This is a genomic window from Citrobacter sp. Cb080 (assembly GCF_030334745.1).
Lineage (GTDB): Bacteria > Pseudomonadota > Gammaproteobacteria > Enterobacterales > Enterobacteriaceae > Citrobacter > Citrobacter braakii.
Window position 1 is genome coordinate 1 of the sequence record NZ_JAOWDG010000026.1, and the last position, 57671, is coordinate 57671.

Here is a 57671-nt window from a genome sequence, read left to right on the forward strand (position 1 = left end):
GGGAAGGTGCGAACAAGTTCCTGATATGAGATCATCATATTCATCCGGAGCGCATCCCAGAGGGACATCATGAGCCATCAACTCACCTTCGCCGATAGTGAATTCAGCACTAAGCGCCGTCAGACCCGAAAAGAGATTTTCCTCTCCCGCATGGAGCAGATTCTGCCATGGCAGAATATGACCGCTGTCATCGAGCCGTTTTATCCCAAGGCGGGCAATGGCCGACGGCCCTATCCGCTGGAGACCATGCTGCGTATTCACTGCATGCAGCATTGGTACAACCTGAGCGACGGTGCCATGGAAGATGCCCTGTACGAAATCGCCTCCATGCGCCTGTTTGCCCGATTATCCCTGGATAGCGCCCTGCCGGATCGCACCACCATCATGAATTTCCGCCACCTGCTCGAGCAGCATCAACTGGCCCGTCAATTGTTCAAGACCATCAATCGCTGGCTGGCCGAAGCAGGCGTCATGATGACCCAAGGCACTTTGGTGGATGCCACCATCATTGAGGCACCCAGCTCTACCAAGAACAAAGAGCAGCAACGCGATCCGGAGATGCATCAGACCAAGAAAGGCAATCAGTGGCACTTTGGCATGAAGGCCCACATTGGTGTCGATGCCAAGAGTGGCCTGACCCACAGCCTGGTCACCACCGCGGCCAACGAGCATGACCTCAATCAGCTGGGTAATCTGCTTCATGGAGAGGAGCAATTTGTCTCAGCCGATGCCGGCTACCAAGGAGCGCCACAGCGCGAGGAGCTGGCCGAGGTGGATGTGGACTGGCTGATCGCCGAGCGTCCCGGCAGGGTAAAAACCTTGAAGCAGCATCCGCGCAAGAACAAAACGGCCATCAACATCGAATACATGAAAGCCAGCATCCGTGCCAGGGTGGAGCACCCGTTTCGCATCATCAAGCGGCAGTTCGGCTTCGTGAAAGCCAGATACAAGGGGCTGCTGAAAAACGATAACCAACTGGCGATGTTATTCACCCTGGCCAACCTGTTTCGGGTGGACCAAATGATACGTCAGTGGGAGAGATCTCAGTAAAAACCGGAAATAACGCCAGAAATGGTGGAAAAAATAGCCTAAATAGGCTGATTCGATGTGTTTGCGGGAAAAAAATCGGCCCAGATCCGCGAAATTTTAATCAGCGAGTCAGCTTGGGAAGAAATGACCTGCTTATTCGCACCTTCCTTAGAGAAGGGATTACTATTGCATTCCATGTCAAATCATCAGCAACTTTCTTTTCCTGAAGCCAGTTTAATATATAGTACATCATACATAACAAGAATATAGCACAGCTAATAACCAGCATAATATTTAGCGGGAATTTTCCTGGGTCTTGATAGGGATTCTTGTTTGGTATCTTCCATTTACTCATTTGCTTGTCCCCGCCATTGGCAGTGTGGTTTTTATTGCACAACCGCATGCAGCCCTACACCCATCCACAACAACGCCTCTACCGTCCATTGTCCAGGTTGGTTCAAAATCAAGTATGGGAAAGGTCCCTTTATGCGCAACACAAAGAACAGTATCCCCCATTAAAGCGACAGGAATTCCCATAAACTTGCTACCAGAAGCTTTGTTCACATACCCACCGTTTTCCAGCGGGTCATTTAGCCTGATTACACCTTTCATATTATTTCCCCACATCCAGGTCACAGCGCATCCGGGTCCATCCCTTATAGCCCACCACCTCTGGTTCTTTGTCGGGCAGGTTTTGATAATTTGCCTTATAACCCTCCGTTAAATGGGCTAAAGCAGCTTTCATAAAAACGACCGTCCCCCAGGCCGCACCTGGAGATTCAGGTCTCATATGAGCGTCTACATACTTACCCTTGGATTTATGTTTACCTGGCCTGTAGAGATAATATGTGTCATCAAAGTATTTATAATCTATACCCGGCCCGCCGGGTTTTAGACGCGGATCGTCAAAAGGGTATGAACTCATATACAAATGATTCTGCGAAGTGGTAATAAATGCCTGATTATTAACCACCACCACTCTTTTGATTTCTTTTCCCTCCGGTCTGTCGACCATATTCCCCTCTGAATTTCTCTCTTGCCCCTGAAATGGGGACATATAAGATGCGACCTGCCATGTTTGCCCATAGTCTTTAGATATTTTATATGCCCCAGGTTCCCATTCAGGCACCAGAATATACTGTTCTGAAGGATGAATATATTCTCCCGTAAATACCATGTATATTGGGTTGCTATAAATTGACTTATGAATATTTCTTTTTATATCATGATAAACAACATATCCTTCACAATCATATCCGATCAGTTCCAGATAACGATTATCATCAAATCGATAAATAATCTGTGAGGGTGATTTTGTACAGGCAGAGACGGCGCATAGCGAGATTGCTCCGATTATTATTTTTAACATACTTCTCATTTTCATTATTTATCCTTAAACGTTAAGCGACTCAGGCATATCCCATTGCAGATTGGAAATCTCTGTATTATATATTTCATTATACTTGGCAGGTTTAACTGTAGTTGAATGATAGAACTCGTTAACCACACCAAATTTCCCCTTTGGCAAGATATCATCGGGTTTATTCATATAATCTTTTGTATCTGCTTTATTCAGGATACCCGTATCATAATAATCAACAGTCTTTTGCAGACCATTTTTCTTCATACGCCAGTCCCCACGGCGAAGTAGTTTTACCCAGAACTCACCATTTTCGTAATCAAATGCCCTGCATATCCCCACCGCCAGATCGAAGGCCATTGCTTTCGCTGGGGCATCTTTTGACATGACAATAGAGGAATGCTGGCTGTAACCAACAGGGTCTGAGTGCATCCATTCTTTTTTCAGTTCATCCGCCGTTTTTTCATAAATCAGCTGTACGGTTTTATTGTATCCCCCTCCAAGGACAACGCCTTTGGTATAACGCTTACCATATTTATTGCTGAACATTGTGAGTTCTGCTGGTGTTAATTCCCGACCTGGCTGTAAAAAATCGAAACCTGCGCCGCTGAGACTTTTAATATCTGTCTCAGTACGGGAAATAGTAGTGGCTTTTGCAGAAAATGAGATGACCTGATCGGGGGAATCAGGCTCTAACGAATATTTATACTTGCTCTCTACCCCCTGTAGTTGATGCTTAAAAGTAACGGGAAGTTGTTCACCATTAATCACAACATCGGAAAACGTATATTGTTTAGTAAAACCCGTATCCTGATTAAAACTTCCCTTTTTTAACGTCGGCATTTCAAAAGGCACGCTTTGGGGGCTACAACCTATATCGGGGCCATTTTCGCAGAAAACACGCTGGCGCAAATTCTCTATGCCACTCGCAATGTCGTGAGGTATGCCTCGCCAGCCAAAACCCTGCACGTTAAGTAATGAGACAACACTGTCATTGGGGCAAAAATAGTTATACACCTTGCCGAAGTTATTGCGGGTATAGAGCTTATTCTTGCGCCATTGAGAATGGGTTTTACTCAGACATGTTGCGCCTTCTATATCATCAATTTCCGCTCCGGTGTGGTATTCTCCTTTGCCATATTTATCGTTTGTCGCCATCAAATGACAGAAATTTTTAAACGTCTGCTGACGGGCGCGATCCGTCTGGTGATGTCCGGGGGTCGCACTCTCGGCAAACGTATTTTCAAGCGCATAGGGGGAGTGATTAAGAATAACGCAATCAACGGGGTCCGCCCCTGCCGATTTAACCAGCATATTGGCAAGCATGGTAATGATCGTTCCCTGGGAGTGCGCAACAATATTGATAGGATCGAATTGGGTTGCCGGTTCTCTTCGAATCATCAGGATTAAATCGGCCAGCCGCTGCGCGGCAAAAAACTGATAAATACGGTGAGGGTTATCATAAATAGGATGCGTAAAATCCCCACCATTCATATGAAATGAAGCAAATCCTGCAGCGCCATTCGTCAGGCCGCCGGAGCCCGGGCCTAACATATCCGGAATAGTGGTTGTCGCATTCGCAAAGGTGCCACCGCCTTTGGCATACACATCGTCGAGAACATTACCGAAATTATCATTCTGATATTTCAACGTGGTTTGAGGAATGTGTCCTAACTTTGTCAGCTTCGTGGCGTCATCTTCCTGGTAGGCATTGTAAGGCAGCTTTGCGGCGCTGCCTGATTTAGCCAGCTCATCACGATAACGCCGCTGGTCCTCGATATACGTTGCATGATCAACAGGTTTATATCCCCAGTAAAATGGGATCACCGGACTGCGCCCAGGCATTTTCACCTGCTGCTGTTCGCCATCGCCCATATCCATTTTGAACTGGTGCCATTCATGCGGATACATATCCGTACGGCCCATACGTTCATTCAGGCCGGCAATGATCCCCTGCTCCTGATTTTGATACGCCTCGCCCACATCGTTAACACCATGAACAAGGATCACAATACAGGGCATAGGGTTTTTAACCGCCACTTCGCAGACTGCCATTTTTCCGCCGGTGGATTTAGGCACGCCTTGTACCCCCGTCGCCACGACTTGCGGATTAAAGGGACTGTTACTCATTTGGCAAAATCTCCATTTTCATTTCATCCATTTCTGTCATATCCAGTAATGGCGTCATGCCTTCATCGTCGGTAACACCTTCAATGATTTCACCGGAGGCCTTAGTCAGTCTGAATTTTGTCTTTTTCAGAACATCGTCCGTATTCCCATAACCATGTAATTTAATGCGGCGGTGAAACTGGTCTTCCTGAAAAACGGGGGATTTATCTTTAACGGATTCCGGCCCACTCCAGTCAAGAGTGGTGCCTTTCAACTGCACTTTAGCGGGAGAGAATATTTTTACTGAGCCATCTTCATTTATTCGGATACCGCCACCCCCGCACAGCAACTGAATATTCTTTTTGGCGCTGATGGTCACATTGCCGTTCATACTTTGAATATGAAAATGCTGATCGGAAAGCAGGCCCATTTCACCACGCTGCGCCTGGACGGAAATATCATCTTTTGCGGCAATAATTTTGATCCCGATCGCTCTGCTGAAAAGCGATAAACCCTGTCCGACAGCCATGGAGAGTTTTTTAAAAACATTAAAACTGCCGTTATTGGCCGCATTCAGCGACAGATCTTTGTTTGCCGACAGCGCCATGGTTTCTGGTGTGAGCAGAGCCATACCTTGATCGGCATAGGCCACCAGCCCCGGCTGAGTGAGCTGTTCAAGTGCGGCGTTAAGCTGCTGCTGTTGCCCCATTTCGACGTTTAACGCTTGCGCCGTCAGGGCGCTCTGCTGAAGAGAGGTTGCCAGTACAAGCGCAGCCTGTAGCTGTTGAACAACTGCGTTCATGTCGAGCTGCTTGCCCTGGGCTTTTGGCTGCGCCTCTGTCGTCAGCAATATTCCCTTTGCGGCTCTCAACACCCCCCGCTCATCGGTGCGCAGTTCTGCGCCTTCACCGCGCGGCTTACCACCAGCATCAACAAGGTGGCCCATGTTCAGCTGGGTTTTAGCGTATTCGGTACTTAACTTGACGTGTTCCTGTCCGCGTCGGTCCTCCATCCGCAGCTTATTGTGGCCCGCAGTACGGATTACGTTGCGGGTATTGTTACGGCTGGTGACGAGGTCAGGCTTTGGAGCATGATGCAGCGCATGGGCAATGAAAGGCCTTTCCGGATCACCACCTTCAAACGCAATGGCAACTTCCGCCCCCTGAATGAGCGGGAAGTGATGACCATAAGTATCACCGGCATAAATCCGTGCCAGACGGACGGGCATACTTTCATAGCCTTGCTTATGTTGGTCGAGGTCAAAATCAAACTTCACCCAATAGCGCCCCTGCACATCGATATGGGCATATTTGTCATTGTCTATTCGGGAGGAAACAATTGCGGGAACCGTACCCACGATACGTGGTCGGGGTAGTGGCTGCGGCCGAAAGCAAACGCGCTCACTGTAAGGAATACCGATCAGTTGGGATTGAAGGGCGGCATCACGCCTCCCCGTCACCCGCATTGCCGTTACCACAAATCCTGAAGTAAACGCTTGCGGAATAGTACCGTCGATTTCAAGCACCATACCTGGCGCGATCGACGGGCTGGTGCTCACCCCGCTTAAAATAGATTGATTATTAAGAATAATTTCGTGATGCAGTTTGGCGTAGAACCAGCTGGATTCGCCCGGTTGTTCCTCTGCAAATTTCGATCCCGGCTGGTGGTGAATATCCGCATAACGATAATCCACTCCATACGTCGTCGATGTTTGTTCAGCCCCATCGGCATCAGCATTGAGTATTAGCGAGTTGGCAAGCCGGTAGTCAAAGTTCTTTGCTTTAACGGCTGCGGAGACAAGGTTGTGCTTTGATACCAGCTTATCGATCGCGTAATCATTTGCTGTCAGACCCGCATGAGATGCATGCATAATCTTTTGATCGAAGATGTACCGGCTTTGGGAATCACTAAAGATAAGCACCATAATGTGCGAAACCGCATGATGATTTTCAATCCTGAACCAGATCCCAACTTCTGACAGGATGCGGCTGACAAACGCTAAATCTGATTCCTCCCACTGTACGATCATTTCCCGGTCAGGATAGGTAGAAAGAAGCTTATCAAAGTCGATTTCATAATCAGCAAAAAAATGCTCTTTGAGGATCTGCGTTACCAGTTTCGGAACGTTAATATTCAGGTAAATAGCCGATCGCCTGCGTCGTGAGAGTAATGCAAGCTTATGCTCCAGCCTGATTTCGTACAGTGATTCATCCGCTGAAGTGCTAATAAGTGAACATGATGTAATAACCCCTTCTATTTGCCGCTCATTGATCCACATTGCAGAACCCTGAACATATTTACTCCATTTATTATTAGGGGCTCTAATTTGTAGCATAGCTTCAATATTAAGAAGAGATTCTGGAGGGATATCTTTACATTTTGAAGTGAATGTTATTTTATAACTATATGGTTTATTTAGACTTTCCTTTCCGTCAATTGATTCAACATCAAGTACACCTAAATTTACCGACCCTCTGATGGTTAATAAGTATTTATTTATACTATCATCTGAAATCATACCTTCAAGATTATAGAAGCCAGAACCTTTTTTCATTATCGCATCCCTTGCAGAAAGACAGTAATACATAAAGAATAAAGTTTAATCAGCATACCAACAAGACTACTAAGAAGGTTATTTTTTACTAAAAAAATATTTTAAAACTAAACAAATAGTTATTAGCAAAGTACGTAGTACACTTATGATATATAGACAATCGGTTAACTAACGACATTTTATATTCAATAGCAGCAGATTTTAATAAGATTATTTATATTATGTATTATTCATTTTTAATCGCGAGGCAACACGCCAGCGCTCACATCCCAATGACTGCAGAAAACTGAGATTCGACTAAAAAAACAAACATATTAAGATAATGATTTATAATAACATTTGTGAAAATGCTCTTTTTATTTATCATTTTATTGAATGAATCACATCACCACATAGAAAAACACAATAAAATATAACTATTCCCTATTCTGCTGTGAGGGAGAGGTAACCGGATTGTGTCCATTTTATCCATGGGAAAGCTTTTGATTTTCTCCCTCTTCTTTGAGAAGAGGGCCGCATAAAGGTCATCTTATCAGCCACAGGAGAATCAATGAAACGCTCAGCAATAAACGAAATCCTTGGCCACACGCGCCAGTTTTTCTCTCAGCACGACGTGCATCTCCCCCCTTTCGCCAGTTTCACGCCGACCCAATGGCGCAAGCTTGATCCCGCCGCCTGGAGAGAAGTTTTCGACCTTAAGCTCGGTTGGGATGTCACCGCGTTTGGCGGCAACAATTTCGCCGCGCAAGGGTTAACGCTGTTTACCCTGCGTAATGGCTCGCCGAAAGGAATGCCTTACGAGAAATGCTACGCCGAGAAAATCATGCATGTTCGCGATGCGCAGGTCACGCCGATGCATTTTCACTGGCGTAAACGCGAAGACATTATCAATCGCGGCGGCGGTAATTTAATTGTGGAACTGTGGAATGCGGGGATCCGAGAACAAACGGAGGACAGCGACGTGAGCGTGGTGATTGACGGCTGTCGGCAAACCCATGCGGCAGGCAGTCAACTGCGCCTGACGCCGGGTGAAAGCATCTGCCTGCCACCGGGCCTGTATCACAGCTTCTGGGCGGAAGAAGGTTTTGGCGACGTGCTGGTCGGCGAGGTTTCTTCTGTTAATGACGACGACCACGATAACCACTTTCTGCAACCGATCGCCCGCTATAACGACATTGAAGAAGACGAACCGGCGCAGCTGGTGCTGTGTAATGAGTATCGCCTGTTCCGCTAACCAAGGAGCGCATTATGCCGTTGATATCTCTCGCCGATGGCCTTGCCCATGCCCGCGAGCACCGCTATGCCTTAGGGGCGTTTAACGTTCTGGACTCACACTTCCTGCGCGCGCTGTTTGCCGCGGCAAAGCAGGAACGTTCGCCGTTTATCATCAACATCGCCGAGGTGCATTTTAAATATATCTCGTTGGATTCTCTGGTCGAAGCGGTCAAGTACGAAGCCGCGCGGCATGACATTCCGGTAGTGCTGAACCTTGACCACGGCCTGCACTTTGAGTCGGTGGTTCGGGCACTGCGCTTAGGTTTCAGTTCAGTGATGTTTGATGGCTCCACGCTGGAGTATGAAGAAAATATTCGTCAAACCCGCGAAGTGGTGAAGATGTGTCACGCCGTCGGTGTATCGGTGGAAGCCGAACTGGGCGCGGTGGGAGGCGATGAGGGCGGCGCGTTGTATGGTCATGCCGACGAGTCGTTATTTACCGACCCGATGATGGCGCGTGATTTCGTCGACAGAACCGGGATTGACGCGCTGGCGGTCGCCATTGGTAATGCACACGGCAAATATAAAGGCGAACCGGTGCTCGACTTTCCGCGTCTGGACGCCCTTCGCCAGCAGGCGGCGATCCCGCTGGTACTGCACGGCGGTTCCGGCATCAGCAACGACGATTTCAAGCGCGCAATTGAACTCGGCATTCACAAAATTAATTTCTATACCGGCATGTCGCAGGCGGCGCTGTCGGCAGTAGAGACAAGAATAGTGAATCGTCAGCCCCTGTACGACGAATTTGCCGAACTGCTGCTCGCCATTGAAGAGGCCATTACCGATACCGTTTCAGAACAGATGCGTATTTTTGGCAGCGCGGGACGGGTCTGATGGAACGCAGAGGCGTTATCGCCGCAGGCAACATGCTGGTCGATCATGTGCATCAAATTGTGCAGTGGCCGGAACGCGGCTGGCTGGCGGAAATCATCCGTAGCGAACGCGCGACGGGCGGTGCGCCGCTGAACGTACTGCTGACGCTGGCGAAAATGCACACCGGACTGCCGCTGCAGGCGGTGGGGTTAATCGGTCAGGATAGCGACGGCGACTACATCATGGCGATGCTGGAGCAGTATCATGTTAATCGCCAACATGTGCAGCGCACGACTTTCGCCCCCACGTCGATGTCACAGGTGATGACCGATCCCAGCGGTCAGCGCACCTTTTTCCACTCGCCCGGCGCCAACCGGCTGCTGGATCTGCCCGCTTTTGAGCAACTGGATACCTCGATGAAAATCTTCCATCTTGGCTATCTGCTGCTGCTCGACAGTCTGGACATGCCGGATGAGGAGTACGGCACGCGTAGCGCACGGCTGCTGGCGCAAATGCGCGACAACGGCTTTGAAACATCACTGGATCTGGTTTCACGCAAGGGCGACCCGCGCTATCAGCCGCTGGTGATGCCAGCTCTGCGCCATCTCGACTATCTGGTAATTAACGAGCTGGAAGCCGGGGAATTCAGCGGGCTGGAGATCCGCCTGCCCAACGGGGAGTTGCATATTGCGCACATCGCCACCGCTGCGCGCGAACTGTTGAATGCGGGCGTTCGCCAGCGGGTGGTTATCCACTGTCCGGAAGGCGCCTGGGGTGAAGCGCCGGATCTGCCGGGCGTCTGGATCCCGTCACAGTACCTGGCGCCGGAGGAGATCGTTGGCAGCGTCGGGGCGGGAGATGCGTTTTGCGCCGGATTTTTGTATGGCTGTCATGAACGCTGGTCGCTGACGGACAGCGTCAGGCTGGCACACGCCTGCGCACGGGCCAGTTTGCTGTGCGCCAACGCGATAGACGGCGCGAAAACGTTGGCAGAGCTAAAAGCCGATATAGCGTCCTTGTAAGCCGGATAAGACGTTTACGCCGCCTTATCATGATGCTGAACGTCGGCGGCAAACACATAGCCCAGCCCGCGCAGGGTTTTGATCAGCATCGGCTGATGCGGGTTGTTCTCTATTTTTCGCCGTAACCGCATGATTAGCACGTCAATGGTGCGGTCAAACACCTCAACGCTGTCGCTGCGCGTCAGTTCCAGCAGTTGTTCTCGGCTAAGTACCCGGCGGGCGTTTTGGGCCAGCGCCAGCAGCAGGCTGTATTCCCCCTGCGTCAACTCCACCTTCAGTTGCTGAGGATTATGTAACTGGCAACCGGCGGTATCGAGATGCCAACCGTTAAAAGAAAGGCCCGTGGTTTGCGGGCTGCCGCTTTCTGCCGTTAACACGCCGACGCGTCTGAGTACCGCCTTTACCCGCGCCACCAGCACCCGCGCATTGAACGGTTTACCGATGTAGTCGTCAGCGCCCATTTCCAACCCGACAACCACATCCGACTCGCTGCCAAGCCCGGTCAGCATCACCACCGGTAATCCGGGTCTCATCTTTTGCACCTGCTGCAGCACCATCAGACCGTTAATATCAGGCAACATCATGTCCAGCAATACCAGAGCGATTTCCGGCTGAGTCTCAATGCAGCGCAGCGCCTCCTGCCCGGTGTGACATGCGGTCACTGCAAAGACGTGTTCGCTCAGCACATCCTGTAAAAGCGTGCAGACAGCGATGTCATCATCCACAACCAGTATGGCTGGCTTCATTGTTTTTCCCCATTTCTGGCCAACTTAAATGAGTGTGATTGATTCTGCACAGAGTGACAGCGATAAGGCACAAGGATGTGTGGGAAACATAACCTCGGTCACACTGCCGGGCCGTCACGTATTGGAGATTCGTCACGTCAAATATGACGACAGCCTGTTTTTCGTCAGGGTTTTGCGCAAAATTCGCCCGTAATATCGACTAATGCCCCTGATAAAAACATGGCATAAAAGATGCATAACTCAAGCGACAAGCGCGTATGCGTGATTTGATTAACTGGAGCGAGACCGATGAAAAAAGTCGTCACGGTTTGCCCATATTGCGCATCAGGTTGCAAAATCAACCTGGTGGTCGATAACGGCAAAATCGTCCGGGCTGAAGCGGCGCAGGGGAAAACCAACCAGGGTACCTTGTGTCTGAAGGGCTACTATGGCTGGGATTTTATCAATGATACCCAGATCCTGACCCCTCGTCTGAAAACCCCAATGATCCGTCGCCAGCGTGGCGGCAAACTGGAATCCGTTTCCTGGGATGAAGCGCTTGATTACGTCGCCACTCGTCTGAGCGCCATCAAAGCGAAGTATGGCCCGGACGCTATTCAGACGACCGGTTCATCTCGCGGTACGGGTAACGAAACCAACTATGTAATGCAAAAATTCGCGCGCGCCGTTATTGGTACCAATAACGTTGACTGCTGCGCTCGCGTCTGACACGGCCCTTCGGTTGCAGGTCTGCACCAATCGGTCGGTAACGGCGCAATGAGTAATGCTATCAATGAAATTGATAACACAGATTTAGTGTTCATCTTCGGGTACAACCCGGCGGATTCCCACCCGATCGTGGCGAATCACGTGATTAACGCTAAACGTAACGGGGCGAAAATTATCGTCTGCGATCCGCGCAAAATTGAAACCGCGCGTATTGCCGATATGCACATCGCGTTGAAAAACGGCTCGAATATCGCGCTGCTCAACGCCATGGGTCATGTCATCATCGAAGAAAAACTGTACGACCAGGCGTTCGTCGCCTCCCGTACCGAAGGATTCGAAGAGTACAGCAAGATTGTCGAAGGCTACACGCCGGAGTCCGTCGAAGATGTCACTGGCGTTAGCGCACAGGATATTCGTCAGGCTGCTCGTATGTACGCCACGGCAAAAAGCGCGGCCATCCTGTGGGGCATGGGTGTTACCCAGTTCTATCAGGGTGTGGAAACCGTGCGTTCACTGACCAGCCTCGCAATGCTGACCGGCAACCTCGGTAAGCCAAGCGTGGGCGTTAACCCGGTTCGTGGCCAGAACAACGTTCAGGGCGCATGCGACATGGGCGCGCTACCGGATACTTATCCGGGCTATCAGTATGTGAAAGATCCGGCTAACCGCGAGAAGTTCGCTAAAGCCTGGGGCGTGGAAAGTCTGCCTGCGCATACCGGCTATCGCATCAGTGAACTGCCGCACCGTGCTGCGCATGGCGAAGTCCGCGCGGCGTACATTATGGGTGAAGATCCATTACAGACCGATGCTGAACTCTCCGCAGTGCGCAAAGGCTTTGAGGATCTGGAACTGGTCATCGTGCAGGATATCTTCATGACCAAAACTGCCGCTGCCGCAGACGTTATTTTACCGTCTACGTCATGGGGCGAACATGAAGGCGTCTTCTCCGCGGCTGACCGTGGCTTCCAGCGCTTCTTTAAAGCCGTTGAACCGAAGTGGGATCTGAAAACGGACTGGCAGATTATCAGTGAAATCGCCACCCGTATGGGCTACCCGATGCACTACAACAACACCCAGGAAATCTGGGATGAGTTGCGTCATCTGTGCCCGGATTTCTACGGTGCCACTTACGAGAAAATGGGCGAACTGGGTTATATCCAGTGGCCTTGCCGCGACACCTCAGAAGCCGACCAGGGTACGTCTTATCTCTTCAAAGAGAAGTTCGATACCCCGAACGGTCTGGCGCAGTTCTTTACCTGCGACTGGGTAGCGCCAATCGACAAACTCACTGAGGAGTACCCGATGGTGCTGTCCACGGTGCGTGAAGTCGGCCACTACTCTTGCCGTTCGATGACCGGTAACTGTGCGGCGCTGGCCGCGCTGGCGGATGAACCGGGCTATGCCCAGATCAACACCACCGACGCAGCACGCCTGGGCATCCTGGATGAAGAGCTGGTGTGGGTTAACTCGCGTAAAGGCCGGGTCATTACCCGTGCAGCAGTCAGCGATCGTCCAAACAAAGGCGCGATTTACATGACCTACCAGTGGTGGATTGGCGCATGTAATGAGCTGGTAACCGAGAACTTAAGCCCGATTACCAAAACGCCGGAGTACAAGTACTGTGCCGTTAACGTTGAACGCATTGCCGATCAGCGCGCTGCCGAGCAGTATGTCATTGATGAGTACACCAAGCTGAAAGCCAGCCTGCGCGAAAGCGCGATGGGTTAGTCCGTTTACGTAACTGTTCTGCAACAGCCTCCGCCCGGAGGCTGTTTTTTATCCATACGATCTCTTTATACTGTTCATTCCGTACCCTAAATAAAACTCAAAATGAAACAACTCATTGCATTGATGTTCTTTATGACATTCTTTGCCCATGCCAGTGATACTGAGCCAGGAAGCCAGTACTTGCAGGCCGCTGAGGCAGGGGATCGTCGCGCACAGTACTTTCTTGCCGATACCTGGTTCAGTTCGGGCGATTTGAGCAAAGCCGAGTATTGGGCGCAAAAAGCCGCCGACAACGGCGATGCCGACGCCTGCGCGCTACTGGCGCAAATCAAAATTACGAATCCGGTCAGTCTGGATTACCCCCAGGCTAAAACGCTGGCGGAAAAAGCAGCCAAAGCGGGCAGTAAAGCGGGAGAACTTACCCTGGCGCGGATTCTGGTCAACACCCAGGCTGGACGTACCGATTACCCTAAAGCCATTACCTTGCTGCAAAACGCCTCCGAAGACCTGGAAAATGACTCCGCCGTCGACGCGCAAATGCTGCTCGGCCTGATTTACGCCAACGGTGTGGGCATACCCGCTGATGATGAGAAAGCGACATGGTATTTCAAACGAAGCTCAGCCATTTCCCGCACCGGTTATTCCGAATACTGGGCAGGGATGATGTTCTTAAACGGTGAACAGGGTTTTATCGTGAAGAATAAACAGAAGGCGCTGCACTGGCTGAATCTGAGCTGTATGGAAGGATTCGATACCGGCTGCGAAGAGTTTGATAAGTTAACAAACGGGTAATGATTTGCATTGCCGGATGGCGCTACGCTTATCCGGCAAGCTGTCATGAATTACTGATTAGCGGTCTTATCAAATCTACCCAGCACGTCGCGCTCATAGGCCAGCGCTTTCTTGCGGTCAAATTTGTGTTCCCACTTGGCGATAACCAGTACCGCCAGCGCATTACCCACCACGTTCAGCGCGGTACGCGCCATGTCGAGGATACGGTCAACACCGGCGATAAACGCCAGGCCTTCCAGTGGGATCCCCACGCTGCCCAGCGTAGCCAGCAGCACCACGAATGATACGCCCGGCACACCCGCAATCCCTTTTGAGGTCACCATCAGCGTCAGCACCAGCACGATTTCCTGCCACAGCGACAGGTCGATACCGTACAGCTGCGCGATAAAGATAGCGGCGATACTCTGGTACAGAGTTGAACCATCAAGGTTGAATGAGTAGCCGGTCGGCACCACAAAGCTGGTGATTGAAGCTGGCGCGCCATAGGCTTCCATCTTCTCAATAATACGCGGCAGTACGCTCTCGGAGCTGGCGGTAGAGTAAGCCAGAATCAGCTCGTCTTTCAGAATGCGGATCAGGATCCAGATGCTCAGACCGCAGATGCGCGCCACGATCCCCAGCACCACCAGCGCGAAGAACAGAATGGCGAAATGCACCAACAGCACCAGCTTCGCCAGCGGCCACAAGGAGGCAAAACCGAAGTTCGCGACGGTAACGGCAATCAGCGCGAAAACACCGACTGGCGCGTAGCGCATAACCATGTGAGTGACTTTAAACATGGTTTCGGAAATAGAGCGGAATACGGTAACCAACGGCTCGCGGTGAGTTGCCGGCAGGGAAGACAGACCTAAACCGAACAGCACCGAGAAGAAGATAATCGGCAGCATATCGCCTTTTGCCATCGATGCGACGATGTTGGTTGGCACCAGTGACAAAATTGTCCCCATCAGGCCATGCGCGTGGCTCTGTACTTCTGCGGTCGTGCTTTGATATTTCGAAATATCTACGGTCGCCAGTTGCGACATATCCACTCCGGTGCCTGGCTGGAACACATTCGCCAGCGTGATACCCAGGATAATCGCCACGGTGGTGATCACTTCGAAATAGATAATAGTTTTGGCGCCAATACGGCCCAGCTGTTTTGCATCACCGACCCCGGCGATACCGACAACCAGCGTAGAGATGACAATGGGCACCACGATCATTTTGATCAGATGGATAAAGATATCGCCCGCCGGTGACAGCAGGTTTACAACCAGCCATTCACGGCTGTCACTATGGTAATGCAGGTAACTCCCCAGCAGAATGCCCAGCACCATAGCGATCAGAATCTGCCATGCCAGGCTGACTTTCAAATTTTTCATAACAACGGACTTCCTCGATGGAGCGCTATTCCACATGCGGTGTGTGGTAATAGTACATACTGAAAGGGTATGAATTGTGTTGCGTTCGTTTATGGAGTTTTTTAACGCTTATTATCATTATCATTTGCGTACTGTCTCGCGCAACCCTCCAGGAACAGAGCCTTCGGCTGAATTTATGCATAAAAATGCAATTTTATCGGGGTATTGATGAATAACTTTTTGTTATAAAAGAATTTTAATATGTTCAAAAATGAAGAAGTCATGGCGTGAGTTTTTTTTGCTCATTTGTTCGTTCGCCTGTTTTTTAAACAGGCCAAATGATACAAATCACAAAAGAAACAAATTTATTTTTGCCGATTCTGCAACAACTTCGCCATATTAATAGAGTCAATGAGCTGTGCCCGGTTCACCCTCGGCGAGTTTAAATCCATAACTTTTTGCCACACTGAAATGGCCTGGGCGTAGTCTGCCTGCATAAACGCATCTGAGGCTAACAGCATCAGCGCAGTGACCTCTGTCGGGTCCAGCGCCAGAGCCTTATCAATCATCTCGCGAGTGGGCGGTGTCATATGCTGCCCGGCCTGGTAATACAATACCGTTGCCAGCGCTGAATAGATCTCAGCATTTTCACCCCCTACACGCAGCGCCTGCTCGTAGGCCAGCAGCGCATTATGATACGCGTTTTGCCAAAGATAGTACTCACCAAGTTGCGCCCATTTCACACCGTCCTGTGGATTAGCACGAATTTGCGATTGCAGCAAAAGCAGCTGTTTTTCCTGAACATTTTCATCGGTGAACGCATGTAATGGGTCCGCCAGCCGCGTCTGTTCCTGACGCACCGCCTGCCATTTTGGCGTCAACAGATAACCTCCGATGCAGGCCACAACCATCAGCACCGTCGCAGCGGTCAGCCACTTCACGGGGAGTGGGCGTAACGGCGCAGGGGAATGGTTGGACTGGCTCATTGCACATCCTCCTCTACGCGCTGACGCCTTCTCACCCGCCAGACCACCACGCCCACCAGCAATAACAGCAGGCACGGCAACGCCCACAGCAGCAGCGTTTGCTCATTCAACGGCGGGTTGTAGCGCACAAAATCACCGTAGCGATCGGTCATCCACGTCGTTATCTCGGCTTCACTTTTCCCTTCCGCCACCATGCTATAAACCTGGTGGCGCATACTGACTGCTACCGGCGCATTGGATTCCAGCAAGTTTTGGTTTTGACACTGTGGACAGCGCAGTTGACTGGCAATAGACAACGCTTTTTCCTGTTGTTGCGGGTTGGCAAAAGTCCATGTGTCCACAACCTGGGCATGTGTCGCGAAGGCGATGAAAAACAAAATGATAGCTAAGAGTAAACATGTTCTGCCGGATGGCGCTGCGCTTATCCGACCTACCGTTTTCACACCCCGTTCGCCGCCATCCGGCAACGCGTTGATTAGTTTATGCATCGCGCTTTCTCCCTCGCCATCCGCTCAGCAGCGCACCACAGACCATTAACAGTCCCCCGCCCCAAATCCAGCGCACGCCGGTCTGTACGTACAAGCGCATGGCATAACGGTCCGGTCCGGTTTTTTCGCCGATTACCGCATACCAGTCATGCATCAGATTCCAGCGGATCCCCGGCTCCATCATCTGTTGACGGCGCGCGGCATAGAAGCGTCTTTCAGGCTGCAGGCTGCCAATGCGTTTCTCATTCTGCCACAGCGTGATCTGCGCTTTTTCACTGGTGTAGTTACCTTTTGCTTCCAGGTCGAGACGCTCAAAACGAAAAATATAGCCCGCCAGTTCCACCTGCTGCCCGGGGCTCAGATTCAGGCTTATCTCCTGACGACTACCGCTGGAAAAGACGATCCCAGCCGCAAACACCAGCACCCCGGCATGCGCCAGCAGTGCCGGAAGCTGGCAACGCACAGGCACTTTGCGGCTTCTGATCGTCGCCAGCACGATAACCAGCAGCATCAGCAGGCCAAAGGGCAGCGTAGCACGGTTAAAGTACGGTGCGCCCACGGAGAGCCGCCCCCAGCCGAACAACCCGTAAATCATCGGGTAAAGGGTGCCAATCAGCACAATCAGCAGCACCGCGCAAAAAAGTAATAGCGCGACCAGAATCAGCATCTCGCGCGACCAGCCGCCAAAACGCGCATTCTGGCGGACTTGCTGTCCCCGCCAGGCGTACAGCCCGAGCGATGCCAGGCTCAATACGGTAAACAGCGCGAACAGCGGCGTGGCGCGGACGTTATCCAGCGCAAAAGCGTGCACGGAAACGAGAATGCCGGAACGCACAATCAGCGTCCCCAGCAGCGATAAAATCAGCGTGACGATCGCCAGCAGCAGCGACCAGTGGCGGAAGATCCCACGTTGGCGAGTGATGAACAGACTATGCAGCAGCGCACTGGCGGAAAGCCAGGGTAATAAGGAGGCATTTTCTACCGGGTCCCAGAACCACCAGCCGCCCCAGCCCAGCTCGCAGTAGGCCCACCAGGAGCCGAGGATAATCCCCAGCGTCAGCGCACACCAGCCAGGCAGCGCCCAGCGCCAGCACACCCCGGCGCTCTGCGCATTAAAGTCACCGCGCAGCAGCGAGGCCAGCGCCACGCCTGCCGCCACCATCAAGCCACCGTAACCCAGGTACAGCAGCGGCGGATGGAGGATTAACCCGAGATGTTGCAGCATCGGGTTAAGGTCGCGCCCTTCAATGGCTGGCGGGAAGATACGCACGAACGGATCGGACCATACCACCACAAACAGCAGCAGCAGGGCCGTTATCAGTGCGAGGACGCTGAGCGTTAACGGAAACAGCAGGTCGGAATCACGCCGATAGCGCAAGGCAAACAGCGCGCTCCAGCCGGAAAGAAACAGCACCCACAGCAGCAGCGATCCTTCATGCCCGCCCCACACCGCCGCCAGTTTTAATCCCCACGGCAGCAGGCTGTAGCTATGCTGAGCAACGTAGACCACCGAAAAATCGCTGGTCAGAAAGCAGAATATCAGAATGGCAAAGGCCAGCAGCAGCAGCGAAAATTGCGTCCACATGCCCACGCTTGCCAGGCGCATTACGCCTTGCCAGCGCTGGCGGACACCCACCAACACGGCAAGCGGGGTCAACACGTTGACCCCGAGGCTTAACAACAGTGCCAGAAAACCGGCTTCAGGAAGGAGAACGTCCAGATATCACCTTACGCAACGGTTAGCTGACCCGCATAGAGAATAAAAAAGCGCAGCAGCAGTACGCCGGTCAAGCTGGCGCCGCACACTGCCAGCACGCCATGAAACGTCGAACTGCGGTTGGCCCAAGGTTTTAGCAGCATCGGCAGTATCAGCCCAAGCCCGGCCACGCCCAGCCAGAACCACCAGGTCCAGAATCCGCCGCCCAGTGCCGCCGCCAGCGCGCGCATTTTGCCGTCATCGCCCAGCGCCAGACCGACGAAAAACGCCGCCAGCAGGAAGATCTCCAGCCATACCACCGGGACTTCCATGCGATGCACAAAGTGCGCTTCGGTACTGTGCGGATTGCTACGATGACGTAACGCCATGGCGATCAGCGCCACCGCCGCGCCGGAGGAGATCCCGGAGAACAGGAACAGCACCGGCAGGATCGGGTTATTCAGGAACGGGTAGGATTTCAGCGCCGACAGCAGAAAACCGGTGTACGCCCCGAGCAGGACCGCCAGCACCAGCATTAACGTCTCCAGCGCGCGATGAAACGGCGCAATCAACGTCAGCATTTTCTGTACGATCCCTAATCGCGGCAGCCAGCGCTGTTGCAGAGCAATTACCTCTTTTTCAAAGATTTTTGCCAGCCACAGCACCAGCACCACCATGTACAACTGGAACAACATGACTCCCATCGACATCACCGAAGTGAAGCTGTAGTGGAACATCAGTTTCCAGAAGGTCCATGGACGCGTCAGGTGGAACACCAGAATCAGCAGACCGAAGATAATCGCCCCCGGCCCTAACACCAGCGTAGTGCGTAGCAGCGTGCTGTCAGAACCGCCCGCCTCCGGATGGAGACGACGCAGCAGAATCGCCAGCGTGACCAGTCCGGCGGAGATGCCAATCAGGAACAGATAAATGGCAATGGGCCAGTCCCACACCAGTGATTCAAAATGAAATGCAGAAGCGGATGTCATTGGCTCACCTCCCCAAATTTAAAGGGAACGCGGTAGACCTTCGGTTTTGTGCCCAACGCCAGCTTGTAACGGTAGGTGGTTTTCTGCAGCAACAAGCGGGAGATATCGCTGTTGGGATCGTCCAGATTACCAAACGTCAGAGCCTTCGTCGGACATGACTCAACGCAGGCGGGCTGCTTGCCCGCTTTCAGATTGGTTTTCCGACAGAAATCGCATTTATCCGCCGTTTTGCTAACCGGATGGATAAAGCGCACGCGATAAGGACACGCGGCGATACAGTACTGGCAGCCAACGCAAAGGTCCGGGTTCACATCCACAATACCGCTGGCGGCATCGCGATACGATGCCCCCGTCGGGCAGACGTCAACGCAGGGGGCATGGTCGCAATGCTGGCACGAATGACGGAAAAAGCGATACTTCACATCAGGAAACGTCCCCTGCGGCTCGCTGCGAATAATCGTCAGACGCGATACCCCTTCCGGCACGTTGTTTACTTCCCGACAAGCATCCATGCAAGCCGTACAGCCAGGTGAAGAACACCTCCTTCGCACCAGGCAACGTGTCGATTAAATGGTACGAAGACGGCACCCTGAACCTGGCCGCAAACTGCCTTGACCGCCATTTACAGGCAAATGGCGATCGCACCGCCATCATCTGGGAAGGCGATGACGCCACCCAAAGCAAAAACATTACTTATCGCGAACTGCATCGCGATGTTTGCCGTTTCGCCAATACGCTACTGGATTTAGGCATTAAAAAAGGCGACGTGGTGGCCATTTATATGCCGATGGTGCCGGAAGCGGCGGTTGCTATGCTGGCTTGCGCCCGCATTGGCGCGGTGCATTCGGTCATCTTCGGTGGTTTTTCACCAGAGGCGGTCGCCGGACGTATCATCGACTCCAATTCACGTCTGGTGATCACCGCCGACGAAGGCGTGCGCGCCGGCCGCGCCATCCCGCTGAAAAAGAACGTCGATGATGCGCTGAAAAACCCGAACGTGAAAACCGTGGAACATGTGGTCGTCCTCAAACGTACCGGTGGAAAAACGGAATGGCAGGAAGGCCGTGACCTGTGGTGGTCCGATCTTATCGAGAAAGCCAGCCCAGAACATCAGCCAGAAGAAATGAACGCGGAAGATCCGCTGTTTATCCTCTATACCTCCGGTTCAACCGGCAAGCCAAAAGGCGTACTGCATACCACCGGCGGATATCTGGTCTATGCCGCAACCACCTTTAAGTACGTGTTTGACTACCATCAGGGCGATATTTATTGGTGTACCGCTGACGTGGGTTGGGTAACCGGGCACAGCTACCTGCTGTATGGTCCGCTGGCCTGCGGCGCAACCACGCTGATGTTCGAAGGCGTGCCAAACTGGCCAACCCCGGCGCGTATGTCGCAGGTTGTGGACAAGCACCAGGTCAATATTCTGTATACCGCGCCGACCGCCATCCGCGCCCTGATGGCAGAAGGTGATAAAGCGATTGAAGGCACTGACCGCTCCTCGCTGCGTATCCTGGGTTCCGTTGGCGAGCCGATTAACCCGGAAGCATGGGAGTGGTACTGGAAGAAGATCGGCAACGAAAAATGCCCGGTCGTCGATACCTGGTGGCAGACCGAAACCGGTGGATTCATGATCACCCCGCTGCCGGGCGCCACCGAGCTGAAAGCGGGTTCCGCAACCCGTCCGTTCTTTGGCGTACAGCCTGCGATTGTCGATAACGAGGGTAATCCGCTGGAAGGCGCGACCGAAGGCAACCTGGTGATTACCGACTCGTGGCCGGGCCAGGCGAGAACGCTGTTTGGCGATCACGAACGCTTTGAGCAGACCTACTTTTCTACCTTCAAGAATATGTACTTCAGCGGCGACGGCGCGCGTCGTGACGAAGATGGCTATTACTGGATCACCGGTCGTGTGGACGATGTGCTGAACGTCTCTGGCCACCGTCTGGGAACGGCAGAAATCGAATCGGCGCTGGTGTCACATCCGAAGATTGCCGAGGCCGCGGTGGTGGGTATTCCGCATAATATTAAAGGCCAGGCGATCTACGCCTACGTCACGCTGAATCACGGCGAAGAGCCGTCACCGGAGCTGTACGCCGAGGTGCGCAACTGGGTACGTAAAGAAATTGGTCCGCTGGCAACGCCAGACGTGCTGCACTGGACCGACTCACTGCCGAAAACCCGCTCCGGCAAAATCATGCGCCGTATTCTGCGTAAAATCGCGGCGGGCGATACCAGCAATCTGGGCGATACCTCGACCCTCGCCGATCCTGGCGTGGTAGAGAAACTGCTCGAAGAGAAGCAGGCCATCGCGATGCCATCATAACCATAACCGTGAAATGCCCGATGGTGTACGGCTTATCGGGCCTACAAATCCTACCCCTACCCCTCCCCTGACCGGGAGGGAAAATATAATAACCCACCCCAAAGGATTTCGCGTTGCAGGAAGGCGGCAAGCGAGCGCATCCCCAGGAGCATAGTTCACTATGTGACTGAGGTGGGCGAGTGCGGCCAACACACTTGCAACGTGAAAGACGAAGGGGGCCTCTGGAGAACTCTGTGATGAATGACTCTATTTATCAGCGGATAGAAGACAGTGCGCGTTTCAGGGAGTTAGTTGAAAAAAGGCAACGGTTTGCCACCATTCTGTCCATCATCATGCTGGCAGTTTACATCAGCTTTATTTTACTGATTGCCTTTGCGCCTGGCTGGCTGGGTACGCCGCTACACGCGGGAACCAGCGTCACCCGGGGTATTCCGATTGGGGTCGGTGTGATCCTCATCTCCTTCATCCTGACCGGGATCTATATCTGGCGGGCAAACGGTGAATTCGACCGCCTGAACAATGCGGTTCTGCACGAGGTTAAAGCATCATGAAGAGAGTCCTGACGGCGCTTGCCGCCACGCTGCCCTTCGCCGCAAACGCGGCGGATGCTATTAGCGGTGCAGTCCAACGCCAGCCAACCAACTGGCAGGCGATTGTCATGTTCCTGATTTTCGTCATCTTTACGCTCGGTATTACTTACTGGGCGTCTAAGCGCGTACGTTCGCGTAATGACTACTACACCGCCGGCGGTAACATCACTGGTTTCCAGAACGGGCTGGCGATTGCGGGCGACTATATGTCGGCGGCATCGTTCCTCGGGATTTCCGCGCTGGTGTTTACCTCCGGTTATGACGGGCTGATCTATTCACTCGGCTTCCTGGTCGGCTGGCCAATTATCCTGTTCCTGATTGCTGAGCGTCTGCGTAACCTGGGTCGTTACACCTTTGCAGATGTTGCTTCTTATCGTCTGAAGCAAGGACCAATCCGTATTCTGTCGGCCTGTGGTTCTCTGGTGGTGGTCGCGCTGTATCTGATCGCCCAGATGGTGGGCGCAGGTAAGCTGATTGAGCTGCTGTTTGGTCTGAACTATCACATCGCCGTCGTACTGGTTGGCGTACTGATGATGATGTACGTCCTGTTTGGCGGCATGCTGGCGACCACCTGGGTACAGATCATCAAAGCCGTTCTGCTGCTGTTCGGCGCCAGCTTTATGGCCTTTATGGTGATGAAGCACGTCGGCTTTAGCTTCAACAACCTGTTCACCGAAGCAATGGCGGTACACCCGAAAGGTTCAGCCATTATGAGCCCGGGCGGACTGGTAAAAGATCCGATCTCCGCCCTGTCGTTAGGTCTCGGCCTGATGTTTGGTACGGCAGGCTTGCCGCACATCCTGATGCGCTTTTTCACGGTCAGCGATGCCCGCGAAGCGCGTAAGAGCGTGTTCTATGCCACCGGTTTTATGGGTTATTTCTACATCCTGACCTTTATCATCGGCTTTGGTGCGATCATGCTGGTGGGCGCTAATCCGGCGTATAAAGACGCTGCTGGCGCGCTGATCGGCGGTAACAACATGGCGGCGGTTCACCTGGCAAATGCGGTGGGCGGCAACCTGTTCCTGGGCTTCATCTCAGCCGTGGCGTTTGCCACCATCCTGGCAGTGGTTGCAGGCCTGACGCTGGCGGGCGCATCGGCCGTTTCTCACGACCTGTACGCCAACGTGTTCCGTAAAGGCGCAACCGAACGTGAAGAGCTGAAGGTGTCGAAAATCACCGTACTGGTGCTGGGGGTGATTGCCATCCTGCTCGGCGTGCTGTTTGAGAACCAGAACATCGCCTTCATGGTAGGTCTGGCGTTTGCTATCGCAGCCAGCTGCAACTTCCCGATCATTCTGCTCTCCATGTACTGGTCAAGACTGACCACGCGTGGCGCGATGTTGGGCGGCTGGTTAGGTCTGCTGACGGCGGTGGTGCTGATGGTGCTTGGCCCGACGATTTGGGTCCAGATCCTTGGTCACGAAAAAGCCATTTTCCCGTATGAATATCCGGCGCTGTTCTCCATCAGCGTAGCGTTCCTTGGGATCTGGTTCTTCTCTGCTACCGATAACTCAGAAGAAGGTAATCGCGAACGCGAGCAGTTCCGTGCCCAGTTCATCCGTTCCCAGACCGGGTACGGCGTAGAACAAGGTCGCGCGCACTAACCACTCCTCCTCATCCCCGGTCTGAACGACCGGGGCATTTTTTCAGAACATCACCATCGCGACCAGCGGTGCCACCAGCACCATCACCACGCCGGAAAGCATCATCACCAGGCTGGCGACCACGCCCTCCTGCTGGCCGAGCTCATAAGAGCGCGCCGTGCCCGCACCATGCGAGGCTGCGCCAAATCCTGCGCCTTTCGCCATCCCTTCCCGAATAGAAAGCCGTAAAAACAGTACATCGCCAACCGCCATACCGAATACACCGGTCACTACCACGAACAATGCCACCAGGTCTGGTTGCCCGCCCAACGGCTCTGCTGCCGCCAGCGCAAACGGCGTGGTGACGGAGCGCACCGCCAGACTACGCTGGATTTCATCAGGCAACATAAACAGACGCGCCAGCCACACGGAACTGGTAACGGCCACCAGCGTTGCCGTCAGCACGCCCGCCGTCAGTGACATCCAGTGCCGCTTAATCACGGCAAGGTTGTCATAGACCGGAACGGCAAAAGCAATGGTCGCAGGGCCTAACAGCCACAGCAGCCAGTGCGATTCACCAATATAGTTTTGCCAGGAGATATGCCCAAAGACCAGCATCAGGACCAGCAGCGCAGGAGTGAACACTAACGGCATCAGCGGTAATTTACGAAAACGGCGATACAGGCGCTTGTTGGCAAAATAGATGCCCAGCGTAATCACCAGACACAGCACGCTTAGCTGGAAATTACTCACGGTTTAGCCTGCTCATTTCATAGCGATACACTTTATCCACGACCCACGCCGTTGCGCCAAGAACCATCAACGTACTTAGCGCAATGACGGCAAATATGCGCCAACCATCGACCAACAACAGCTGCGTATAGTTGACGACAGCCACCACCGCCGGAACAAAAAACAGCAACATTTCAGCCAGTAACCAGCGAGCGCCTGCGCGAATCCAGTTCAGCGGGATAACCCGACAGACAATCAGCGCCAACATCAGCACCATCCCAACCAGGTTGGCAGGAAGCGGCAGATGCAGCCAGGAGACAAGATATTGAGCAAATACAAATAGACCTGCGTACAACAGAACCTGAACGGGGATCTGGAGTCGATGAATAACGGCAGGCGTCACGCGGCTTATCGCCACAGCCATGAGGGTATGTCCTTAAAAAATAGAGAGCGCCAGTATAGAGAGCCCCCGTCCAGGACTGAAATGAATTAAACTCATTGCAGGCATAGTCTTAAGGAATAATCATGGATATCAGAACGCTGCGCTATTTTGTTGAGGTGGTTCGTCAGCAGAGCTTTACCCGCGCAGCGGAGAAGCTTTTTGTCACCCAGCCCACCATCAGCAAGATGTTGAAGAACCTTGAAGACGAGCTTAACTGCACGCTGTTAATCCGCGACAGTCGGCGACTGCTGTTAACCGACACCGGACAGGTTGTTTTCGAACGCGGCCTGGCGATCCTCGCCGAGTTTCGCCAGCTCGAAGCAGAACTCAGCGACATTAATCACCTCAACAAGGGAGTGCTGCGCCTCGGCATCCCGCCCATGGTCGGTATGTTGATGGCCGGGCCTATCAGCCTGTTTCGCCAGCGCTATCCCGGCGTGGAGCTGAAGGTATCTGAATTTGGAGGCTTAACCGTCCAGCAGGCGGTGATGAATGGCGAGCTGGATGTCGCGATGACGGCGCTGCCGGTTGAAGAAGAGAGCGGCCTGGCGACCTTACCGCTTTTTAGCCATCCGCTCTGCGTGCTGGTCCCTCGTTCCGGTCAGTGGACAACGTGTGAATCCATTTCCCCCGAGGCGTTAGCGGAGCATCCCCTGCTTATCTATAACGAAGATTTCGCGTTGAGCCGTCAGTTGCTTGAGCTGTTTAACCAGCACAACGTCAAACCCCGCATCGCGGTACGCAGTGGGCAGTGGGATTTTCTGGCGGCGATGGTGCAAGCCGGAGTCGGGATCGCCATTTTACCGGAGCCGATTTGCCAGCGGTTGGATAAGCAGACGCTGCGCTGGATCCCTTTGGAGAGTGATTTACGCTGGCAGTTGGGCATGATTTGGCGCGAAGGTGTGTATCTGTCGCACAGCGCCCAGGCGTGGCTCAAATGCTGTGAAGGGTTCTGGCTAACGCAAGAGTCGTAACATGCCGGATGCGGCTTAACGCTTATCAGACCTACAATTGGATTCCGTAGGCCTGATAAGCGTAGCGCCATCAGGCACAACCGTTTATTCGTTCTCGATCAACAGCGCTTCCAGCAAATCCAGATCGTGCAGCAGTTTTTGCAGCGTTTCATTGCTGATTTCCCGCGTGGCGCGCAGGTGATAAAGTTCCGCGCGCTCGGAACGCAGGGCCGCCAGACGGAAACGCCGCTCGAGGTTTTCTTCCTGCATTGAGCTTTCCACGTCGTTGCGTCCGTCGGCGCGTCGACGCAGGTTACCGATGACGCGTGAACTCACCTCGGTGAGCAACTGATTGTCGATGTTCTCTTCGGTATCTGCGGCCAGACGCTCCTCCATTTTCTGGATGGCGACAATCGCCACTTCCGCCGTGGCAGCGCGGGCAATTCGTTCCTCTTTCTGCTGCTGCGAGTGGTCTGCCACTTCCAGGTGTTGCAGCAGAAGCGGCAGCATCACCACGCCAACAAACAGCGAGAACAGAATCACGCCCGCGGCAAGGAAGATCAGCTCATATCGCGCCGGGAAGCCGCTACCATCCGGTAACAGCAACGGAATAGAGAGCACACCGGCGAGAGTAATGGCCCCACGCACGCCCGCAAAGGAGGCGATCATGATTTCACGCGTCGTCCAGGAACCAAACTCCATCGGCTTTTTCTTCAGAAAGCGCAGGCTAAACTTCTTCATCGTCCACAGCCAGCCAAAACGTACCAGCATCAGCGCCACGTAAATCAGCACGATATCGGTAAACAGCATCCAGATTTCAACATTCAGATCGGCTTCTGCCGCCGCCAAAGAAGACTCCAGAATCCCCGGCAACTGCAGTCCTAACAGCAAGAAAACCATGCCGTTAAACACAAACTCCAGCATCGCCCAGGTGCTGTTAGCACGTAAACGCATCGCCAGCGGCGCCCGGCGCATTACCCCGGAACGGGTGATGGTCATCCCGGCTGCGACCGCCGCGAGGATGCCGGAAACACCGATGTGTTCCGCAATCAGGTAAGACGCAAACGGCAGCAGGAACAGCAGAACGATTTGCGTTGCCGGTTCATCACCACCCCAGCGGCTGAGAAAACGCAGGGAGCGCCCGTACAGCCAACTGACGACAAAACCGGCCAGGATACCGCCAATCGCTACCTTGAAGAACTCAAGCGTTGCGCCACCAACCGTAAACACCATCGTGCCCATCGCCACGGCGACGGCAAATTTCAGTGATACCAGACCGGAGGCGTCGTTCATCAACGCTTCACCCTGCAGGATACCCATGATTTTCTTCGGTATGCGTCCCTCGCCCACTATGCCGGAAAGGGCAACGGCATCGGTTGGCGACAGGACAGCGGCCAGCGCAAAGGCCGGGATGAGAGGGATCCCCGGCACCAGCCAGTAAATCATAAAGCCAATCCCGACCACCGTGACCAGAACCAGCGCCAGCGCAAGGCCGAAGATCTCTCGCCCGTGCTCCAGAAACTCACGGGTTGGCGTCTTCCAGCCATCGGCGAAGAGCAGCGGCGGGATGAACAGAACCAGAAAAAGCTCAGGATCGAATTCCACATGCAAACCAAACGTCGGCCACGCCAGCAAGGCGCCGATGGCGATCTGCATAAGGGGTAAAGGGAGTTGGAATGGCAATACGCGAGTAAAAACCCCCGACAGCGAGACCACAAGGGTCATGATGAGTATGGTGAAAAAGATTTCCATGCGTTCCCTGTTTGCGATGTTTCTTATGATCAGTGATGAGAGGCGTCGTGCCTCAATTCTATCTACTTGAGAGTAACGCAAAAGACAACGAGAGTGTTGTGAAAATAAAAACGGGCGGCCAAAGCCACCCGTTTTCAGAATCTTCATCAAATGAGGATTAGATAGCCCAACCACCAGCGTAGAAGGCCACCAGCGCGATGGCGATGACCACTGTGCCGATGTTCAGTTTGCGCCATTCGCCAGAGACGATACGGCCAATCACCAGGGTAGCAAAGCCAATCATAATGCCGGTCACGATGTTACAGGTCAGCACGATAAATACGGCCGTTACCAGCCCCGCCATAGCGTCGACAAAGTCAGCAAAGTCGATTTTCGCTACGTTGCTCAACATCAGCAGGCCCACATACATCAGCGCAGGTGCCGTTGCATATACTGGTACAAGATAAGAGAGCGGAGAGAGGAACAGGATCAGCAGGAACAGTACGCCAACGGTGATCGCCGTCAGGCCAGTTTTGCCGCCTGCCGCCGTACCCGCTGCGGATTCAATATAAACCGCCGCCGGTGCAGCGCCCACCAGGCCAGAGAACACGCTGCTCAGGGAGTCGGTGGTCAGCGCTTTGCCGCCGTCAATAATCTGTCCGTCTTTATCCAGCAGATTCGCCTGTCCGGCTACCGCACGGATGGTTCCGGTCGCATCGAAGACAGCGGTCATGACCAGCGCCAGCACGCTCGGCAGTACGATTGGGTTTAGTGCGCCCATAATATCCAGGCTACCGATCAGCGAGTTGCCGTTTTCGTCGCTCAGAGAAGGCATGGCAAAAATACCGGAGAAATGTACGGCCGGGTCGAAAATCAGACCCACTACGGAAATACCGATAATAGTCAGCAGGATACCGCCCGGTACTTTCAGTTTTTCGAGGCCAATAATCACCGCCAGACCTACCAGCGACATAATCACCGGGAAGGTATCGAAATCGCCCAGCGCAACCGGCAGGCCGTCCAGCGGGTTTTTAATAACCAGACCCACGCCGTTTGCCGCAATCAGCAGCAGGAACAGGCCGATACCAATCCCCGTACCGTGCGCAACACCCTGCGGTAGATTGCGCAGGATCCAGCTACGAATACCGGTCGCGGAAATGATGGTAAACAGGACACCCATCAGGAACACCGCACCCAGCGCAACAGGCACGCTGATATGTTGTCCCAGTACCAGGCTGAATGCGGTAAACGCCGTCAAAGAAATGGCGCAGCCAATCGCCAGCGGCAGGTTTGCCCACAGGCCCATCACAATAGAACCGACGCCCGCGACCAGACAGGTTGCCACAAATACAGCGGCAGGCGGGAATCCGGCTTTACCCAGCATCCCCGGAACCACGATAACGGAGTAGACCATGGCCAGGAACGTCGTTAATCCGGCAACGACTTCCTGACGAACGGTACTGCCGCGGAGCGAAATTTTAAACCAGGCGTCGAGTGAACCGCCGGTACGCGCTGAAGGCGTAGACATAGAAAACATCCCCTGAGAGTTTATTTTTTCGTCATTATGCGTGCTGGACAATCCACTGCCTGCTAAACGTTTTCTCCATGTGCCAGGTTTGCGTCAATAGGGGTGTCGCAAAAAAGCAAACGTTTAGCTCCGCGCATAAAAAACGGGTGGTAAAAAAAAGCAAACGATTATCCAGCGATCATACGCTGGTTTTCAACTGAACTTTGCCGCTTTTTACTCATTTCTTCTTATAACGCGCAATAAATAATCAGTCGATGCGCAAACGTTATCGTCAATGCGCAGTCTCGCAACAAATTTTGCGGAGTTATTACAACATCGGTGTGCCTTTTTCACGCAAACTTGCGCAAGAAAACCGGTGAAGATGCGGAAAATTTTTTGGCTAAAAAATCACCATTTCACTGGTAAATGGAGAGAGGTGGCTTACAATTACATTATCAACACAGACCGGAACCTCACCTAATGTGCTCGACTGAGGGGTGTTGATGTCGGGGGAAACCCTCCCGTGAACCAGCGGGATAGAGTGAAAGACAAAGACCGGAACCAAACTAAAGCGCCCTCTGTGGCGCTTTAGTTTTATATCCGTCAATCCATCAGATATTTCACATCAATCATCTTCCAGCAGACGCGCCCCGGTCCCCTTCTCGCCAAGCTGATCGCCTGGGTTACGCAACGGGCAATCGCTGCGCGACAAACAACCGCAACCAATACACCCATCCAGTTCATCGCGTAGCGCCACTAAAGTATGAATGCGTCGATCCAGCTCTTCACGCCATTGCGAAGAGAGCTGCTTCCACTCTTTAGCACTGAGCGAATGTCCTTCAGGTAATACGCCGAGCGCGTCACCGATCGTTGCCAACGGGATCCCGATGCGTTGAGCAATCTTGATAATCGCCACATAACGCAACACATCACGTCTATATCGGCGCTGATTGCCGCTGTTGCGCATACTGCTGATTAACCCTTTGCTTTCATAGAAATGCAGGGTTGATACCGCCACGCCGCTACGCTTTGCGACTTCACCAGGCGTGAGCAGCGCTTTTATTCGGGGTAATTTCTTTTCCATAAATCGCTTTACCTCAAGTTAACTTGAGGAATTATACTCGCCCACAGACAAAACGACGAATCGAATACTGAAAAAGAGGCAGCCCTATGTCCCATCAGCAGATTATTCAGACCCTTATTGAATGGATTGACGACCATATCGATCAGCCGCTGAACATTGAGGCGGTGGCGAAAAAATCAGGTTACTCGAAGTGGTATTTACAGAGAATGTTCCGCACGGTGATGCGCCAGACGTTGGGTGACTATATCCGCCAGCGTCGACTCCTGCTGGCTGCTGTTGAACTGCGGACGACCGAGCGACCTATTTTCGATATCGCGATGGATCTTGGTTATGTATCACAACAAACCTTCTCACGCGTGTTTCGCCGCGAGTTTGATCGTACCCCCAGCGATTACCGCCACCGCCTGTAAGATTATTGCCCGCTCTGCGTCAGTATGGCGGGCGACCGTTGTATCCAGTGTATGAACTCCTGTGGCGGCAGCGCCTTCGCAAAATACCAGCCCTGACAATACTGTACGCCACGTTCGCGCAGCCACTCGATTTGCTCAACCGTCTCTACCCCTTCCGCAATCATCTTCAGGTGTAAGCTTTGCGCCATTTCGATGATATGTTCGGCAATCAGGTGACTGGTGCTGTTGGTGGACAACGTACTAATAAATGATTTGTCGATCTTCAGGATATCGATATTCAACGCGGATAAATTGTGTAGATTGGAATATCCCGTCCCAAAATCATCAAACGCCACTTCATAACCCGCCTGACGAAACGCCTGGATTACCGCGGTCATTTTATCTACATCAATAAACCCGCGCTCGGTCACCTCGACTTTAATTTGCTGGGCCGCCACAGAGTACTCACGGTTTTTGTCGGTAATCAGGGCAATAAGTCGGGATGAATGAAAGTCAGAAGCAGAGAGGTTTATCGAGATATAAAGCTGAGGATGCGCCGAAAGAAAATATCCTAAATCGTTGAATACCTCTTCAATCACGTAATCCGTGATCCGCTCAATCATTCCCTCTTTTTCAGCCAGCGGAATAAACTCGGTTGGGCTCATTACTTCACCATCACAGCCCGGCCAGCGCAGCAGAGCCTCAGCCCCTACGCACTGGCCGTTTTCGATATCAATGATCGGCTGGTAGTGCAGACACAGTTGACGTTTTTTGATTGCGCGTTTTAACAAGCGGCGGGGAGATAAGTATTCCTGACGCGTGCGCCACCACATTAACAGCATCAGGATGCTGCAGATAATCCCGAAAGGAATCGTTAACGCAGCCTCATGATAGAAAATCGAATGTATGCGTTTATCCGAGGTCGACACAATAATCGCAATCGGGCGTTTTTCTGAATGCACTTTGGTGTAGAAGCGATCGTCCAACTGGAAGGTTGAGGCTTCACCGTGCACCAACGGCAATAACTGCGCAATAGGCGCCCCTTCGCTGGCAGAGAAAAAAGTACCCGTTACCGTGTCATACACGCCCCAGGACAGGTCCGGGTCATCTGACATAACTTCGCTGTAAGATAATGGGTTGATGACGACAACGTAGTTTCCACGTTGCATATACGTCATTCTGTAGCCAGCGAAAAAGGGGGTATCGCGATAGTAATAGATGGAGATGTCCGGCGTACGTTTATAGTCGGCGGTCGGCATAATATAGGCGACTGGCGGCGCCATCGACGTAGAGCACAAAAAATGATCGCCCTGCGCATAAATTAGCTCGCTGATATATAAACGACCACGAATAATATCTAGCATATTTTTCTGATGTGCCGGGGTACACATCTTACCTTGATACAACAGGGCCATATCTCGCGCTAAATCGGCTTGTTGGATCACCAATTCAGTTTTATTTAACACCAATTGCGCAAAAGAGCGAAGTTGATTACGGGTTTCGGACATTGCCCGGATTTGAGCAAACCATAACGCCAGCACCACGGGGAGCAATACCACCATGAATGTTCCGAGGAACTTCAGTATCTTGCGTCGCGCACTGTGATTCATGTCAGCCCTGTTTCCCTGTTTCGTATATGCCAGAACCCATTAAGGCAAGATGCTATAAACACCGACTGATTAAGTTGCATGAATCTATCAGTATTAGCAACAGACTTCTCTATGTAAAAGTCTGATAATAGTTGATGATGATATTATTTTTCCGTAAGGCAAACTTAAAGTTATGCTTATTTCATAACGTTATTATCCCCAAGGAGTAATTTTTTATAAGCACTATCCTGGCTTTATTTAAGAAATTCATTAGATTTTTTTAACGATGAATTTAGGATAAATAAAACAGGTAATAAAAATACATCTTTAAGATTGATTATTTAGTATCGTTGCTTCCTTGAATATAACCACATATTTAACATGGTTATCGTCCTGCAAAAAATACGCCCAACACTGGTGAACAAACGAGCATATGTGATATAGTTCACAAAAATCATGTAACAGAAACGATGTTTCATTCATGTTATTGCCCGTCGATAGCCAGAGTACTACACCCTCGGTGAACACCCCCGCGCTGTCCTGGGCATCCAGACTTTCTGAGGACGTTTTTCATGGCAACGATAACAACTGGCGTGGTTCTTCTGCGGTGGCAATTACTCAGTGCAGTGCTGATGTTTTTAGCCAGTACGCTCAATATCCGTTTTCGTAAATCAGATTATATTGGCCTGGCCGTCATTAGCAGCGGTTTAGGGCTGGTATTTGCCTGCTGGTTTGCGACCGGATTACTCGGCATAACCCTGGTGGATATGTCCGCAATCTGGAAGAACATTGAAACCGTAATGGTTGAAGTGATGAGTCATACACCGCCAGACTGGCCGATGGTGTTGAACTGATAACAGAATTGCATATGGCTACCCCAGTTCTGAGGTAGCCATAATTTTCAGCGAAAAGCAGAAGGATTAGAACGGAATATCGTCGTCGAAATCCATCGGCGGCTCATTAGACGGCGCTGCCGGAGCCGACTGCTGCTGCGGGCGAGACTGCGCGCCGCCGCTGAACTGATTGCCACCTTGCGGCTGCTGAGGCTGACCCCAACCCCCCTGCTGCTGGCCGCCACCTGCCGGAGCCCCACCACCCTGACGACCGCCCAACATTTGCATGGTGCCGCCAACGTTAACCACAACTTCAGTGGTGTACTTTTCTACGCCGGATTGATCGGTCCATTTGCGGGTACGCAGCTGACCTTCGATATAGACCTGGGAACCTTTACGCAGATATTCGCTGGCAACTTCCGCCAGTTTGCCGAACAGCACCACACGGTGCCATTCAGTCTGCTCTTTCATTTCGCCGGTCGCTTTATCACGCCAGGATTCGGAAGTAGCCAGCGTAATGTTGGCAACTGCGCCACCATTCGGCATATAGCGTACTTCCGGGTCCTGGCCCAGATTACCGACGAGAATCACCTTGTTTACGCCTCTGCTGGCCATGATCGTGTCTCCTGAAAAACGTTACTGAATAAGTGTAAGCGCGGGATTGTAGCATTTCCAATAGCGCTTTTACTACGTTGCGAGATCGATTCCAGTAAACAACCCCAGACAGACATTGTTGCACAGGCATCTGCGTTTTGCATTCCAATACTGTATATCCATTCAGGTCAGGTTGTGTCATAATTAACCGTTTGTGATCGCCGGTAGCACCATGCAGCCAGGCAAAAAAGCGTTTAATCCGGGAAAGATGAATGGATAAGATCGAAGTTCGGGGCGCCCGCACCCATAATCTCAAAAACATCAACCTCGTCATCCCGCGCGACAAGCTGATTGTCGTCACCGGGCTTTCGGGCTCAGGCAAATCTTCGCTCGCTTTCGACACCTTGTATGCCGAAGGGCAGCGTCGTTACGTTGAATCCCTTTCCGCGTACGCGCGTCAGTTTCTGTCGCTGATGGAAAAGCCGGATGTCGACCACATTGAGGGGCTGTCTCCCGCCATCTCAATTGAACAAAAATCGACATCCCACAACCCGCGATCCACGGTAGGTACGATTACCGAAATTCACGACTATCTGCGTCTGCTGTTTGCCCGCGTTGGCGAACCGCGCTGCCCGGATCACGATGTTCCCCTGGCGGCCCAGACCGTTAGCCAGATGGTGGACAACGTTCTGTCGCAGCCGGAAGGCAAACGTCTGATGCTGCTGGCGCCGGTGATTAAAGAGCGTAAAGGCGAGCATATTAAAACGCTGGAAAACCTGGCAGGCCAGGGCTATATCCGCGCCCGTATCGACGGTGAAGTGTGCGACCTTTCCGATCCGCCCAAGCTTGAACTGCAAAAGAAACACACTATTGAAGTGGTGATTGACCGCTTTAAAGTACGCGACGATCTCACCCAGCGACTGGCTGAATCCTTTGAAACCGCGCTGGAACTGTCCGGTGGTACGGCGGTGGTCGCCGATATGGACGATCCGAAAGCGGAAGAGTTGCTGTTCTCCGCCAACTTCGCCTGTCCGATCTGCGGCTACAGCATGCGCGAGCTGGAACCACGTCTGTTCTCGTTCAATAACCCAGCGGGTGCATGCCCGACCTGTGACGGTCTCGGCGTGCAGCAGTATTTCGATCCTGACCGGGTGATCCAAAATCCGGAACTGTCGCTGGCCGGTGGTGCTATCCGCGGCTGGGATCGCCGTAACTTCTATTACTTCCAGATGCTTAAGTCACTGGCGGAACACTATAAATTCGACGTCGAAGCCCCATGGGCCAGCCTGAACCCTGCCGTGCATAAAGTGGTGCTGTACGGTTCCGGCAAAGAGAATATCGAATTTAAATACATGAACGATCGCGGCGATACGTCCGTACGCCGCCATCCGTTCGAAGGCGTATTGCACAATATGGAGCGCCGTTATAAAGAGACGGAATCCAGCGCGGTACGTGAAGAATTAGCCAAGTTCATTAGCAACCGACCGTGCGCCAGCTGTGAGGGGACGCGTTTACGCCGGGAAGCCCGCCACGTATTTGTCGAAAATACGCCGCTGCCCGCGATTTCCGACATGAGCATCGGTCACGCCATGGATTTCTTCAACAACTTGAAGCTTGCGGGTCAGCGAGCGAAGATTGCAGAGAAAATTCTCAAAGAGATTGGCGATCGTCTGAAGTTCCTGGTCAACGTCGGCCTCAACTATCTGACGCTGTCGCGTTCAGCAGAAACGCTCTCCGGCGGCGAAGCCCAGCGTATTCGTCTGGCAAGCCAGATCGGCGCAGGTCTGGTCGGCGTAATGTACGTGCTGGATGAACCGTCTATCGGTCTGCATCAGCGCGATAACGAGCGTCTGTTGGGTACGCTTATCCACCTGCGTAATCTGGGCAATACCGTCATTGTGGTTGAGCACGATGAAGACGCGATTCGCGCCGCTGACCACGTCATCGACATCGGCCCCGGCGCGGGCGTTCACGGCGGCCAGGTGGTTGCCGAAGGTACGCTAAAAGATATCATGGCCGTGCCTGAGTCGCTGACCGGCCAGTACATGAGCGGTAAGCGCAAGATTGAAGTGCCGAAACAGCGCGTGGCGGCAGACCCGGAAAAAGTGTTGAAGCTGACCGGCGCGCGCGGTAACAACCTGAAAGATGTCACGCTGACGCTGCCGGTTGGTTTATTTACCTGCATTACCGGTGTTTCCGGTTCGGGTAAATCGACGCTAATTAACGACACGCTGTTCCCGATTGCGCAGACGGCGCTGAACGGCGCCACGCTGGCTGAACCCGCGCCATATCGTGATGTTCAGGGCTTGGAACATTTCGACAAAGTGATCGACATTGACCAAAGCCCGATTGGCCGTACGCCGCGCTCTAACCCGGCAACCTACACCGGCGTGTTTACGCCAGTGCGCGAACTGTTTGCCGGCGTGCCGGAGTCGCGTGCGCGCGGTTATACTCCGGGTCGTTTCAGCTTTAACGTCCGCGGCGGACGCTGTGAAGCTTGTCAGGGCGACGGCGTGATCAAAGTCGAAATGCACTTCTTACCGGATATCTACGTGCCGTGCGATCAGTGTAAAGGCAAACGCTATAACCGCGAAACACTGGAGATTAAGTACAAGGGCAAGACTATCCACGAAGTGCTGGATATGACGATTGAAGAGGCGCGTGAGTTCTTCGATGCCGTTCCGGCGCTGGCGCGTAAGCTGCAAACGCTGATGGACGTGGGTCTGACGTACATCCGACTGGGTCAGTCCGCCACCACGCTCTCGGGCGGTGAAGCGCAGCGCGTGAAGCTGGCGCGTGAACTGTCCAAACGCGGTACCGGGCAAACGCTGTATATTCTCGATGAACCGACCACCGGTCTGCATTTTGCGGATATTCAGCAACTGCTGGACGTGCTGCATCAGCTCCGGGATCAGGGCAACACCATCGTAGTGATTGAGCACAATCTGGACGTGATAAAAACCGCTGACTGGATTGTCGATCTCGGTCCGGAAGGCGGCAGCGGCGGCGGGGAAATTCTGGTTTCAGGCACACCAGAAACGGTCGCTGAGTGTGAAGCCTCACACACGGCTCGTTTCCTCAAACCACTGTTGTAATCATGCCGATGGCGCTACGCTTATCAGGCCTACAAAATATGCATAATTGCTTGTAGGCCGGATAAGGCGCTGGCGCCTCATTTCGGAAAACAGATCAGGACTGCGCCAGTATCCGGCGTTTATCTTCCGGCAGCGTGTTTACGGCCTGCTGATAAGAGGCGTCTACCAGGTAGTAGATTTGCGAATCCGGCAGCGAGCCGTCCAGATACACCGTACTCCAGTGCGCCTTATTGAGATGCCGGCTTGGCCGTACATCGCTATGCTGCTGACGTAACAACTCTGCCAGTTCCGGGCTGGTTTTCAGTGACACCGCCGGGCGTTCTTCCACCTCTTTTACCATGGCAAAAAGCACATCTTCGACTTTGATTTGTGTGGCCTTCCAGTCACTGTGTACGCTCTGCTCGGCGCCCATTTTTGCCATGCAGTATTGCAGCAACTCCGAATTTGTCATCTTAATTCCCCTTACCAGCATATTGCCTAATGAGAACATCTTTTATTCAGTGTGCAGCAAGTCCGCAAAAGGTAAAAGCAGGTAACGCAAATTTGTTTAAAAAAACAACAACCGCAAGCAACATCCTCAATACTCCGAGTTGACGATCACCTCTTCACCAAACGCGCCGGCCTGTGGTAACGGTTTATAAGTGGAGTTAGAAGCGCGTAAAATACGAATACCGCGAATACCCACATCTCGGGCGGCGGTAATGTCATTATCAGAGTCGCCGTAGAACATGCGGATATTTTTATCCTGCAGCCACTGCGTTTTCGTATTCTGGCCCGGCTTATCACCGGCAAAAATGACCGGGTTCATATTGCCGGCCGGGATGTGAAAGTTATCGGACAGCGTTTTCGACACCGTTTCGGTCTTCGTCTGGCTACGCCCGGTTACGAAAAAGATGCTGTCGCCGCGACGCACATGCATATCAATCAACTGACGCGCCACTTCTTTCGGAATGCTGAATTCGTCCCAGCCATTGTTCATTTTTTCCCAGAAGGCCGGATTTTTCAGGTAATCCTCACTGTCCGGAGAATACGTTTTTTTTCCGCGCCAGAAGCCTGGGCTGGAAAAGAGGACGGTGTCATCGATATCAAACCCGACGGCCATCGGCGGGCGTCCGGTCAGGCTGTTTTCAATTTGTGCCACGGAGACCCAGTGAATGGGTGCCTGCTCAGCGAGTTTTGCAACGTTGGTGCCTGGATTAAGCTGAGAGGGAGAGGAAACTAACGCCTGGGCCGGCTGATTTAGCGTGAACAATAAACAAACGGCACTCAGTGCCAACGTAAACTTGCGCATATTTTTCCCTAAGTAGTCAGTTAGTTATCATTTTTTTATTAACAACTGGTCAAAAAACTATCTGACCTTACCCCTTAGGGGGAGGGAAAGGAAGGATTTTCTCTGGTTTTGTCCTGGAAAAAGAGCATGATCACATTGGAAAACAGACCAATAGCACGGTGAAAGAAAGTAGGCCGGATAAGGTGATTACACCGCCATCCGGCAATACAATGCCTGATGGCGCGACGCTTATCAGGCCTAAAAACCCGGTTACATGACGGCGGCAAATGCCTTCGCCACGCGTTGCACGTTACCGTGATTCAACCCAGCCACGCACATACGACCGCTGGCTATCAGGTACACACCGAACTCATCGCGCAGGCGATCGACCTGAGCAGCGCTGAGCCCGGTATAGCTGAACATCCCGCGCTGTTGCAGCAGGTAATCAAAGTTACGACCAGGGATCTCCGCATTCAATACGTTAACCAGCGCCTGGCGCATCGCCAGAATACGGGTACGCATCTCTTCGACTTCCGCCAGCCAGCTGGCTTTCAGCGCGTCATCACCCAACACCGCGGCCACGACCTGCGCACCAAAGTTTGGCGGGCTGGAATAGTTACGACGCACCGTTGCTTTTAGCTGCCCCAGAACGCGGCTGGCGGCATCAGCGTCTTCACAGACTACTGAAAGTCCGCCGACACGTTCGCCGTACAAAGAGAAAATCTTCGAGAATGAGTTGCTGACCAGTGCAGGTAATCCGGCGCTGGCAATGGCGCGGATCGCGTAGGCATCGTCTTCCATTCCGCCGCCGAACCCCTGGTAAGCAATATCCAGGAACGGGATCAGATCGCGAGCTTTCAGGATCTCAATGACACCATCCCACTGCGCGGGGGTTAAATCCGCACCCGTCGGGTTATGGCAGCACGGATGCAGCAGTACGATGCTGCGCGCCGGTAAGGTGTTCAGCGTGGCCAGCAGGTCGTTGAAACGCACGCCATTGGTGGTGTTGTCATACCAGGGGTAAGTACTTACTTCGAACCCAGCACCTTCAAAAATCGCGATGTGGTTTTCCCAGGTCGGATCGCTGACCCACACGCCAGAATCAGGGAAATAGCGTTTCAGGAAATCTGCGCCAACCTTTAGCGCACCGGAGCCACCCAGCGTCTGAATCGTTGCGACGCGCTGCTGCTGGAGAACCGGATGCTCTGCGCCAAACAGCAGCGGCGCAATAGTATGGCGATAAGTGTTCAGACCTTCCATCGGCAGATACAGCGAAGCGCCATGCGGTTTGCCATTCAGTCGGGCTTCCGCTTCTGCCACCGCTTTAAGCTGAGGAATAATGCCGTCTTCGTTGTAGTACAGACCGATGCTGAGGTTCACTTTGTCGCTACGTGCATCGTCTTTGAAACGCTCCATGAGCGATAAAATCGGGTCGCCGGCGTAGGCGTCAACTTTTTGAAACACGTGTGGTTCTCCAGGTTTACAGGCAGGGGTTAAGAACACAATAAACCGGAAGCGGGAGAAGATCGAGAGGATGTTGAGAGGAATATTGCCGGATGGCGGCGTAACCGCCTTATCCGGCACATCATGAATTTAATCGATATACTTCATTGCCACCCTTGAGGTCAGGCGCGTGATAAGTTCGTAAGCACTTACTTTCGTCATTTCAGCAATGCGTTCAACGGGCAGGCCTTCACCCCACAGGATAACCGAATCGCCGGCTTTGTCCTGCGCCTCAGGACCTAAATCGACGCAAATCATATCCATCGCGACGCGACCGACGATCGGCACTTCACGGCCATTGACCAGTACCGGTGTCCCAGACGGCGCAGCGCGCGGATAACCATCGCCATAGCCCATCGCCACCACGCCCAGACGCGTGTCGCGCTCGCTCAGCCAGGTTCCACCATAGCCAACCGGCTCGCCCGCTTTGTGTTCACGCACCGCAATCAGGCTGGAAGTGAGCGACATCACCGGCTGGCAGCCAAAATCGGCACCGATAGAGTGGTTTTCCAACGGCGATACGCCATACAGAATCAGCCCCGGACGCGCCCAGTCGAAGTGAGACTGCGGCCACAGCAGAATACCACCCGACGCGGCGATCGAACGCTGACCCGGTTTACCTGCGCAAAAGCTATTGAAGATATCGAGCTGCTTTTCGGTCGCACCGCACTCAGGCTCGTCCGCGCGCGCAAAGTGGCTGACGATATTGACCGGCTGGCGCACGTTTTCACATTGCGTCAAGCGCTGATAAAACGCCTCGGCCTGCTCAGGACGCACGCCCAGGCGGTGCATTCCCGTGTCGAGCTTCATCCAGACGGTGACCGGTTCAGCCAGTACCGCGGCTTCCAGAGCTTCAAGCTGCTCCTGGTTGTGGACGGCAGTATGCAGACGCTGCGCGGAGATAGTCGGCAGATCGGAAGCATCAAAAAATCCTTCCAGCAGCAGGATGGGCTGCGTGATCCCTCCCGCTCGCAACCGCAGGGCTTCTTCAAGACGAGCGACACCAAAAGCGTCCGCATCGGGGAGCGTTCGCGCGGTCTCTAACAGACCATGGCCGTAAGCGTTCGCTTTCACGACCGCAACCAGTTTACTGGCTGGAGCCAGTTCACGCAGACGTTGCAGGTTGTGTCGCAGAGCGCGGCGGTTAATGACTACAGTTGCCGCTTGCATTTGTATTCCTTGATAAGTATTTGCTTGAGTAACCTGATTCAGTGTTGTTATTCGTCGTCGTACTGCGGGCCAGCATAGTTATCGAAGCGCGACCACTGACCGTTAAACGTCAGGCGCACCGTACCGATCGGGCCGTTACGCTGTTTACCGATAATGATCTCGGCGATGCCTTTCAGGTCGCTGTTTTCGTGATAAACCTCATCACGATAGATAAACATGATTAAGTCGGCATCCTGCTCGATGGAGCCAGACTCACGCAGATCCGAGTTGACAGGACGCTTATCGGCGCGTTGTTCCAGAGAGCGGTTAAGCTGCGACAGCGCCACCACCGGCACATGCAGTTCTTTCGCTAACGCTTTCAGCGAGCGGGAAATTTCAGCAATTTCCAGCGTACGGTTGTCGGAGAGCGACGGCACGCGCATCAGCTGCAGGTAGTCGATCATGATAAGTCCGATACCACCGTGTTCGCGGGCGATACGACGGGCACGTGAGCGCACTTCCGTTGGCGTCAGGCCGGAGGAGTCATCAATATAGATGTTTCGTTTCTCCAGCAAAATACCCATTGTTCCGGAAATTCGCGCCCAGTCTTCATCATCCAGTTGACCGGTACGGATTTTGGTTTGGTCTACACGTGAGAGTGAGGCCAGGGAACGCATCATGATCTGTTCTGAGGGCATTTCAAGACTAAAGATAAGAACCGGCTTATCTTGCAACATCGCCGCATTTTCGACGAGGTTCATTGCAAATGTCGTTTTACCCATCGACGGACGCGCGGCGACGATAATTAAGTCTGACGGCTGCAAACCAGCAGTCTTTTTATTGAGGTCGTCATAACCGGTGTTGACCCCGGTGACACCATCGTGTGGCTGCTGGAACAGCTGTTCGATACGCGCGACGGTAGCGTCGAGCACATCGGTAATATTTTTCGGACCTTCGTCTTTATTGGCGCGACTTTCAGCAATTTTAAAGACGCGGGATTCCGCGAGGTCCAGCAGATCTTCACTGGAACGGCCTTGCGGATCAAACCCAGCTTCCGCGATCTCGTTCGCCACCGAAATCATGTCACGAACAACGGCACGTTCGCGGACAATATCCGCATAGGCACTAATGTTCGCTGCACTTGGCGTATTTTTAGATAACTCAGCCAGGTAAGCAAAACCGCCGACGCTGTCCAGTTGCCCCTGAACTTCCAGCGATTCTGCAAGCGTGATCAGATCGATGGGTTTTCCCATCTCCTGCAGGCGATGCATTTCGGTGAAGATGTGCCGGTGCGGTCGGGTATAAAAATCTTCCGCCACCACACGCTCAGCCACATCGTCCCAGCGCTCGTTATCCAGCATTAAACCGCCCAACACCGACTGTTCCGCTTCAATCGAGTGCGGCGGAACTTTCAGCCCGGCGACCTGGGGATCGCGCTCACGAGCATCAGTCTGTTGTTTGTTGAAGGGTTTATTTCCTGCCATAGTGAATGGAGTTACCGAGATAATGATTGGGTCGAAAGATTACCACATTTCTTTTGGAGGAAGCATGGCAACACGTATTGAATTTCACAAGCATGGTGGCCCTGATGTACTCAAGGCTGTGGAGTTTACGCCTGTAGACCCGGCGGAAAATGAAATCCAGGTCGAGAACAAAGCGATTGGGATCAACTATATCGACACCTATATCCGCAGTGGTCTTTATCCGCCGCCTTCTCTGCCCAGCGGTCTGGGTACCGAAGCCGCAGGCGTGGTCAGTAAAGTCGGTAGCAAAGTGACGCACATTAAAGCCGGCGATCGCGTGGTTTACGCTCAGTCCCCCCTGGGCGCCTACAGCTCAGTGCATAACGTCCCGGCGGATAAAACCGCTATTTTGCCCAACGCTATCTCGTTTGAACAAGCTGCCGCCTCATTTCTTAAAGGGCTCACCGTTTTTTATCTGTTGCGTAAGACCTATGAAATTCAGCCCGATGAACCATTTTTGTTCCATGCGGCAGCAGGCGGCGTCGGTATGATTGCCTGCCAGTGGGCAAAAGCATTGGGTGCGAAGCTGATTGGCACCGTCGGTAATGCGCAAAAAGCGCAAATTGCGCTGCAGGCCGGCGCATGGCAGGTCATTAACTATCGTGAAGAGAGCATTGTAGAACGAGTAAAAGAGATCACTGGCGGTAAAAAAGTGCGGGTGGTGTATGACTCGGTGGGGAAAGATACCTGGGAAGCCTCACTGGATTGCCTGCAGCGCCGGGGGCTCATGGTCAGCTTTGGTAATGCTTCCGGACCGGTGACTGGCGTTAACTTAGGCATTCTGAATCAGAAAGGTTCGCTGTATGTGACTCGCCCTTCACTCCAGGGTTACATCACCAACCACCATGAATTAACCGAAGCCAGCAATGAGCTTTTCTCGCTGATTGCCAGCGGAGTGATCAAAGTGGATGTCGCACCGGGCCAAACGTTCGCACTGCACGACGCGCAGCGTGCTCATGAAGTGCTGGAAAGCCGGGCCACACAGGGGTCGAGTTTGCTGATCCCGTAACGCCCTCATTTCCGCTAAATAATTCAAGCCGCCAACAAACCTGCGGTTTGAATTATGAAGGGGGAAGAAAGAATTAGGGCTTCCCGTAGGAAGCCCTTTCTTTTTTTAGTTCGGCTGTATGTAGGGTACAGCTCGATGAATTCGTTAACCTGGCAATAGTGACAGATTTGATAATCAATTCCTATTTGCTTCTAAAGGCAATGTTGCAGGTTGTGACACACCGCTCAATACCTTAGTAAAATCGGCGGTTATTGCGCTGATACTGTGGGACTTTTGGCGCTTTTATCGCCTTGATAACCCACACCACGGCAACGGCCAATAACAGCCAGGGCAACAGTTTAATCATCAACGCAAATAGTCCGCCCAAAAACATCACCACAGTGGCTACCACCAATGCGGCCAGCACTCCCAGCAAAGATACGCCGGTGACCATCAGCATGATAAAAAATCCAATCACAAAAAGTAGTTCCAGCATGGCTCTCTCCCGAAATGAAATACTCTCCACAGCTTTACAAGAAACATGCCAAAATTAATATATTGATTTATAAAGCAAACGCCCCGCGACGAAGCGCAGGGCGTGGTGAAATTCACTAACTTTTGGCGAAAACTTAACGTTTGTCTGCCACCAGCTTCAGCGCATGTTCCAGAACCTCAATATCTGCCCCGGCTTTATGCGCATTTTCGCTCAGATAGCGACGCCACTGCCGTGCCCCTGGAATCCCCTGAAACAGTCCCAGCATATGGCGCGTGACATGCCCCAAATAGGTTCCTTTACTCAGTTCACGCTCAATATACGGATACATCGCACGCACTACGGCGACCGAATCGGCATCTTCGCTGGTGACAGCAAAAATCTCGCGGTCAACGGACGCCAGAATGCCTGGGTTTTGATAAGCTTCGCGCCCCACCATCACGCCATCCATATGTTGCAGATGGATTTTCGCTTCTTCCAGCGATTTTATGCCACCGTTGATCGACATTGTCAGATGCGGAAAATCGCGCTTTAGCTGATAAACACGGTCATAATCCAGCGGTGGGATTTCGCGGTTTTCTTTCGGGCTTAGCCCAGACAGCCAGGCCTTGCGGGCGTGGATGATAAACATCTCACATTCACCGTTACCGGAGACCGTGTTGATGAAATCGCACAGGAATTCGTAGCTGTCCTGGTCATCAATACCGATACGGGTTTTCACCGTTACCGGAATCGATACCACATCGCGCATCGCTTTGACGCAATCAGCGACCAATTGCGCATTTCCCATCAGACAGGCACCAAACATTCCATTCTGTACACGATCGGAAGGGCAACCCACGTTGAGGTTAATTTCGTCATAGCCCCGTTGTTCAGCAAGCTTTGCGCACTGCGCCAGCGCAGCCGGATCGCTCCCGCCCAGTTGCAAAGCGACTGGATGTTCTTCTTCGCTATACGCCAGATAATCGCCTTTACCATGAATGATCGCGCCGGTGGTTACCATCTCCGTGTAGAGCAGCGTCTGGCTGGACAGTAAGCGCAAAAAGTAGCGGCAATGTCTGTCCGTCCAGTCGAGCATCGGCGCGATAGAAAAACGATGAGCGGGAAAAGCGGTAGACTGAGATTCAGGCAGCATGGCGAATATTCAAGCATCCGGTTAAAAAAGGGGCGCTACTATAGCATAGACCGTTACGATAGTGAGCCACATCCTCGCAGTTCCCCCTCCCTGCTCCCCGACAAGCACTATTTACGCCCCGGTTTTCCGTCGTGAGATCCAAAAAACTGCGGCGGATGGTCGACCCAACGATCCTCACGCGTGGCGGCATAAACCGGATTAAGCGGATAATAAATACGATTGTATTTTTTGTTCGCCTCACCCACGACCAGCAGACGTACCTCTTCACTGGTGTTATTGATAAAGGTGTGACACACGCCGGTGCCCGCCGGGAAACCGACGCTGTCGCCCGGTTCCAGCTTCCATAAATAACCGTTAATCCAGGCTTCAGGATATCCTTCCAGCACATAGATAAACTCTTCCTCATCGCTTTCAGCGTGCGGATACGAGGTGCGTCGGCCCGGCGGCAGGCGCTCATGATGAATGCCGAGTCGCCCTAACCCCAGCTTGCGGGCAAGCGGCGCACCTATGGAAAACAGCTCATCGCTATCGGGATAGGTGGAGTCATCAGCCCCCTCAACTTCACGCCAGTGACGAATACAATCGGGTCTTTTCATGATTATTTTCCAGTATTGCGATGGGTCAGGTATAGCACACCGCGGTGGATCTCGGTGTTTTAAACAGAACATGTTAAAGTAAGGGATTAACCTTGCACGCAAATCGAGGCCCCAAATGGACAAAACCACCACGCAGGAGTTATTGGCTCAAGCTGAAAAACTCTGTGCGCAACGCAACGTACGGCTTACGCCACAACGCCTCGAAGTGCTGCGCCTGATGAGCCTGCAGGAAGGCGCAATCAGCGCTTACGACCTACTTGACCTGTTGCGGGAAACCGAGCCGCAGGCCAAGCCGCCGACCGTGTATCGTGCGCTTGATTTTCTGCTGGAACAAGGCTTTGTGCACAAGGTGGAATCCACCAACAGCTATGTGCTTTGCCATCTGTTCGATCAGCCAACCCACAGTTCCGCAATGTTCATTTGCGACCGCTGTGGTGTGGTAAAAGAAGAGTGCGCGGAAGGCGTGGAAGACATCATGCATACGCTGGCAGCAAAAATGGGCTTTGCCCTGCGACATAACGTTATTGAAGCCCATGGACTGTGCCCGGCCTGTGTGGAGGTTGAGTCATGTCGTCACCCTGGCGAATGCCAGCATGACCATACGATTCAGGTGAAGAAGAAAGTTGGGCGTTAAGCGGGTGGGAGAGCGTACATCCTTGTACTCTCAGGAGGGAAGGGTTAATTACCAGCGGTAATCATTACGTTTTTCCCAATCGGTCACTTCTTTCTCCGCCTGATCTTTCGCGTAACCGTAACGCTCCTGGACTTTACCGACCAGTTGGTCACGTTTACCTTCAATGACCGTCATATCATCATCGGTCAGTTTGCCCCATTGCTCTTTCACTTTACCTTTAAACTGCTTCCAGTTGCCGCCGACTTCGTCTTTATTCATCATCAAGTCCTCATCGTTAGGTTGTGAATAGCGATAGAGTGCCATGTCCAGACACATGCTGTTTTTGCTGGACGTGAGAATAAGTGTAGTCAGGGATTCTGGGTTTTATTTACTATTCGGAATTTTTAACCATCCGCTCAGGCAAACCAGGTTCCATTACGCCAGTGACGCCGCCAGATAAAGGCCAGGGACAGCCCACGCAGCGCGAGAAAAACGGTTAACGCCAGCCACAAACCATGATTTCCCAACAACGGTAAAGCCAGTAGCGTTAATGCGAACCCTGCTGCGGCAACGGCCATACTGTTGCGCATTTCTGCAGCTCGTGTCGCTCCAATAAACATACCGTCGAGCAGATAACACCACACTCCCACTAGCGGCAAAACCACCTGCCAGAAAAGATAGCGATCGGCCAAAAGTTGGATTTGCGGCAGCGAGGTCAGCAGCGCAACAATCTGCTCGCCAAACAGGGCATAAACCAGCGAAAACAGAATAGCCACAATACCGGACTGTCGGCATGCCGCCCGCCAGACATCAAGCAACTGGCTGCCATCCCTTGCCCCATAGGCCTGACCCGAATGCGCTTCCACGGCATAGGCAAATCCATCCAGCGCGTAGGCGGTAAACGTCAGCAGAGTCATCAGAACGGCGTTAACCGCGATGATGTCGCCTCCCAAACGCGCGCCCAGAACCGTAATGGCCCCAAAGCAGAGCTGTAACAGCAGCGAACGCAGCATGATGTCGCGGTTGAGCGCCAGCAAACGACGGAAGTTGCCACGCCACGCCAGCTTCAACATTGCCAGCGAAATTCCACGCATATGCAGGACTTTGCGTACCATCATCAGGCCAATCAGCAGCGTGGCATATTCGGCAATCACCGTCGCCAACGCCGCCCCCTGCACGTTCATATGCAGGCCCATTACCAGCCATAAATCGAGCACAATGTTGAGAATATTGCCGACAATCAACAGGATAACTGGCGCGCGCGCATACTGAACGCCAAGCAACCAGCCGAGCAGCACCAGATTCGCCAGCGACGCAGGTGCGCTTAACCAGCGGATTTCCAGGAAACGTCGGGCCTGCTCCAGTACCGCCTCACTTCCGCCGACAATATGCAGAGCCAGATCGATAATCGGCGTCCGAAACAGTGCGATAAGCAGCCCCGCGCCCAGCGCCAGCAATAGCGGCTGCACCAACGCGCGCGCCAGCGCCTGCGGATTTTTCGCGCCAAATGCCTGTGCGGTAAGGCCGGTGGTACTCATGCGCAAAAAAAGCAGCAGCATAAAGAGAAAGCTGGTCGCCGTGGTGCCAACAGCAACGCCGCCAAGATAGACCGGACTGTCCAGATGACCAATCACCGCGGTATCCACCAGTCCCAACAGGGGAACGGTGATATTGGAGAAGATCATCGGTAAGGCGAGGTGCCAGAGTGCTTTATCAGAAGAGGTAAAGAAAGGCATACAGGAGAGCCTGAGAAGAAGTTAGATGTACTGAAAAAAGATGCTGTGTAGGCCCGGTAAGCGTAGCGCCACCGGGCAAGTTGCCGGATAACGATGTAAACGTCTTATCCGGCCTACAGGGAATCAACAGAAAATTACAGCCATTCACCGTTACGAATGACGCCTACCGCCAACCCTTCAATAGTGAAGTTTTGCTCGCGTAGGTCGACAACAATAGGTTTAAATTCGCTGTTTTCAGGCAGGAGTTCAACCTTGTTGCCCTGCTTTTTCAGGCGCTTGACGGTGACTTCGTCGTCGATACGGGCAACAACGACCTGACCGTTACGCACATCCTGAGTTTTATGCACAGCCAGTAAATCACCGTCCATAATACCGATGTCTTTCATCGACATACCGCTAACGCGCAGCAGAAAATCGGCGTTCGGTTTGAACAGTGAAGGATCGACCTGATAGTGGCCTTCGATGTGCTGCTGCGCCAGCAGTGGCTCGCCTGCAGCCACACGTCCGACAAGCGGTAACCCTTCTTCTTCTTCCTGCAGCAGTCGAATACCGCGCGATGCGCCGGATACAATTTCAAGGACGCCTTTACGCGCAAGCGCTTTCAGGTGTTCTTCAGCGGCGTTTGGGGAACGGAACCCCAAACGCTGCGCGATCTCCGCACGCGTCGGTGGCATACCTGTCTGGCTGATGTGATCCCTAATGAGATCAAACACCTCTTGCTGCCTGGCCGTTAACGCTTTCATTCCGCCCCCTGGGTGTATATACAGTTATGCTGTGAGTATATACAGCTAAAGGTGATTTTGGAACCGCAAACTGCACAAAAAACAGGAGATTTATGCAGTTGTGGAATCTTTATCGCAAATGCGACCACAACAGGATGCCCCAGGTGATCAGAGCGACAAAAATAGACAGCAATACCGCTGCCGAGCCCATATCTTTCGCCCGACCGGAAAGTTCGTGATACTCAGAGCCAATACGGTCAACCACCGCCTCAATCGCACTGTTGAGGATTTCAACGATCATCACCAGCATCACGGAACCAATCAACAGCACGCGGGTAATGGCGTCGACGTCCAGCCAGCAGGCGATGGCTACGCCCAACAGTACGGCAACGCTTTCCTGGCGGAATGCCGCCTCATTGATCCATGCGGCGCGAAAACCTTTCCAGGAATAGCCTGCAGCTTTGATAATTCGGGTGAATCCAGTGGTATTATTGGCCATCAAAAAGAACCTTTTTACATTATTAGCGTCAATGTCATTGTAACGTTACCCCGTTTGTTTCAGGGTGTGGCAAAGCAGCGCGAAGTATGACCGGATACACCAGAAATTCACTAAACTTTCTGATATCCTTGCAGCGCATTTGCATTATTAACCAGAGGCTTTACATCGTTTATGTCCGGCTGGCCACGAATTTACTACAAATTACTGAATTTACCATTAAGCGTCCTGGTAAAAAGCAAGTCTATTCCGGCAGAACCTGCCCCGGAATTGGGGCTCGATACTTCGCGTCCCATTATGTACGTCCTACCGTACAATTCAAAAGCAGACTTGCTGACGCTGCGTGCCCAATGTCTGGTGCACGATCTCCCGGATCCCCTGGAACCGTTGGAGATAGACGGAACTCTGCTGCCGCGCTACGTGTTTATTCACGGCGGCCCGCGCGTGTTCACCTATTACACGCCGAAAGAAGAGTCCATTAAGCTGTTCCATAACTATCTCGACTTGCATCGCAGCAATCCAGACCTGGATGTGCAAATGGTGCCAGTTTCGGTGATGTTTGGCCGTGCGCCTGGGCGTGAAAAAGGCGAGGTCAATCCGCCGCTGCGCATGCTGAACGGCGTACAGAAATTCTTTGCTGTGTCCTGGCTGGGTCGCGACAGTTTTGTCCGCTTCTCCCCGTCGGTCTCCCTGCGTCGCATGGCGGACGAACACGGTACGGATAAAATCATCGCTCAGAAGCTGGCTCGCGTGGCGCGCATGCACTTTGCTCGTCAGCGTCTGGCCGCAGTCGGCCCGCGCCTCCCTGCCCGCCAGGACCTGTTCAATAAACTGCTGGCCTCAAAAGCTATCGCTCGCGCGGTAGAAGATGAAGCGCGCAGTAAAAAAATCTCCCACGAAAAAGCGCAGCAAAATGCCATTGCGCTGATGGAAGAGATTGCCGCCAACTTCTCCTACGAGATGATTCGTCTGACAGACCGTATTCTGGGCTTTACCTGGAACCGTCTGTATCAGGGGATTAACGTTCACAATGCGGAGCGTGTACGTCAGTTGGCGCACGATGGGCACGAAATCGTCTATGTTCCGTGCCACCGCAGCCATATGGACTATATGCTGCTGTCGTACGTTCTGTACCACCAGGGGCTGGTTCCGCCGCACATCGCTGCCGGTATCAACCTGAACTTCTGGCCAGCAGGTCCGATTTTCCGTCGTCTGGGCGCGTTCTTTATTCGTCGTACCTTCAAGGGCAACAAGCTCTATTCCACCGTTTTCCGCGAATACCTGGGCGAGTTGTTCAGCCGCGGCTACTCGGTTGAATACTTTGTCGAAGGAGGCCGTTCACGTACCGGGCGTCTGCTCGACCCGAAAACCGGCACGCTGTCGATGACCATTCAGGCGATGCTGCGCGGCGGTACGCGTCCGATTACCCTCGTCCCCATCTACATCGGCTACGAGCACGTAATGGAAGTAGGCACGTATGCGAAAGAGCTGCGTGGCGCGACGAAAGAGAAAGAGAGTCTGCCGCAAATGCTGCGTGGCTTGAGCAAGCTGCGTAATCTGGGCCAGGGGTATGTCAACTTTGGCGAACCGATGCCATTGATGTCTTACCTCAACCAGCATGTACCGGAGTGGCGTGAATCGATCGATCCTATCGAGTCCATCCGCCCGGCCTGGCTGACGCCGACGGTGAATAACATTGCCGCCGATCTGATGGTACGCATTAACAATGCAGGCGCGGCCAATGCCATGAACCTGTGCTGTACCGCGCTGTTGGCCTCCCGCCAGCGCTCTCTGACCCGTGAGCAACTGACTGAACAGCTCGACTGCTATCTGAGTCTGCTGCGCAACGTGCCGTATGCGGCAGATTGTACGGTTCCTGCGCAGAGCGCCAGTGAATTGATCGACCATGCCTTACAGATGAATAAGTTTGAGGTCGAGAAAGACACCATCGGTGACATCATCATTCTGCCGCGCGAGCAGGCGGTATTGATGACGTATTACCGCAACAACATTGCGCATATGCTGGTTCTGCCTTCGTTAATGGCAGCCATTGTGACTCAGCATCGTCGTATTTCACGCGCCGCGCTACAGCAGCATATTGATGCGCTGTACCCGATGCTGAAAGCAGAGCTGTTCTTACGTTGGGAGCGTGATGAACTCGCCGGAGTGATTGACGAACTGGCCAGCGATATGCAGCGCCAGGGACTGATCACCCTGAACGATGACGAACTGCATATCAATCCGGCCCGCTCTCGTACGCTACAGCTGTTGGCGGCGGGTGCTCGCGAGACGTTGCAACGCTACGCCATTACCTTCTGGCTGCTGAGCGCGAACCCGTCTATCAACCGTGGCACGCTGGAGAAAGAGAGCCGCACCGTAGCGCAACGCCTCTCCGTACTGCACGGCATTAACGCGCCGGAATTCTTCGATAAAGCCGTGTTCAGCTCTCTGGTGCTGACGCTGCGTGACGAGGGATTCATCAGCGATACCGGAGATGCCGAACCGGAAGAGACGATGAAGATCTATCAGATGTTGGCCGAACTGGTCACGTCAGATGTGCGTCTGACCATCGAGAGCGCCACACAGGGCGAGTAAGCATAAAAAAACCGGTCGAAATGAAATGACCGGTTTTTTATTTTGCAGGCTAAGCCAAACTCAAAAATGCCAGTAGCTCATCGCCAGCCCTAAGAACAGCACCAGACCGACGTAGTTATTGTTCATAAACGCTTTAAAACAGGCATCACGCTCGCGATTGACGATCAGTTTCTGCTGATATACAAACAGCGCGCCAGCCACCAGCAGAGACCAGTAATAACCCAGTCCCAGCCCGTTTAGCCAACCCACCAGCGCCATCAGCACCAGTACGCCCACCTGCAGGATACCAATAATCAGCTTGTCGTTTTGACCGAACAGAATCGCGGTCGATTTAATGCCGATCTTCAGGTCATCATCGCGGTCAACCATCGCATACTGCGTGTCGTAGGCCACCGCCCAGAGAATATTGGCGAGGAACATCAGCCAGCAGCTCAGCGGTACGGACTCGCTCACGGCGGCGAACGCCATCGGGATCGACCAGCCAAACGCCGCCCCCAGCACCACCTGCGGCAGGTGCGTATAGCGCTTCATGAACGGGTAAACCCACGCCAGCGCTAACGCCGCAACGGACAACAAAATGGTCATCGTGTTGAGCGTCAAAACCAGCAGGAAGGCCAGCAGTACCAATACGACGAACAGCGTTCGGGCCTCTTTTTCAGTGACGGCCCCGCTTGGCAGCGGTCGATTTGCGGTGCGTTTAACGTGTCCGTCAAATTTCCTGTCGGCATAATCATTCACCACGCAGCCGGCGGCGCGCATTAACCAAACGCCAGCGACAAACACCGCCAGGATCCACATTTGCGGCATGCCTGGGGTTGCCACCCACAATGCCCACAGCGTAGGCCAGAGCAGCAGTAAGGCACCGATTGGCTTATCCGTACGCATCAAGCGGTGAAATGCCAGCAGCTTATTCTGCGTCAGACTCCACTCCATCTTTATCTTCCTCTCAGTACAACGGCGATGCAGGTAGAAAAAGCTCGGTAAGCATCAGCGGCTTACCGCTCAGCCGCAGGCGGGAACGGCGCCCCCACAGCGCTGCATCGCGGCCAATCTCAATAAAATCTCGGGTCAATGTCGATGATGTAAACAGGTAACGTCCGAGCGGGGTTTTCCCCAGATTTTGTAAGGCCAGCTCAGGGCCGCACAAGGTTGATTCAGGCACCACGGTCCGCCCGGCAAGCCAGGGTTCACCATCCGCGCATAACAGGATCTCACGTAACCAATAACGGGACTCTTTAGGCAGCAGCGGCAGCTCTTCAGGCACCTCATTTTGCCCAACGAATGCTTCGCGAATCAACGTTACGGTGACCTGTTTTCCCTGCTGCTCAAAACGTTTAGTCATGGAATCTTCCAGTAACAACCAGTCGAGCAGTTGGGCGTCCAGCGCCGGGATCGCATCAAAATAACGCAGCGCACGCAGTTGCGTTAACGCAGGGTGTGGCATGCCTTACTCTCCGATTTATAACTTGAAGGCATTGTATCGCAGAAAATGCATTACGGGGTGAGCAAACACAATTAAGTGATCGCCAGAGCAACATAAGTGTAACAATTAGCACCGAAGGATAAAAAAAGGTGCGCCAGGAGACGCACCAGTTGTTGCAAAATCAACAATGCGGGGCGATGTTTACCCCTTGCCTTTTACACTGCTGATAAAGGTGGATCGGGCAGATTTGGATCCCAGACGCTCAGCTTCATCAAGCAGCTTCAGCGCTTTATCGACATCGCCTTTCGCAACGGCATCCTTAATGCCCTGGTTAAAATAACTTTCCGTGTCGTTCAGCATCGGCTCACTTTTCTTCACCGGTTGTGGCGCTGGAGCAGCAACGGCTGCTGCCGGAGCCGCATAGGTCACCGCAGGCGCGGCGGTATTGCCCACCGTGACAGGACCAGGGCCGGATGAGCCAAACAGCGGCCCGACCAGAACACTGGAGGAGGAGCTGGTTTTGACTTTCAGTTTCAGTAAACCGTCGGTGGTATGACGGGCGATCGGGTCTGGAATATCCGGAATAGCGTTACCTACGCCCTTGGCATAGGCTTTTGCCGGGTCAAGCAGGGTTGTGGTCTGCTGGAGATCTTTATCAGTGGTAAAGACCAAAACATAGAGTTTTTGCTGACCCAGCGCTGGCGTCAGACGCATTACCCCTTCCAGACGATCGGCACTCATCACGCCGGGCTCCTGGTAAGTAAAATAGCTGCTGGGGAAGAACGCAGATGGCGTCATGTTTTGGTCAAGAATTAATACGTTTGGCGCAAATACGCTGGTTTGTTTATTCACTTCACTGGACAGCGTCAGAGTGAGCTCGCCAATATTCGCCGGGACGCTATACGCAGCGACCAGGCCGGTAATACCGGCGACATCCAGACGCTGACCCGCTGTCGCAAGCGGCGAAGACTGGGTTTTGGATTGATCAACAGGTGTCCAGGTTAACTGCTGCAGCGCCGCAGTGGGAATAGATGGGGCCGCGGTGGTGTTCTGCGGAACAATATTCACATCGGCCAGGCTGATGCCAGGAGCGCTGGCAAATAACCCTGCAGATAAACAAAGGGCAACGAGACTTTTCTTCATTTTCATTGTTATCACCTCAGATAGCATGGGTTCAGCGGTGGCCAGGCAATAGCGCGCTAAACCGTAATCAAGAGGGGCTTGCGCCCCTCTTTCGGTCTTTACGTCAGGTTAGTGCTGAATTACCACCAGATTTCCATCTGGGCACCGAAGGACCACTCATCGTTGTCGCCACGGCTGGTTGTGCTGAGGCCAGAGTTCGTTGCCGCTGCGAATTTGGTTACGTCGTTACCATTTTTGATGTAACCCCACTCTTCATCCCATTTTGCATAGGTTGCGAAGACGCGGATTGCCGGACGAGACCAGATGCTGTCACCCGCCTGCCATTGTTGGGCCAGGGTGATTTTGTACTGGCTGTTGCGATCGCTGGTCTGCTGAGATTTGACGTTGTCGTAACCGACTTCCAGCAGGGTGCTCATGATTGGCGTCCATTTATACATCGGGCGAATACCGACGGTGTACCATTCGGTCCCCAGGTCGTTATCCATGTCGAGGTTCTGGTACATACCGACGTACATCAGGTCCCACTTGTCGCCCAGGGAGATTGCACCGTGGTCCAGCACACGGAACAGGCTACCGTTGTTATTCACAACATTGTTGGCATAGTTGGTTTTAACGCCAGTAACGGGATCTTCAATGGTCGTAGTGGAAGAACCATAAGAACCCTGGTTCAGGCCTTTGCCCTGGGTGGTCATGGAATCTGTGGCGTACTGAACGACAAACTTGTTGTAGCCCTTCAGCATGCTCTGGGTATGTTCAGCGGTGAACATCCAACCATCTTTAGATGCGCCGTCCGCCAGCCTGTAATCATCGGTGGTATTCGCGCGACCATAGTCAACGCCCAGTTCCAACATCCCATCCGGGTTAGTTGCCAACTGCGCTAAACGAACGTCAAATACATCGTTCGCGGTGTCTTTGGTACGATCATAGATATTCTGGCTGCTGAAAGCGTATGAACCACCCGCTTCCTGTGAACGGCTCGCTGCCAAAGACAGTTTACCGAAGCCCAGATCGATGTTTTCAATACCGGCGCCAGGACCTGAAATATCCCAGTAGTAGAAGTCGATCATGTGTACGTCATGACGCTGGTAGAAGCGCTTACCGGCCCAGATAGTGGAGCCTGGCAGCCATTCGATCAGGTTTTTACCCTGCACGTTAGCTTCACGGAATGCCGGATCTGTGCCTTCCCAGTCATTCTGCTGTGCGACGGAGTAAGCAACGTTGGTGTCGAAGTAGAAGCTCTTATCGCCTTCTTTCCACACTTCCTGACCTAATTTGATTTCCGCATAGGTTTCACATTCGTTACCGAGACGGTATTTACTTTGTGCACCGGTTGCCTGGAAACACTGTTGTTCACCGCCACTCCCTGTCCAGCCAATACCGGAACGAGCGTAACCGTGGAAATCTACAGCCATTGCCTGAACAGACATAATGCCTGCTGCTACAGCAACCGCCAGAGGGAGTTTGCGCAGAGTAATCATCGTTCTATCTCCTGAGATCATTGCTTTTCTTTAAACGCGTCCCCCTTCGGGCTGCCTCTTTGTTGGCTGCGTTCTTTCACCCCAGTCGCGTACTCTTTGTACACTCCCGGGGATTCATTTACTTGCCGCCTCGATGTAGCTTCGAATGGCTTTGCGTTTCGTTTTTTATGGGGACCTTAAACGCCCGGCTCTTGATGCAACCGACGACATGCAGTGCCATCCTCACGGAACAGATGGCAACGCTCTGGCGGCAGGCCGATAGCGAATGTGGCACCCTCTTCTACCAACACCACGTCGTTCTGGCGGTAAACCAGGTTTTGACGGATGGCGGGGATCTGGATATGAATTTGAGTTTCGTGACCAAGCTGCTCGACCACCTGCACTTCACCTTCGAGGGTGACATCGGCGATATCGCTGGGCAGCAGATGTTCCGGGCGGATACCTAAAGACATGTTGGCACCAACCTGTACCGCATGGCTGTCCACTGGTAGCCATATTTGCTGGCGGTTGGGCAGTTCAACCTGCACCTGATCGATGGCCGTCCCGGTGACTTTCACCGGCAGGAAGTTCATCTTCGGCGAACCAATAAAGCCCGCCACAAAGCGGTCAGCCGGATAGTGGTATAGCTCCAGCGGTTTGCCGACCTGCGCCACGCGACCAGCATCCAGCACCACAATTTTGTCGGCCAGCGTCATCGCTTCGACCTGATCGTGGGTGACGTAAATCATCGTGCGGCCCAGACGTTTATGCAGGCGGGAGATTTCAATACGCATTTGCACACGCAGAGCGGCGTCGAGGTTCGACAGCGGTTCATCCAGCAGGAATACGCGCGGCTCGGCGACCAGCGTTCGGCCAATCGCCACACGCTGACGTTGTCCGCCGGAAAGCGCTTTCGGTTTACGCTCCAGCAGGTGCGCCAGTTGCAGAACTTCTGCGACCTGATTCACGCGCTGATTCATCACCTCTTTTTTTGCGCCAGCCAGTTTGAGGCCAAACGACATATTTTCTGCGACGGATAAATGGGGATACAACGCGTAGGATTGAAAGACCATGCCCACGCCGCGTTCGGCGGGGGGAATGTCGTTCATCCGGGTCTCCCCGATAAACAGGTCGCCACTGGTGATGGTTTCAAGTCCGGCGATCATACGCAGCAAGGTCGACTTACCGCAGCCTGACGGTCCGACAAACACCACGAATTCCCCTTCGTGAATGTCGAGATTGATATCTTTCGATACCACCACGTCACCCCAGGCTTTCGTTACATTTCGCAGCTGTACGCTCGCCATGCCCTTCTCCCTTCGTTACAACCTGTCATCGACAGCAACATTCATGATGGGTTGACTATGCGTGATCCCTTGACTGCGTGAATCCTCCACCCCCGGCTTTTTTATGGGGGAGGAGGCGGGAGGATGAGAGAACAGCGTCTGAGACCCGGGCCGTACGCCGCGGAGGAATTTCGTGATGCAGCCTGCAAAAATCAGTGGGTTTTTATGTGCGCCAGTACGCAATACTCACATTTATGCAACACAGATCACATAAAGAGCGGGTGGGGCGTAGGGGTAAGGAGGATGGAAAGAGGTTGTCGTATAAAGAAACTAGTAACCGTTAAGCCACCTCTGCAAAATCACCAAACAGGATGGGAACTATGAAAATCAAAACTGGCGCACGCATCCTCGCATTGTCTGCATTAACGACGATGATGTTTTCCGCCTCGGCTCT

49 protein-coding genes and 3 pseudogenes (1 of these 52 running past the window's edge) are annotated in these 57671 nt (G+C 53.0%); 18 read left to right on the plus strand and 34 right to left on the minus strand.

The features are described 5' to 3' along the window. Window positions 1-69 precede the first annotated feature (69 nt). Complete coding sequence (locus OGV38_RS02985) at window positions 70-1050, plus strand: IS5-like element ISKpn26 family transposase (protein ID WP_000019450.1); 981 nt, start codon at window positions 70-72, stop codon at window positions 1048-1050. Between the two features lie 330 nt (window positions 1051-1380). Here OGV38_RS02985 and OGV38_RS02990 read toward each other — a convergent pair whose 3' ends face one another. Genes OGV38_RS02990 through OGV38_RS03005 form a run of 4 tightly spaced genes read right to left on the minus strand, consistent with a single transcriptional unit; the run spans window position 1381 to window position 7052 of the window. After that, window positions 1381-1641 carry a PAAR domain-containing protein gene (locus tag OGV38_RS02990; RefSeq protein WP_016155465.1) on the minus strand — a complete coding sequence of 87 codons (261 nt, stop codon included), beginning with the start codon at window positions 1639-1641 and terminating at the stop codon, window positions 1381-1383. Window position 1642: 1 nt separating this feature from the next. Beyond that, window positions 1643-2413 (minus strand): T6SS immunity protein Tli3 family protein, encoded by a 771-nt coding sequence (locus tag OGV38_RS02995; protein ID WP_286472924.1) that lies wholly within the window; start codon window positions 2411-2413, stop codon window positions 1643-1645. A 9-nt stretch (window positions 2414-2422) separates the two neighbouring features. After that, a complete protein-coding gene (locus OGV38_RS03000; RefSeq protein WP_269519578.1) occupies window positions 2423-4519 on the minus strand; it encodes a T6SS effector phospholipase Tle3 domain-containing protein in 2097 nt (698 codons plus the stop codon). Then, window positions 4512-7052, minus strand: coding sequence for a type VI secretion system Vgr family protein (locus OGV38_RS03005; RefSeq protein WP_286472925.1), 2541 nt, complete (start codon window positions 7050-7052; stop codon window positions 4512-4514). Before OGV38_RS03005 ends, OGV38_RS03000 begins: the two co-directional genes overlap by 8 nt. Window positions 7053-7602: 550 nt before the next feature. Between OGV38_RS03005 and OGV38_RS03010 the strand changes: the two genes are divergently transcribed. The 3 genes from OGV38_RS03010 to OGV38_RS03020 are packed head-to-tail and all read left to right on the plus strand — an operon-like array spanning window position 7603 to window position 10162. Then, entirely contained in the window at window positions 7603-8286 is a 684-nt protein-coding gene (locus tag OGV38_RS03010) for a D-lyxose/D-mannose isomerase (RefSeq protein WP_269519581.1), read from the plus strand. A gap of 14 nt (window positions 8287-8300) precedes the next feature. Next, window positions 8301-9161, plus strand: a complete 861-nt coding sequence (locus OGV38_RS03015) for a ketose 1,6-bisphosphate aldolase (protein ID WP_286472926.1) — start codon at window positions 8301-8303, stop codon at window positions 9159-9161. Further along, window positions 9158-10162, plus strand: coding sequence for a carbohydrate kinase family protein (locus OGV38_RS03020; RefSeq protein ID WP_085951088.1), 1005 nt, complete (start codon window positions 9158-9160; stop codon window positions 10160-10162). The genes OGV38_RS03015 and OGV38_RS03020 overlap by 4 nt, the downstream gene beginning before the upstream one ends. A gap of 14 nt (window positions 10163-10176) precedes the next feature. On the opposite strand, the gene OGV38_RS03025 is transcribed toward OGV38_RS03020, so the two are convergent. Beyond that, the gene (locus OGV38_RS03025; protein WP_019077857.1) at window positions 10177-10908 is read right to left on the minus strand and encodes a response regulator; all 732 of its coding nucleotides are present in this window, start codon (window positions 10906-10908) and stop codon (window positions 10177-10179) included. 28 nt (window positions 10909-10936) lie between these two features. On the opposite strand from OGV38_RS03025, the gene OGV38_RS03030 reads away from it, so the two are divergent. The 3 genes from OGV38_RS03030 (at window position 10937) to yjcO (ending at window position 14136) form a co-directional block, all read left to right on the plus strand. Continuing rightward, window positions 10937-11101, plus strand: a complete 165-nt coding sequence (locus OGV38_RS03030; protein ID WP_176443285.1) for a hypothetical protein — start codon at window positions 10937-10939, stop codon at window positions 11099-11101. A gap of 95 nt (window positions 11102-11196) precedes the next feature. Continuing rightward, window positions 11197-13344, plus strand: a complete 2148-nt coding sequence (gene fdhF, locus OGV38_RS03035; protein WP_269519585.1) for a formate dehydrogenase subunit alpha — start codon at window positions 11197-11199, stop codon at window positions 13342-13344. A gap of 102 nt (window positions 13345-13446) precedes the next feature. Further along, window positions 13447-14136: a Sel1 family TPR-like repeat protein YjcO gene (gene yjcO / locus OGV38_RS03040; protein ID WP_016155379.1), complete on the plus strand. Its 690-nt coding sequence runs from the start codon at window positions 13447-13449 to the stop codon at window positions 14134-14136. Window positions 14137-14186: 50 nt separating this feature from the next. On the opposite strand, the gene gltP is transcribed toward yjcO, so the two are convergent. From gltP to OGV38_RS03065, 5 genes and pseudogenes are all read right to left on the minus strand, one after another. After that, window positions 14187-15500, minus strand: coding sequence for a glutamate/aspartate:proton symporter GltP (gltP, locus tag OGV38_RS03045; protein WP_016155378.1), 1314 nt, complete (start codon window positions 15498-15500; stop codon window positions 14187-14189). Between the two features lie 344 nt (window positions 15501-15844). After that, complete coding sequence (nrfG, locus tag OGV38_RS03050) at window positions 15845-16465, minus strand: heme lyase NrfEFG subunit NrfG (protein ID WP_047416048.1); 621 nt, start codon at window positions 16463-16465, stop codon at window positions 15845-15847. Further along, window positions 16462-18673: pseudogene (nrfF, locus tag OGV38_RS03055) on the minus strand (heme lyase NrfEFG subunit NrfF). Before nrfF ends, nrfG begins: the two are co-directional and overlap by 4 nt. Before the next feature lie 8 nt (window positions 18674-18681). Further along, entirely contained in the window at window positions 18682-19638 is a 957-nt protein-coding gene (nrfD, locus tag OGV38_RS03060) for a cytochrome c nitrite reductase subunit NrfD (protein WP_286472927.1), read from the minus strand. Then, window positions 19635-20165: pseudogene (locus tag OGV38_RS03065) on the minus strand (4Fe-4S dicluster domain-containing protein); the annotation flags it as partial. The gene nrfD and the pseudogene OGV38_RS03065, both read right to left, overlap by 4 nt. Here OGV38_RS03065 and acs point away from each other — a divergent pair. The 3 genes and pseudogenes from acs to actP all read left to right on the plus strand — a co-directional run. Continuing rightward, window positions 20153-21964, plus strand: a pseudogene (gene acs, locus OGV38_RS03070) (acetate--CoA ligase); the annotation flags it as partial. The pseudogenes OGV38_RS03065 and acs sit on opposite strands and share 13 nt — an antisense overlap. Window positions 21965-22200: 236 nt before the next feature. Beyond that, window positions 22201-22515, plus strand: coding sequence for a DUF485 domain-containing protein (locus tag OGV38_RS03075; RefSeq protein ID WP_016155370.1), 315 nt, complete (start codon window positions 22201-22203; stop codon window positions 22513-22515). Next, window positions 22512-24161: a cation/acetate symporter ActP gene (actP, locus tag OGV38_RS03080; protein WP_016155369.1), complete on the plus strand. Its 1650-nt coding sequence runs from the start codon at window positions 22512-22514 to the stop codon at window positions 24159-24161. The genes OGV38_RS03075 and actP overlap by 4 nt, the downstream gene beginning before the upstream one ends. A 42-nt stretch (window positions 24162-24203) precedes the next feature. On the opposite strand, the gene OGV38_RS03085 is transcribed toward actP, so the two are convergent. Together OGV38_RS03085 and OGV38_RS03090 are read right to left on the minus strand one after the other, a co-directional pair. Continuing rightward, entirely contained in the window at window positions 24204-24893 is a 690-nt protein-coding gene (locus OGV38_RS03085) for an LrgB family protein (RefSeq protein WP_049268855.1), read from the minus strand. Further along, window positions 24886-25296, minus strand: a complete 411-nt coding sequence (locus OGV38_RS03090) for a CidA/LrgA family protein (protein ID WP_016155367.1) — start codon at window positions 25294-25296, stop codon at window positions 24886-24888. Before OGV38_RS03090 ends, OGV38_RS03085 begins: the two co-directional genes overlap by 8 nt. 101 nt (window positions 25297-25397) lie before the next feature. Here OGV38_RS03090 and OGV38_RS03095 point away from each other — a divergent pair, with 101 nt between their 5' ends. Continuing rightward, window positions 25398-26288, plus strand: coding sequence for a LysR family transcriptional regulator (locus tag OGV38_RS03095; RefSeq protein ID WP_286472928.1), 891 nt, complete (start codon window positions 25398-25400; stop codon window positions 26286-26288). A gap of 84 nt (window positions 26289-26372) precedes the next feature. Here OGV38_RS03095 and OGV38_RS03100 read toward each other — a convergent pair whose 3' ends face one another. The 3 genes from OGV38_RS03100 to soxR form a co-directional block, all read right to left on the minus strand. Then, a complete protein-coding gene (locus OGV38_RS03100) occupies window positions 26373-28019 on the minus strand; it encodes a Na+/H+ antiporter (protein WP_286472929.1) in 1647 nt (548 codons plus the stop codon). Window positions 28020-28176: 157 nt separating this feature from the next. After that, window positions 28177-29526 carry a guanine/hypoxanthine transporter GhxP gene (ghxP, locus tag OGV38_RS03105; RefSeq protein ID WP_016155449.1) on the minus strand — a complete coding sequence of 450 codons (1350 nt, stop codon included), beginning with the start codon at window positions 29524-29526 and terminating at the stop codon, window positions 28177-28179. 604 nt (window positions 29527-30130) lie between these two features. Then, the gene (gene soxR, locus OGV38_RS03110; protein WP_016155363.1) at window positions 30131-30589 is read right to left on the minus strand and encodes a redox-sensitive transcriptional activator SoxR; all 459 of its coding nucleotides are present in this window, start codon (window positions 30587-30589) and stop codon (window positions 30131-30133) included. A gap of 86 nt (window positions 30590-30675) precedes the next feature. On the opposite strand from soxR, the gene soxS reads away from it, so the two are divergent. Further along, window positions 30676-30999 (plus strand): superoxide response transcriptional regulator SoxS, encoded by a 324-nt coding sequence (gene soxS, locus OGV38_RS03115; protein ID WP_016155362.1) that lies wholly within the window; start codon window positions 30676-30678, stop codon window positions 30997-30999. A gap of 2 nt (window positions 31000-31001) precedes the next feature. On the opposite strand, the gene pdeC is transcribed toward soxS, so the two are convergent. Then, a complete protein-coding gene (pdeC, locus tag OGV38_RS03120; protein WP_047357728.1) occupies window positions 31002-32588 on the minus strand; it encodes a cyclic di-3',5'-guanosine monophosphate phosphodiesterase PdeC in 1587 nt (528 codons plus the stop codon). A 551-nt stretch (window positions 32589-33139) separates the two neighbouring features. On the opposite strand from pdeC, the gene OGV38_RS03125 reads away from it, so the two are divergent. Next, the gene (locus OGV38_RS03125; RefSeq protein WP_016155360.1) at window positions 33140-33421 is read left to right on the plus strand and encodes a YjcB family protein; all 282 of its coding nucleotides are present in this window, start codon (window positions 33140-33142) and stop codon (window positions 33419-33421) included. A gap of 66 nt (window positions 33422-33487) precedes the next feature. Here OGV38_RS03125 and ssb1 read toward each other — a convergent pair whose 3' ends face one another. Beyond that, window positions 33488-34015: a single-stranded DNA-binding protein SSB1 gene (gene ssb1 / locus OGV38_RS03130; RefSeq protein ID WP_016155359.1), complete on the minus strand. Its 528-nt coding sequence runs from the start codon at window positions 34013-34015 to the stop codon at window positions 33488-33490. A 251-nt stretch (window positions 34016-34266) separates the two neighbouring features. Here ssb1 and uvrA point away from each other — a divergent pair, with 251 nt between their 5' ends. Beyond that, window positions 34267-37089, plus strand: a complete 2823-nt coding sequence (gene uvrA / locus OGV38_RS03135) for an excinuclease ABC subunit UvrA (RefSeq protein ID WP_172860692.1) — start codon at window positions 34267-34269, stop codon at window positions 37087-37089. 94 nt (window positions 37090-37183) lie between these two features. Here the strand turns inward: uvrA and OGV38_RS03140 are convergent, their stop codons facing one another. The 5 genes from OGV38_RS03140 to dnaB form a co-directional block, all read right to left on the minus strand. Next, entirely contained in the window at window positions 37184-37540 is a 357-nt protein-coding gene (locus OGV38_RS03140; RefSeq protein WP_016155357.1) for an MmcQ/YjbR family DNA-binding protein, read from the minus strand. Window positions 37541-37666: 126 nt separating this feature from the next. Next, window positions 37667-38380, minus strand: coding sequence for an acid phosphatase AphA (aphA, locus tag OGV38_RS03145; protein WP_003826615.1), 714 nt, complete (start codon window positions 38378-38380; stop codon window positions 37667-37669). 249 nt (window positions 38381-38629) lie between these two features. Continuing rightward, window positions 38630-39823 (minus strand): aromatic amino acid transaminase, encoded by a 1194-nt coding sequence (gene tyrB, locus OGV38_RS03150; RefSeq protein WP_109018009.1) that lies wholly within the window; start codon window positions 39821-39823, stop codon window positions 38630-38632. Between the two features lie 129 nt (window positions 39824-39952). Beyond that, on the minus strand, window positions 39953-41032 hold the full coding sequence (alr, locus tag OGV38_RS03155) for an alanine racemase (RefSeq protein WP_016155354.1): 1080 nt from the start codon (window positions 41030-41032) through the stop codon (window positions 39953-39955). 47 nt (window positions 41033-41079) lie between these two features. Next, window positions 41080-42495 carry a replicative DNA helicase gene (gene dnaB, locus OGV38_RS03160; RefSeq protein ID WP_003826610.1) on the minus strand — a complete coding sequence of 472 codons (1416 nt, stop codon included), beginning with the start codon at window positions 42493-42495 and terminating at the stop codon, window positions 41080-41082. 64 nt (window positions 42496-42559) lie between these two features. On the opposite strand from dnaB, the gene OGV38_RS03165 reads away from it, so the two are divergent. Then, on the plus strand, window positions 42560-43543 hold the full coding sequence (locus tag OGV38_RS03165) for a quinone oxidoreductase (protein ID WP_016155445.1): 984 nt from the start codon (window positions 42560-42562) through the stop codon (window positions 43541-43543). Window positions 43544-43775: 232 nt separating this feature from the next. Here OGV38_RS03165 and pspG read toward each other — a convergent pair whose 3' ends face one another. From pspG to OGV38_RS03180, 3 genes are all read right to left on the minus strand, one after another. Then, window positions 43776-44018, minus strand: coding sequence for an envelope stress response protein PspG (pspG, locus tag OGV38_RS03170; protein ID WP_016155352.1), 243 nt, complete (start codon window positions 44016-44018; stop codon window positions 43776-43778). Between the two features lie 133 nt (window positions 44019-44151). Next, a complete protein-coding gene (dusA, locus tag OGV38_RS03175) occupies window positions 44152-45150 on the minus strand; it encodes a tRNA dihydrouridine(20/20a) synthase DusA (protein WP_286472930.1) in 999 nt (332 codons plus the stop codon). A 107-nt stretch (window positions 45151-45257) separates the two neighbouring features. Next, the gene (locus tag OGV38_RS03180; RefSeq protein WP_016155350.1) at window positions 45258-45746 is read right to left on the minus strand and encodes a cupin domain-containing protein; all 489 of its coding nucleotides are present in this window, start codon (window positions 45744-45746) and stop codon (window positions 45258-45260) included. A gap of 115 nt (window positions 45747-45861) precedes the next feature. On the opposite strand from OGV38_RS03180, the gene zur reads away from it, so the two are divergent. After that, a complete protein-coding gene (gene zur, locus OGV38_RS03185; protein ID WP_003031709.1) occupies window positions 45862-46380 on the plus strand; it encodes a zinc uptake transcriptional repressor Zur in 519 nt (172 codons plus the stop codon). A 48-nt stretch (window positions 46381-46428) separates the two neighbouring features. Here the strand turns inward: zur and OGV38_RS03190 are convergent, their stop codons facing one another. The 4 genes from OGV38_RS03190 to OGV38_RS03205 all read right to left on the minus strand — a co-directional run bounded on the left by OGV38_RS03190 (window position 46429) and on the right by OGV38_RS03205 (window position 49316). Next, the gene (locus tag OGV38_RS03190; protein WP_019077869.1) at window positions 46429-46638 is read right to left on the minus strand and encodes a CsbD family protein; all 210 of its coding nucleotides are present in this window, start codon (window positions 46636-46638) and stop codon (window positions 46429-46431) included. Window positions 46639-46775: 137 nt separating this feature from the next. Further along, the gene (gene dinF, locus OGV38_RS03195) at window positions 46776-48095 is read right to left on the minus strand and encodes an MATE family efflux transporter DinF (protein WP_286472931.1); all 1320 of its coding nucleotides are present in this window, start codon (window positions 48093-48095) and stop codon (window positions 46776-46778) included. Between the two features lie 134 nt (window positions 48096-48229). Beyond that, window positions 48230-48838 (minus strand): transcriptional repressor LexA, encoded by a 609-nt coding sequence (gene lexA / locus OGV38_RS03200; RefSeq protein ID WP_003826596.1) that lies wholly within the window; start codon window positions 48836-48838, stop codon window positions 48230-48232. A 109-nt stretch (window positions 48839-48947) separates the two neighbouring features. Continuing rightward, window positions 48948-49316, minus strand: coding sequence for a diacylglycerol kinase (locus OGV38_RS03205; RefSeq protein WP_003826594.1), 369 nt, complete (start codon window positions 49314-49316; stop codon window positions 48948-48950). Between the two features lie 171 nt (window positions 49317-49487). On the opposite strand from OGV38_RS03205, the gene plsB reads away from it, so the two are divergent. Further along, window positions 49488-51908 carry a glycerol-3-phosphate 1-O-acyltransferase PlsB gene (gene plsB, locus OGV38_RS03210; RefSeq protein ID WP_286472932.1) on the plus strand — a complete coding sequence of 807 codons (2421 nt, stop codon included), beginning with the start codon at window positions 49488-49490 and terminating at the stop codon, window positions 51906-51908. Between the two features lie 60 nt (window positions 51909-51968). On the opposite strand, the gene ubiA is transcribed toward plsB, so the two are convergent. The 5 genes from ubiA to malK form a co-directional block, all read right to left on the minus strand. After that, window positions 51969-52841 carry a 4-hydroxybenzoate octaprenyltransferase gene (ubiA, locus tag OGV38_RS03215; RefSeq protein WP_016155441.1) on the minus strand — a complete coding sequence of 291 codons (873 nt, stop codon included), beginning with the start codon at window positions 52839-52841 and terminating at the stop codon, window positions 51969-51971. Window positions 52842-52854: 13 nt separating this feature from the next. Continuing rightward, complete coding sequence (gene ubiC / locus OGV38_RS03220) at window positions 52855-53352, minus strand: chorismate lyase (protein WP_016155346.1); 498 nt, start codon at window positions 53350-53352, stop codon at window positions 52855-52857. A gap of 180 nt (window positions 53353-53532) precedes the next feature. After that, window positions 53533-54480 carry a maltose operon protein MalM gene (malM, locus tag OGV38_RS03225; protein ID WP_286472933.1) on the minus strand — a complete coding sequence of 316 codons (948 nt, stop codon included), beginning with the start codon at window positions 54478-54480 and terminating at the stop codon, window positions 53533-53535. 113 nt (window positions 54481-54593) lie between these two features. Next, window positions 54594-55952, minus strand: coding sequence for a maltoporin (locus tag OGV38_RS03230; protein WP_016155344.1), 1359 nt, complete (start codon window positions 55950-55952; stop codon window positions 54594-54596). A gap of 176 nt (window positions 55953-56128) precedes the next feature. Further along, entirely contained in the window at window positions 56129-57238 is a 1110-nt protein-coding gene (gene malK, locus OGV38_RS03235; RefSeq protein WP_016155343.1) for a maltose/maltodextrin ABC transporter ATP-binding protein MalK, read from the minus strand. Between the two features lie 359 nt (window positions 57239-57597). Between malK and malE the strand changes: the two genes are divergently transcribed. Beyond that, on the plus strand, window positions 57598-57671 hold the start of the coding sequence (gene malE / locus OGV38_RS03240; RefSeq protein ID WP_016155342.1) for a maltose/maltodextrin ABC transporter substrate-binding protein MalE. 1117 nt of this gene lie beyond the right edge of the window; only the first 74 of its 1191 coding nucleotides appear in the window; the start codon lies at window positions 57598-57600; the stop codon falls past the right edge of the window.

Excerpts from the sequence above, each read along its gene's own strand:
- OGV38_RS03090 (WP_016155367.1), bottom strand. The coding sequence starts at position 25,296 with ATGGCTGTGGCGATAAGCCGCGTGACGCCTGCCGTTATTCATCGACTC.
- OGV38_RS03005 (WP_286472925.1), bottom strand. The coding sequence starts at position 7,052 with ATGAAAAAAGGTTCTGGCTTCTATAATCTTGAAGGTATGATTTCAGAT.
- actP (WP_016155369.1), top strand. The coding sequence starts at position 22,512 with ATGAAGAGAGTCCTGACGGCGCTTGCCGCCACGCTGCCCTTCGCCGCA.
- OGV38_RS03140 (WP_016155357.1), bottom strand. The coding sequence starts at position 37,540 with ATGACAAATTCGGAGTTGCTGCAATACTGCATGGCAAAAATGGGCGCC.
- OGV38_RS03030 (WP_176443285.1), top strand. The coding sequence starts at position 10,937 with ATGAGTGTGATTGATTCTGCACAGAGTGACAGCGATAAGGCACAAGGA.
- ubiA (WP_016155441.1), bottom strand. The coding sequence starts at position 52,841 with ATGGAGTGGAGTCTGACGCAGAATAAGCTGCTGGCATTTCACCGCTTG.
- dinF (WP_286472931.1), bottom strand. The coding sequence starts at position 48,095 with ATGCCTTTCTTTACCTCTTCTGATAAAGCACTCTGGCACCTCGCCTTA.
- aphA (WP_003826615.1), bottom strand. The coding sequence starts at position 38,380 with ATGCGCAAGTTTACGTTGGCACTGAGTGCCGTTTGTTTATTGTTCACG.
- OGV38_RS03010 (WP_269519581.1), top strand. The coding sequence starts at position 7,603 with ATGAAACGCTCAGCAATAAACGAAATCCTTGGCCACACGCGCCAGTTT.
- nrfG (WP_047416048.1), bottom strand. The coding sequence starts at position 16,465 with ATGAGCCAGTCCAACCATTCCCCTGCGCCGTTACGCCCACTCCCCGTG.
- nrfD (WP_286472927.1), bottom strand. The coding sequence starts at position 19,638 with ATGACATCCGCTTCTGCATTTCATTTTGAATCACTGGTGTGGGACTGG.
- OGV38_RS02995 (WP_286472924.1), bottom strand. The coding sequence starts at position 2,413 with ATGAAAATGAGAAGTATGTTAAAAATAATAATCGGAGCAATCTCGCTA.
- OGV38_RS03180 (WP_016155350.1), bottom strand. The coding sequence starts at position 45,746 with ATGAAAAGACCCGATTGTATTCGTCACTGGCGTGAAGTTGAGGGGGCT.
- OGV38_RS03125 (WP_016155360.1), top strand. The coding sequence starts at position 33,140 with ATGGCAACGATAACAACTGGCGTGGTTCTTCTGCGGTGGCAATTACTC.
- ghxP (WP_016155449.1), bottom strand. The coding sequence starts at position 29,526 with ATGTCTACGCCTTCAGCGCGTACCGGCGGTTCACTCGACGCCTGGTTT.
- dusA (WP_286472930.1), bottom strand. The coding sequence starts at position 45,150 with ATGCTGCCTGAATCTCAGTCTACCGCTTTTCCCGCTCATCGTTTTTCT.
- malM (WP_286472933.1), bottom strand. The coding sequence starts at position 54,480 with ATGAAAATGAAGAAAAGTCTCGTTGCCCTTTGTTTATCTGCAGGGTTA.
- dnaB (WP_003826610.1), bottom strand. The coding sequence starts at position 42,495 with ATGGCAGGAAATAAACCCTTCAACAAACAACAGACTGATGCTCGTGAG.
- OGV38_RS03230 (WP_016155344.1), bottom strand. The coding sequence starts at position 55,952 with ATGATTACTCTGCGCAAACTCCCTCTGGCGGTTGCTGTAGCAGCAGGC.
- OGV38_RS03190 (WP_019077869.1), bottom strand. The coding sequence starts at position 46,638 with ATGAATAAAGACGAAGTCGGCGGCAACTGGAAGCAGTTTAAAGGTAAA.
- malK (WP_016155343.1), bottom strand. The coding sequence starts at position 57,238 with ATGGCGAGCGTACAGCTGCGAAATGTAACGAAAGCCTGGGGTGACGTG.
- OGV38_RS03095 (WP_286472928.1), top strand. The coding sequence starts at position 25,398 with ATGGATATCAGAACGCTGCGCTATTTTGTTGAGGTGGTTCGTCAGCAG.
- plsB (WP_286472932.1), top strand. The coding sequence starts at position 49,488 with ATGTCCGGCTGGCCACGAATTTACTACAAATTACTGAATTTACCATTA.
- soxS (WP_016155362.1), top strand. The coding sequence starts at position 30,676 with ATGTCCCATCAGCAGATTATTCAGACCCTTATTGAATGGATTGACGAC.
- ssb1 (WP_016155359.1), bottom strand. The coding sequence starts at position 34,015 with ATGGCCAGCAGAGGCGTAAACAAGGTGATTCTCGTCGGTAATCTGGGC.
- ubiC (WP_016155346.1), bottom strand. The coding sequence starts at position 53,352 with ATGCCACACCCTGCGTTAACGCAACTGCGTGCGCTGCGTTATTTTGAT.
- OGV38_RS02985 (WP_000019450.1), top strand. The coding sequence starts at position 70 with ATGAGCCATCAACTCACCTTCGCCGATAGTGAATTCAGCACTAAGCGC.
- soxR (WP_016155363.1), bottom strand. The coding sequence starts at position 30,589 with ATGGAAAAGAAATTACCCCGAATAAAAGCGCTGCTCACGCCTGGTGAA.
- lexA (WP_003826596.1), bottom strand. The coding sequence starts at position 48,838 with ATGAAAGCGTTAACGGCCAGGCAGCAAGAGGTGTTTGATCTCATTAGG.
- zur (WP_003031709.1), top strand. The coding sequence starts at position 45,862 with ATGGACAAAACCACCACGCAGGAGTTATTGGCTCAAGCTGAAAAACTC.
- yjcO (WP_016155379.1), top strand. The coding sequence starts at position 13,447 with ATGAAACAACTCATTGCATTGATGTTCTTTATGACATTCTTTGCCCAT.
- OGV38_RS03000 (WP_269519578.1), bottom strand. The coding sequence starts at position 4,519 with ATGAGTAACAGTCCCTTTAATCCGCAAGTCGTGGCGACGGGGGTACAA.
- pspG (WP_016155352.1), bottom strand. The coding sequence starts at position 44,018 with ATGCTGGAACTACTTTTTGTGATTGGATTTTTTATCATGCTGATGGTC.
- OGV38_RS03165 (WP_016155445.1), top strand. The coding sequence starts at position 42,560 with ATGGCAACACGTATTGAATTTCACAAGCATGGTGGCCCTGATGTACTC.
- uvrA (WP_172860692.1), top strand. The coding sequence starts at position 34,267 with ATGGATAAGATCGAAGTTCGGGGCGCCCGCACCCATAATCTCAAAAAC.
- gltP (WP_016155378.1), bottom strand. The coding sequence starts at position 15,500 with ATGAAAAATTTGAAAGTCAGCCTGGCATGGCAGATTCTGATCGCTATG.
- alr (WP_016155354.1), bottom strand. The coding sequence starts at position 41,032 with ATGCAAGCGGCAACTGTAGTCATTAACCGCCGCGCTCTGCGACACAAC.
- OGV38_RS03015 (WP_286472926.1), top strand. The coding sequence starts at position 8,301 with ATGCCGTTGATATCTCTCGCCGATGGCCTTGCCCATGCCCGCGAGCAC.
- OGV38_RS03100 (WP_286472929.1), bottom strand. The coding sequence starts at position 28,019 with ATGGAAATCTTTTTCACCATACTCATCATGACCCTTGTGGTCTCGCTG.
- OGV38_RS03075 (WP_016155370.1), top strand. The coding sequence starts at position 22,201 with ATGAATGACTCTATTTATCAGCGGATAGAAGACAGTGCGCGTTTCAGG.
- pdeC (WP_047357728.1), bottom strand. The coding sequence starts at position 32,588 with ATGAATCACAGTGCGCGACGCAAGATACTGAAGTTCCTCGGAACATTC.
- OGV38_RS02990 (WP_016155465.1), bottom strand. The coding sequence starts at position 1,641 with ATGAAAGGTGTAATCAGGCTAAATGACCCGCTGGAAAACGGTGGGTAT.
- OGV38_RS03205 (WP_003826594.1), bottom strand. The coding sequence starts at position 49,316 with ATGGCCAATAATACCACTGGATTCACCCGAATTATCAAAGCTGCAGGC.
- OGV38_RS03025 (WP_019077857.1), bottom strand. The coding sequence starts at position 10,908 with ATGAAGCCAGCCATACTGGTTGTGGATGATGACATCGCTGTCTGCACG.